Genomic DNA, 55,110 nt, shown 5'->3' with positions numbered 1-55,110 from the left:
ACGTGCGGTCCCAGGTGGCGCTGTCGCTGTTCACCGACTTCGAGAACTTCAGCGTCTTCAAGCCCAGCCAGTTCCAGCACGACGCGCTCACCACCACCCTCGACCAGGTCGTGGCCTGGAGCACGGCGCTGGCCCCGCTGCGCCACCGCTGAACACCCTCCGACCGGCGACGGCCGCGGGCCCTGCCCGCGGCCGTCGCCGCACCCGTCGTGGCCGCCGCCGGCCGGGCCGACTCCCTCAGGACTGCTGACGCGGCGGCACGAATTCGGGGGCCGGCTGCGGTGACTCGCCGCTGACCTGGGTGATGATCTCGGCGGCCAGGTCCCGCAGCTTGCGGTTGCGGTGCTGCGACGCCCGCCGGAGCAGGGCGAATGCCTCCGCCGCGGTGCACCGCTGCTGGCCCATGACCACCCCGAGGGCCTGGTCGATGACGCTGCGGGAGACCATCGCGTCGGTGAGCTGCCGATGCAGGACGGCCTGGTCGGTCTGACGGAGGATGACGCTCAGCGCCGTCGACCCCTGGTCCGTGAACGCCAGGGCCTGCCGCCGTGCCCGGTCGGTGAACGCGTGCGGCTCGGTGGCGTAGAGGTTCAACGCGCCGACGACTTCGCCGTCGACCGTCACGGGCAGTGACAGCGAGCTGGCGACGCCGAGCCGGAGCGCGTGTTGCCGGTAGTCGCACCAGCGGTCGTCCGTGCGCAGGTCGCGCACCTCAACGACCTGCCCCTGGCGGAGGGCGTCGAGACAGGGCCCCTCGTCCGCCCCGTACTGGATCTCGTCGCCCCGCGCGGCGAGGTCGCCGCTGCTGGCGACGGTGAACGCGCCGTCGTCCCGGCGCATCGTCAACCCGCAGGCCACCGCGGGGGTGACGACCTCCGTCGCGACCCGGACCAGCTGGTCCAGGAACACGTCGACGTGCGGCGAATCGGCGAGCAGCGTCAGCAGCCGGCCGTAGGCCGAGGCCAGATGCCGGTCAGCAGCATCGGACGGCACCGCTACCTCCTGAACGTCCTGTGCCGGCTCCCTGCGGAGCCGTGACCACTGCCTTCCTTTGTCGGAGAGCAAACATTTTCCCGGATCGGCAGGGTGCCAATCGGGTGGGACGGGGCTAGGGTCGAGGTGGGTTCGGACATGAGCCCAGGACCACTGCCCGGGGCGCCGACGAGCGAGCCGGGCATCAGCCCGGTCCGCCACCCTCACGCGAGGAGCAGCTCATGTCCGTCCATCACGCGCAGCACCCGGCGGCGCCGCAGGTCACCCGCCGGCCGACCCTGTCCCTGGCGCTGACCCGGGAAGGTCCGGCGGCCGTGGTGGCGATCGGCGGTCCCGTCGACATGGCAACCGTCGACCCGCTCGTCCGCCTCGTCGACCGGCTGCTGTCCGGCCACGCGCCCCCGGTGCTGGTGCTCGACCTGAGCGCGGTCACGTTCTTCTGCGCCGCCGGTGTCACCGCGCTGCTGACGATCCGCACGCGGGCCGGCTCCGCCGGGTGCACCCTGGTGCTGCGCAGGCCCTCGCGGATCACCGCGGCGGTCCTCGCCATCGTCGGCCTCACGGACGAATTCACCACCGAGTGACCCTGCCCTTCCCTCCACAGCGGTCGCGCACCGTGGCGGTCACCTCGGACCCCCACCGGCGGGCAGATCGCAGGTACCCGGGGTGGATCAACCCGAAACGGCGGTACGCCCGTGAGTCGGGCCACCGGCGGTTGGCTCCGCCGGTACGCCGGGAACCGGCGGCACGAGCGTGTCGACGGCCCGGCCCATCCGGGTGACCGCCTCGGTGAGGATCGCCGGGGAGGTGGCGAAGTTGAGGCGTACGAAGCCGGCTCCGCCGGTGCCGAACACGTGGCCCGAGCTGAGGGCGACCCGCGCCCGGTCGAGGAACATCCTCGCCGGCCCCGCGATGTCGCTGGCCACCCCGGGCTCGCCGGGCGGCTGCTCGGTGGCGAGGCCCAGCGCGGTGCAGTCCAGCCAGGCGAGGTAGGTCCCCTCGGGACGGTGGTGGGTGACCGCCGGGAGGTGCTCGGCGAGCAGGCTCTCCAGCAGGGCGCGGTTGGCGTCGAGGCCGTCGAGGAGGAGGTCGAGCCACGGCCCGCCGGCACGGAACGCCGCGGTGTGCGCGAGGACGCCCAGGTGGCTGGGACCGTGGCCGACCTCCTCCGGCATGCGGCGCAGGTCGGCGACGGCCCGCGGCCCGGCGACCGCGAGCGCCGCCTTGAGACCGGCGAGGTTCCACGCCTTGGAGGCGGAGGTCAGGGCGAAGGCGTCCTCGGCGCCGGCCACCGTGAGGTACGGGGTGAAGCGCGCCCCGGGGAGCACCAGCGGGGCGTGGATCTCGTCGGAGACCACCCGTACGCCGTGCCGGGCGGCCAGGTCGGCCACCGTGTCGAGCTCGTCCCGGCGGTGGACCACGCCGGTCGGGTTGTGCGGGTTGCACAGCAGGAACGCGGGCCGGGAGCCGAGGGCCCGGGCCCGGCGGAACGCCTCGTCCAGGGCGGCGGGATCCATCCGCAGGTCGGGTCCGAGCGGAGCCTCGACCACCCGCCGGCCGGCGTGGCTCACGAAGGCGTAGAACGGCGGGTAGACGGGGGAGCAGACCACCACGGCGTCGCCGGGGTCGGTGACCAGCCGGAGCACCTCGACGATGCCCATCATCACGTCGGGCACGACGGTGGTGTGGTCGACGCGGAAGCCCTGCCAGCCCCACCGGTCGGCGGCGAACCCCCCGATCGCCTCGGCGTACGCCGTCCCGTGCGGGTAACCGGTGTCGCCGAGGTCGATCGCCCGGCGCAGCGCGTCGGCCACCGGAGGAGCGAGGGGCACGTCCTGCTCGGCGACCCAGAGGGGAAGCACGTCCTGCGGGTGCATCCGCCACTTCACGCTGCTGCGCCGCCGCAGCTCGTCCAGGGTGAGCACGGTGAGCGGATTCCCGGCGGCGGAGGGGGTGGGACCTGCCATGCCACCACCCTAGATCGTCGGGCGCTCGCCGCCGACCCGCTGCCGCGCGGCGGCCTGGCGCCGCAGCTCGTGCCGCGCCAGGGCGTTGCGGTGCACCTCGTCGGGGCCGTCGGCGAACCGCAGGGTGCGGATGCCGGCGTACGCCCGGGCCAGCGGGAAGTCCTGGGACAGGCCGGCGGCGCCGTACACCTGGATCGCCTTGTCCAGGATCCACTGCACGGTCGCCGGGGTGGCGATCTTGATGGCCTGGATCTCGGTGTGCGCGCCCTTGTTGCCGACCGTGTCCATCAGCCAGGCCGTCTTGAGCACCAGCAGGCGCAGCTGCTCGATGCGCACCCGCGACTCGGCGATCCACTCCCGGACCACGCCCTGCTCGGCCAGCGGCCGGCCGAACGCGACCCGCTGCTCGGCCCGGGCGCACATCAGCTCGACGGCCCGCTCGGCCAGGCCGATGGAGCGCATGCAGTGGTGGATGCGGCCGGGGCCGAGCCGGGCCTGGGCGATCGCGAAGCCGTCGCCCTCGCCGCCGATCAGGTTCTCCACCGGCACGCGGACGTCGTGGAACGCCAGCTCGGCGTGCCCGCCGTGGTCGTGGTCGTCGTACCCGAACACCTCCATGCCGCGGACGATCTCCAGGCCGGGGGTGTCCCGCGGGACGAGCACCATGGACTGCTGGCGGTGCCGCTCGGCGGACGGATCGGTCTTGCCCATGACGATGAAGATCCGGGCGTTCGGGTTCATGGCGCCGGTGATCCACCACTTCCGGCCGTTGATCACGTAGTGGTCGCCGTCCCGCTCGATCCGGGTGGCGATGTTCGTGGCGTCCGACGAGGCCACGTCGGGCTCGGTCATGGCGAACGACGACCGGATCGCACCGTCGAGCAGCGGCTCCAGCCACCGCCTGCGCTGCTCGCCGGTGCCGAACATCGCCAGCACCTCCATGTTGCCGGTGTCCGGGGCGGCGCAGTTCAGCACGGCGGGCGCCAGGTGGCTGCGCCCGGTGATCTCCGCGAGCGGGGCGTACTGGAGGTTGGTCAGGCCGGCGCCGTGCTCGCCCGGCAGGAACAGGTTCCACAGGCCGCGCTTGCGGGCGTCGGTGCGCAGCTGCGCGAGCACGGGCACCGAGTCCCAGGCCCAGCGGTCGCCGAGCTGACCGAGCTGCTCGTGGAAGACGGCCTCGGCCGGGTGGACCTGGCGGTCCATGAAGTCCAGGAGGTTGTCGCGCAGCCCCTCGGTCCGCGGGTCCAGCGAGAAGTCCATCAGTGCTCCTTCAGATAGGTCAGGCCGGCGTCGAGGAGGAGCTCGGTGACCTCGCCGAGCTGCGCGAAGCCGGCGCCGACGGTCTGGCCACGCAGGTGGCGGAAGTGGATGCCCTCGAGGATCGCGGCCAGCTTGAAGGCCGCCAGGCCGAGGTGGAAACCGAGGGACGGGAGGGCCCGGCCGCTCGCCGTCGCGTACCGGCCGAGGATCTCGTCCTCGGTCAGGAAGCCGGGCGCGGAGGACGCCTCGGCCACCGCCGTCCCGACGAGCCGGCCGAGACGCTGGTAGAGGACCAGCAGCGCCAGGTCGGTGAGCGGGTCGCCGAGGGTGGCCATCTCCCAGTCGATCACCGCGGCGAGGCGGTCGCGGTCGTCGACGAGCACGTTGTCGAGGCGGTAGTCGCCGTGCACGATCCCCGGCGCCGAATCGGCCGGCACCCCGGACGCCAGGCGGGCGTACAGCTCGTCGGCGGCCGGCAGGTCCCGGCAGTGCGACGCGTCGAGCTGCTTCCGCCACCGCCGCACCTGCCGGCCCAGGAATCCCTCGGGCCGGCCGAAGTCGGCCAACCCCACGGCCGCCGGGTCGACCGCGTGCAGGGTGGCCAGCGTGTCGACCAGGCGGGTGGAGATGTCCCGGGTGCGTTCCGGGCCGAGCGGCTCCAGCTCGGCCGCGTGCCGGTACGCCGTGCCGGCGACCCGCTCCATGACGTAGAACGGCGCGCCCAGCACGCCGGCGTCCGGGCAGAGCGCGTACGTCGCCGGCACCGGCACGTCGGTGGCGCGCAGCGCCGACATGACCCGGTACTCCCGGGCCATGTCGTGCGCGGTCGACAGGACGTGCCCCAGCGGGGGCCGCCGCACGATCCACGCCGACCGCCCGTCACCGACCTCGTAGGTGAGGTTGGACTTCCCGCCGGTGACCAGCCGGGCGGTCGACAGCCGCCCCGCCCCCGGCACCTCGGCCGCGAACCAGTCGCCGAGCCGGGCCAGGTCGAGGCCGGGCGGGTCCTGTGGGGCCGGACCGGTCACGGGACGAGGATGCTGACGGTCTCGACGACGCAGGCCGGCTTCGCGGCGCCGGCCACCTCGACGGTCACCTTCGCGGTCAGCTGGTGGCCACCGCCGCCGGGCGCCAGCGACAGCAGCTCCACGCCGGCCCGCACCTCGGAGTCGACGGGGACCGGGGCGGGGAAGCGGAGCTTGTTGGCGCCGTAGTTCACGCCCATGCTCAACCCCTCCACCCGGTAGACCTGCCAGACCAGCATGGGCACCAGCGACAGCGTGAGGTAGCCGTGGGCGATGGTGCCGCCGAACGGGCTGCGCGCCGCCCGCTCCGGGTCGACGTGGATCCACTGGTGGTCGCCGGTGGCCTCGGCGAAGGCGTCGATCTGCTGCTGCGTGATCCGGTGCCAGCCGGAGTGCCCGAGGTGGGTGCCGACCGCCCGCTCCAGCTCCTCGATGCCCTGGAAGACCTTCATCGTCGCCGCCTCCTCTCAGGCCTTCGGCCCGCCGGCCACGTACAGCACCTGGCCCGACACGAAGCCGGCCGCCTCGCTCACGAAGAACGACACGGCGTGCGCGACGTCCTCGGGCGTGCCGGTGCGGGCGACCGGGATCTGCGCCGCGGCGGCCTGCTTGAACTCCTCGAAGGGCACGCCGAGCCGGGACGCGGTGGCGGCGGTCATCTCGGTCTCGATGAACCCCGGGGCGATGGCGTTGGCCGTCACCCCGAACTTCCCGAGTTCGAGGGCGAGGGTCTTCGTGAAGCCCTGCAGCCCCGCCTTCGCGGCCGCGTAGTTGGCCTGACCCCGGTTGCCCAGGGCGGAGGTGCTGGACAGGTTGACGATCCGCCCCCAACCGGCCCTGGTCATGTGGCCCTGCACCGCGCGGGTCATGAGGAACGAGCCTCGCAGGTGCACGTTCACCACCGCGTCCCAGTCGTCGGTGGTCATCTTGAACAGCAGGTTGTCCCGGGTGATGCCGGCGTTGTTGACCAGGATCGCGGGCTCGCCCAGCTCCCCGGCGATCCGGTCCACGGCCGCCCGCACCGCCTCCTCGTCGGCGACGTCGGCGCCGACGGCCAGGGCGCGGCCGCCCGCGGTCCGGATCTCGTCGGCGACCGGCTCGGCGGCCGCCTCGTCCAGGTCGACGACGGCGACGGCGACGCCGTCGCGGGCCAGTCGCCTCGCGACGCCGGCCCCGATGCCGCGGGCCGCTCCGGTGACGACGGCGGTGCGGGTGATGGTCATGGCGGTCAGCTCCTCGCTGGGTACGGACGGGACAGGTCGGCGCCGGGAACGGTCATGGGACGTACACCACCCGGCCGACGGTGGAGCCGTCGGCGAGCCGCTGCACCCCGTCGGCCACCTCGGCGAGCGGGAGGCGCTCGCTGACCAGGGGCCGGACGGCGCCCTGGGCGGCCAGCGCGGTGAGGGCACGGTGGCACTCGACGACGGCGGCCGGGTCGTGGCGCTGGTAGAGGCCCCAGTGCAGGCCGACGATCGAGTAGTTCTTCACGAGGGCGTGGTTGAGCGTGGCGGACTGGATCCGGCCACCGGCGAAGCCGAGCACGAGGATCCGGCCCTCGAAGGCGACACACTTCGTCGAACGCTGGTAGGTGTCCCCGCCGACCGGGTCGTAGACGACGTCGGCGCCCCGGCCGCCGGTCTCGGCCTTGACCACCTCGACGAAGTCCTCGGCGCGCCGGTCCACCACCACGTCGGCGCCGAGGGCGCGGGCCACCTCCGCCTTCTCCGGGCCGCCCACCACCCCGATGACGCGGGCGCCGGCCGCCCGGCCGAGCTGGACCGCCGCGCTGCCGACGCCGCCGGCCGCGGCGTGCACCAGCAGCGTCTCGCCGGCGCGTAGCCCGGCCCGCCGGTGCAGGCCGAACCAGCCGGTCTGGTAGCCGATGTAGAGGGCCGCCGCCTCGGCGTCGTCGAGCGCCGCCGGCGCGGGGAACGTGCTCGCGGCGTCCAGCAGCGCGTACTCGGCGAACCCGCCGTGCGGCAGCGTCGCGCCGCCGAGCACCCGGTCGCCGACGGCGAACCCGGTCACCCCGGCGCCGAGGGCGACGACCTCGCCGCACAGCTCGACCCCCGGGGTGAACGGCAGTTCCGGCTTGACCTGGTATTCACCGCGGCACATCAGGACGTCGGGGAAGTTCGCCGGGCTGGCCAGCACCCGGACCACGAGCTGCCCCGGGCCCGGGGCCGGGTCCGCCACGTCGACGAGCCGCAGCACGTCGACCGGCTCGCCGAGCGCGGTCACCCGCCATGCCTTCATCGGAAGCCCCCCTCGTCCTCGATCTGCCGCTGGAGCTTGTTCATGCCGTCGAGCCAGCGGTCAGTGTCGGTGGCACGGTGCCGGTAGTAGTCGGCGACCCGGGGGTGCGGCAGGACCAGGAACCGGTCGTCGTGCATTGCCTGCCACGTCGCCTCGGCCACGTCCTCGGGGGTGAGCGCGCCGTCGCGGCTGATCAGGTCCCGCAGCGGTCCGCTGTTGTCGAGCATCCGGGTCCGTACGCCCTGGGGACAGACGGCCTGCACCACGATCCCGCGATGCCGGTAGGTCGCCGACAGCCACTCGGCGAAGGCGACGCAGGCGTGCTTGCTGACCGCGTACGCCGGGTTCCCGAGCGTCGTGAGCAGCCCGGCCGCGGACGCGGTCACCACGAAGCGGCCCGCGCCGCGCTCGACCCAGCCGGGGATCAGCAGTCGCGCGGCGCGTACGTGCGCCATGACGTTCACCTCGTGGCTGGCCGCCCACTCCGCCTCGGCGGCGTCCAGCCCGCGCCCGCGGTCGATCCCAGCGTTGCCGAACCAGGCGTCGATGTGGCCCAGGTGGCCCCGGGCGGTCTCGACCAGCGCGGCGACGCCCCGCTCCCCGGCGGCGTCGCCGGGAGCCGCGACGCCGCCGATCGCCTCGGCCACCCGCTGGGCCGCCTCGGCGTCGAGGTCGTTGACCACGACCCGGGCGCCCCCGGCGGCGAGCCGGGCGGCCAGCGCGCGGCCGATGCCGTGCCCGGCGCCGGTGACGACGACGCCCCGGTCCCGCACCGGCATCAGACACCTCCGGTGAGGGTGAGGCCGCCGTCCACGACGAGCAGCTGGCCGGTGATCCAGGCGGCGTCCTCGGAGAGCAGGAACGCGACGGCGCCGCCGACGTCGGTGGGGACGCCGAGCCGCCGGAGCGGGTACGCGGCCGCCACCTCCTCCTCGCGGCCCTCGTAGAGGGCGGTGGCGAACCGCGTCTTCACCACGGCCGGGGCGACCGCGTTCACCCGGATGTCCGGGCCCAGCTCGACGGCGAGCTGCTGGGTGAGGTGGGTGAGCATCGCCTTGCTGGCGCCGTAGAAGCCGATGCCGGCCGCCGGCCGGACGCCGGCCACCGAGGAGACGTTGACGACCGCGCCGCCGTGCGCGCCCATCCACGCCCGGTGGACCTGCTGCACCCAGGACAGCGCGGCGAGGCAGTTCACCTCGAAGACCTTGCGGGCGGCGGCCAGGTCCAGGCCGACAAGCGGCCCGTACGCCGGGTTGATGCCGGTGTTGTTGACCAGGAGGTCCGCGCCGCCGAAGGCGTCGACCGCCCGGGCCACCACCTCCGCCTGGTGGTCGGGATCGTCGGCGTGGCCGGCGACGCCGACCGCCTGCCCGGCGCCCAACCGGGCGACGGCCTCGTCCAACGCCGCCTGTCTGCGGCCCGTGATCACCACCCGGGCGCCCTCGGCGACCAGCCGCTCGGCGACGGCCAGGCCGATGCCGCGGCTGGCACCGGTGACGATCGCCGTGCGGCCGGCGAATCTGTTCGACGGGGCCTCCGACACGGCCACCTCCTCCGACTTACTAAGCGCTTGCTTAGAATGTGTCTGAGGGAGTGTGCGACAGCCCCACGCGCCTCGTCAACAGGTCCACCCCGGCCGATCTGTGGTATCAATGCCGGCCGAGGCTCAGGAGGGAGGGACGGACGTGGTGACCGACAGTGCCGAGCAGTCCCGCGCCGACGCGACGCGCGCCCGGCTGCTGGACGCGGCCGTCAGCGCGTTCGCCGAGCGGGGCTTCCACGGCACGACCACCCGTGACATCGCCGCGGCGGCCGGGCTCAGCCCCGCCGCGCTCTACGTGCACCACCGGTCCAAGGAGGAGTTGCTCTACCTGATCTCGCGGTCGGGGCACGAGCACGTGCTGCGGCTCGTGCGGGAGGCGGTCGCCTCGTCCGCCGACCCGGCCACGGCGCTGCGGCGGGTGGTCCACGACTTTGTCGTGACGCACGCCCGCGACCACACGACCACCCGGGTGGTGAACTACGAGCTGGCGGCGCTGAGCCCCGCGCACCTGGCCGAGATCCGCGAGATCCGCCACCACATCGAGCAGGCGATCCGGCAGCTCGTGGAGGCGGGCGTCACGGCCGGGGTGTTCGAGACCCCGGACCCGCGGATGGCGGCCGCCGCGCTGCTGTCCCTCGGCGTCGACGTGGGCCGGTGGTACCGGGACGGCGGCGACCTGGTCCCCGAGTACATCGCCGCCCGGTACGCCGAGATGGCGCTGCGGATCGTCGGCGCGCGCTGACCGACCTCACCAGACGCAGGATCGGGGCAGGAACGCCCAGGCGATCCCGGCGGCGAACCGGTTCCCGCTCCACTTCGCCATGATCCACTGACGGTCCTTGGTGACGTAGCGGATGTCGATCTGCGCGCCCGCCGGAGCCGTCCCGAGCGGGTGGACGGCGACGGCGGGCCCCGACCCGTACGCCGCGGCGGCGCCGATGTTGCCGTACGCGGTGCAGGCCGTGCGGGCGGTGGTGGCCTTGAGCCCGCCGCCCTTGTTCTCGCTCCACACGCCGTAGGGGCTGCACAGCGGGTCGACGCCGTTGGCCGTGCAGAACACCTGCTCGGAATGCCACCAGCGCAGCTGGTCGGGGGTGCCGTCGGCGTTGCTGGAGCCGCTCACGGTGGGGCCGTTGGCGCAGCTCGAGGACGAGAATCCGCTGCGCTCGACGGCGAACTTGCGCGTGCCGTAGGCGTACGCGCACCCGTCGAAGCTGCCGCCGGCGTAGCCCCAGGGCCATCGGGTGATGCCCTCGGTGTTGCCGGCGCTGGCGTCGCCGGTGTCGCGGATGTCCATGTGGTCGAAGCTGGACTTGACGGTGCCGTCGGCGAAGACGAAGTCGCGGGCGAACAGGTAGCCGACCATCGGGCCGTTGGCCTTGTAGCTCAGCAGCACCCAGCCCGGTCCCATGCCGGTCTGCGCCCAGGAGTCCTCGGCCGCCGTCTGCACCCGGTTGACGCCGTATCCCCAGGCGGCCGCGGGGGACGGGGCGACCAGGGCGGTCACCCCCAGGGCGGCGACCAGCGCCGTCACGATCCGGGTCACGCCACGCCACCTGACCATCGCCACTCCTCGATCCGATTGGCGAAAACCTACAGCGTTGTAGCGGGCCGTGGCAATCTGCTACGGTGCCCGCACCTCCAACGAGGGAGCTGAATATGCGAATGTCTGCCAAGGCTGCCGCGGCCGTGACGGCACTGGGCATCGTGCTGGCGGCGCCTCCCGCCGCCCAGGCCTACGTGGTGCCGCGCCACGCCGTCAACATCTGCCAGAGCGCCAGCTTTTACGACAACTACGACTCGGCCTCGGGCCCGTACGGCCTCAAGCGGGTGCTCGAGTACGGCAACAAGATCGGTCACACGCCCGGTGCCCACCCGGTCTACAACGGCTGGGCGGCGACGTTCGACTTCGGCCCGAACGACTGGGGCTACCTGCGCATCGAGTGCATCGGAGGGTACGACTCATGGTGATCTCGTCCTCCCGGTCCACGCGACTGGCCCGCCTGGGGGTCGCCGCCGCGACGGCCGTCGCGCTGCTGGCGGTGTCGTCGCCGGCGCTGGCCGCCAACGGCACCATCGGCGTGCGGGAGACCGTGTGCGCCGAGTCGTTGTTCGTCCGCACCGAACCGCTGGGCGCCTGGATGGGCACCCTGTACGCCGGGCAGACCTTCCAGGTGAAGGGGCCCAGGAGCGGCGGCTACATCTACGGCTTCGCCTACGGCCACGTCAACCGCAACGGCTGGGTGCAGGACGGCTGGTTCTGCTGACCCGGGTGCCGGTCAGCCCACCTTGGGCGCGGCCCGGGCGATGATCGCGGCGAAGTCGACACCGCTGGGCAGGGTGCCGAACGCCTGGCCGTGGTCGCCGCCGAGGCGGGAGGCGCAGAAGGCGTCGGCGACGGCGGGGTGGCCGTGCCGCACCAGCAGCGCGCCCTGCAGGACCAGGGCGAGCCGCTCGACGACCCGGCGGGCCCGCAGCTCGAGGTCGCCGTGGTCGGACAGGTCGGCCTGCACCTGGCGCAGCGCGGCGTCCAGCCGCGGGTCCGCGCCGGCGGCGGCGGTCACCTCGGCCCGGAACGCCTCCACGACCTCCGGCTCCTTCGCGACCGCGCGCAGCACGTCCAGCGCGGCCACGTTGCCGGAGCCCTCCCAGATCGAGTTCAGCGGCGACTCGCGGAACAGCCGCGGCATGCCCGACTCCTCGACGTAGCCGTTGCCGCCCAGGCATTCCAGGGCCTCGGCGGCGTGTGCCGGCCAGCGCTTGCACACCCAGTACTTGCCCACGGCCAGGGCGAGCCGCTTGAAGGCCGTCTCCCCGGCGTCGCCGCGCGCCGACCGGTCGGTGGCTCCGGCGAGCCGCATCATGAGGACGGTGGCGGCCTCCGACTCGACCGCCAGGTCGGCGAGCACGTTGCGCATGAGCGGCTGGTCGACCAGGTAGCGCCCGAAGGTGCGCCGGTGGGTGGCGTGGTGGACGGCGGTGATCAGCCCCTGGCGCATCCCGGCCGCCGCGCCGATCACGCAGTCGAGGCGGGTCAGGTTGACCATGTCGATGATCGTGCGCACCCCCCGGCCCTCGTCGCCGACACGCCAGGCGACGGCATGCTCGTACTCGACCTCCGCCGAGGCGTTGGACCGGTTGCCGAGCTTGTCCTTGAGGCGCATGAGCCGCATCGGGTTGCGCGTGCCGTCCGGCAGGACGCGCGGGACCAGGAAGCAGGTGAGCCCGCCCGGCGCCTGGGCGAGGGTGAGGAAGACGTCGCACATCGGCGCCGACGTGAACCACTTGTGCCCGACGAGCCGGTAGGCGCCGTCCGGGTCCGGGTGGGCGACGGTGGTGTTGGCGCGCACGTCCGACCCGCCCTGCTTCTCCGTCATCGACATGCCGGCCAGCAGGCCCCGCTTGGCCAGCGGCGGGCGCAGCCCGAAGTCGTACGCGGTCGCGGTGAGCAGCGGCTCGTACCGCGCGGCCAGGTCCGGGCTGTGCCGCAGGGCGGGCACGGCCGCGTAGGTCATCGAGATCGGGCAGCCGTGGCCGGCGTCGGGTCGCCACACGTAGAACTTGGCCGCGCGGGCCACGTGGGCGCCCGGCCGCGCGTCGGCCCACGGCGCGGCGTGCAGGCCGTGGCCGACGGCCGTGCGCATCAGCTCGTGCCAGGCCGGGTGGAACTCCACCTCGTCGATCCGGTGGCCGTAGCGGTCGTGGGTGCGCAGGACCGGAGGGTGCTCGTTCGCCAGCCGCCCGTGCTCGATCGCCGGCGCCGAGCCGCCGAGCCGGCCGAGCTCGTGCACCTCGGCGGCGGCCCAGCCGGCGCCCTCCCGGTCCAGCCCGTCGAGCAGCGCCGGGTCGTCCGCCGCGTCGTGGCCGGCCAGCGGGGGAACCTGGTTGAACACCTCGTGTGTCGTCACGGCGATACTCCCAGCGCGCGGTGGATGAAGCGGATCAGGTCGGGGATGGTGCCCGGGCCGGCGACCCCGGCGGCCAGCGGGCCGACCATGGCCTCGGCCAGGGCGCCGACCAGGGCGGTCGCGGTCAGCTCGGGGTCCTGGGCGGGCAGTTCGCCGCTCGCCACGCCCGCCGCCACGTGCGCGGCGATCAAATCGGCGTAGGCGCGGCGGAAGGTGAGCCGCTCGGCGTCGACCGCCGGGTCGACCGGCTCGGCGAGCAGCGCGTACGCCAGCCGGGGGGACTGCAGGGCGCGGCCGGCGAACGTCTCGACGACGGCCGACATCCGCGCGGCGACGGTGGCCCGCTGCGCCGCGGCGCGCGCCACCGCGTCGACCTCCCGCTGGGAGGCGGTGCGGAACACCTCGGCGAAGAGGTCGGCCTTGGTGGGGAAGTGGCGGTAGACGGTGCCGGTCGCGACGCCGGCCCGCTCGGCGACGGCCGCGACCGAGCAGCCCGCGTAGCCGTGGCCGGCCATGATCTCCAGTGCGGCCGCGATGATCCGCTGCCGGGAGGCGCTCAGCCGGGCCTTCACCCGCTCGGTGCTCCGGTACGCCACGCCAAGAAGTGAACCATCATTCAATCCTTGTGCGCAAGGTCCGTCCTGTTGCGTCCCGCGTGCCGGGATCACGTGGCGGAATCGGTCACAGCTTGGGTGCGGTCGCCCGTCATGATCTTGGTGTGACTCCACCGATCGGGTACCGTCCCCTGTCACACCGTCGTGCACCAGCCCTGGCTGGCTGTCACACCAGGGTCGAACGGAGGGACACTGCCGTGACGTTCCAGAGCGCAGTCCGCAGGGCTGGCATCGTCGTGGCGATCGCCGCCCTCGCGGCGAGCGCGGGATGCGCCAAGAAGGAGGACGGCGAGACCCAGGCGAGCGGGGTCAAGCTCGTCGAGAAGGGCAAGCTCACCGTCTGCACCCACCTGCCCTACGCGCCGTTCCAGTCCAAGGACGCGAGCGGCAAGGTGGTCGGGTTCGACGTCGACCTCATGGACCTGGTCGCCAAGGACCTGGGCGTCGAGCAGAAGATCGTCGACACGCCGTTCGAGGGGATCAAGTCCGGCCAGGACCTGAACACCGGCAAGTGCGACGCCGCCGCCGCCGGCATGACGATCACCGAGGAACGGCAGAAGGTCATGAACTTCTCCGACCCGTACTTCGACGCGACCCAGGCCATGCTGGTCAAGACCGGCAAGGCCTACAAGACGCTCGACGACCTGCGGGGCAAGAAGCTCGGCGTCCAGGCCGCGACGACCGGCCGCGACTACGCCAAGAAGGTCGCCGACGAGAAGGGCCTGCAGCTCGTCGAGTTCGAGGACCTCGCCGCCGAGCAGCAGGCCCTCGCGAACGGCCAGATCGAGGCCGCCATCAACGACCTGCCGGTCTGGACTGAGTACATCAAGGAGCACCAGGGCGGCTTCGAGGTCGCGGCCGAGTTCGACACCGGTGAGCAGTACGGCTTCTCGGTGAAGAAGGACGGCAACCCGGAGCTGCTCAAGAAGATCAACGACGTGCTCGCCAAGGCGAAGCAGGACGGCACCTACACCACGATCTACGAGAAGTGGATCGGCAAGAAGCCGACCGCCTGAGCCACCCACCCGGCCGGAGGGCGCGCCCCGCGCGCCCTCCGCCCCGGCACCCCTCCGCACCTCCCAAGGAGCGCCGAACGTGAAGCTGCGACGCCGCCAGCGAGAGCGGCTGTCCCTCTGGCTCCAGTACCTGGCCTTCGTGGCCGTCATCGCCGTGGTGGTCCTCGCGGCGGACTGGGGCCGGCTGCGGGAGGCGTTCTTCCGCGTCGACATCATCGAGTCGATGTTCCCGACGGTCATCACCGTCGCGCTGCGCAACACCATCCTCTACACGCTGGGCGCGTTCGCCTTCGGCCTGGTCTTCGGCACCATCCTGGCGCTGATGCGGCTGTCCCGGGTCGCGCCGTACCGGTGGGTCGCGACGGCGTACATCGAGCTGTTCCGGGGCCTGCCCGCGCTGCTCGTGCTCTTCCTGGTCGGCTACGGCATCCCGATCGCCTTCCCCGAGCGGGAGATCCCCGGCGGCGTGTTCGGGTCCATCGCGATCGGCCTCGGGCTCACCGCGGCCGCGTACATGGCCGAGACCATCCGGGCCGGCATCCAGGCCGTGCCGAAGGGGCAGATGGAGGCGGCGCGCACCCTCGGCATGTCGCACTTCACGGCCATGCGCACGATCGTCATCCCGCAGGCGTTCCGGATCGTGATCCCGCCGCTGACCAACGAGCTGATCCTGCTCACCAAGGACTCGTCGCTGGCCTACGTGCTGGGCGTGACGGCGCAGACCATCGAGGTCACGAAGTTCGGCCGGGACACGCTCAACGACCGGGTGAACGCCACCCCGCTGCTGGTGGCCGGGCTGACCTACCTGATCATCACCCTGCCGCTCTCCCAGGTGGTGCGCCGCCTCGAACTCCGCTACGCCAAGGCTCGGTGACCCCATGACCTCCAGCCCGTCCCAGCCCGCCGTCGAGATCCGCGACCTGCACAAGTCCTTCGGGCCGCTCGAGGTGCTCAAGGGCATCGACTTCGAGGTCGGCCACGGCGAGGTCGTCTGCGTCATCGGCCCGTCCGGGTCCGGCAAGTCCACCCTCCTGCGGTGCGTCAACCTGCTGGAGGAGCCCACCGCCGGCCGGATCTGGGTGAACGGCACCGAGATGACCGACCCGGACGTCGAGATCGACGCGGTACGCCGCGGCATCGGCATGGTCTTCCAGTCGTTCAACCTCTTCCCGCACCTCACCGTGCTGGACAACCTCACCATCGCCCAGCGCCGCGTGCTGCGGCGCGGCCGCGCCGAGTCCGAGCGGGTCGCGCGGGCCAACCTGGACCGGGTCGGCCTGAGCGACAAGGCCGGCGCGTTCCCGGCCCAGCTCTCCGGCGGGCAGCAGCAGCGCGTGGCCATCGCCCGGTCGCTGTCGATGGACCCCGAGCTGATGCTCTTCGACGAGCCGACCTCCGCGCTCGACCCCGAACTCGTCGGCGACGTCCTCACCGTCATGCGGAAGCTGGCCGAGGACGGCATGACCATGATGGTGGTGACCCACGAGATGGCGTTCGCCCGGGACGTCGCCGACCGGGTCGTGTTCATGGACGGTGGCGTGGTGGTGGAGCAGGGCCCGCCGGAGGAGGTGCTGGGCGCGCCGCGGCACGAGCGGACCCGCTCGTTCCTCTCCCGGGTCCTCGACCCGACCCACGTCGCGCAGCTCGGCCGGCCCGGCGAGTCCGCCGAACCGCCCGAGGCGCCCGGCCTGCCCGCCGACGACCGCCACCAGCTGTGACCGCCGCGGCGGTGTCGTACCCCTGGCTAGGCTCGACCCCATGGGAGATCCGTTCCGGGTCCGCGTCACCGTCCGCGGCTACGAACTCGACACGCAGGGCCACCTGAACCAGGCCGTCTACCTCCAGTACGGCGAGCACGCCCGGTGGGAGTGCCTGCGGGCGGCCGGCATCCCGCAGGACCGGCTCCTCGCCGGCGGCGTGGGGCCGGTGGCGCTGGAGGTCACCCTGCGCTACCTGCGGGAGCTGCGCGGCGGCGACGAGGTGGACGTGTCCTGCGAGTTCCGCTGGGGCGAGGGGAAGACGTTCCAGATCGTGCAGGACCTGACCCGCCCGGACGGCACCCCGGTCGCCACCATCACCGGGGTGGGCGGCCTGCTGGACCTGGCCTCCCGGCGGCTGGTGCCCGACCCCCGCGTGCGGTTCCGGCAGCTCGCCAGCGACCCGGCGCCGATGAACCTCTGAGCCGCCTAGCGGGCGGCCCGCAGGTAGGCGAGCACGGCCAGCACCCGCCGGTTGGTGTCGTCGGCGGGCGGCAGGTCGAGCTTGGTGAGGATGTTCCCGACGTGCTTGCCGACCGCCGCCTCGGTGACGTGCAGCCGCGCCGCGATCGCCCCGTTGGAGTGGCCCTCGGCGACCAGCGCCAGCACCTCCCGCTCCCGGGGCGACAGGGCCGCCAGGGGATCGCGGGGACGGCGCAGCAGGTGCCGCACCACGTCCGGGTCGACCGCCGTGCCGCCGGCCGCCACCCGGCGCAGCGTGTCGGCGAACTCGGCGACGTCGGCGACCCGGTCCTTGAGCAGGTAGCCGACCCGCCGGCCGTCGCCGCTGTCGAGCAGCGCGGCCGCGTACCCGCTCTGCACGTGCTGGCTGAGCACCACCACGGCCAGGTCCTGTCGTTCCGCGCGCAGCGTGACGGCTGCGCGCAGCCCGTCGTCGCGGTGCCCGGGCGGCATGCGGATGTCGGTCACCAGCAGCTCCGGCCGGTGGGCGCGGGCCGCGTCGAGCAGCTCGGGCGCCGTGCCCACGGCGGCGACCACGGCGAAGCCGAACCGGGTCAGCAGCCCGACCAGGCCCTCCCGCAGGAGGACCTCGTCCTCGGCGAGCACGACGCGGGTCACGGGCGGCACGGCAGCTCCACCCGGACGAGGGTAGGGCCACCGGGCGGGCTGGCGAGCAGCAACCGCCCGTCCACCGCGGCGACCCGGTCGGCCAGCCCGGTCAACCCGGTGCCCCGGGCCGGGTCGGCCCCGCCCCGGCCGTCGTCCTCCACCTCCACGACCAGGCGGCGCTCGGGGCGGGTGAGCCGCACCTCCGCGCGGGTCGCCCCGGCGTGCCGGGCGACGTTGCCCAGCGCCTCGGAGACCACGTACCAGGCGGTGGTCTCCACCAGCTCCGGGACCGGCCGGGTGAGGTCGGCGCGCACCGTGACCGGCACGGTGGCCCGGGCGGCCAGCTCGCCGACGGCACCCGCCAGACCCAGCTCGACGAGCTGCTGCGGGCGGATGCCCTGCACGATCCGCCGCAGCGTGACCATCAGTTCCTTGGCCTGCTCGTGGGCGATCGCCAGCGGCCTCGCGGCGGGGGAGTCCTCGGGCACGTCGAGCCGGGCCAGGCCGAGCTGGAGGGTGAGGCTGGTCAGCCGCGGCTGCGCCCCGTCGTGCACGTCCCGCTCGATCCGGCGGCGTTCCGCCTCGTACGCGCCGACCAGCCGGGCACGGGAGCGGGTGACCTCGCGCAGCGCCGGCCCCTCGGACGGGGCGCCGAGCAGCCAGCGGGCCACCCCGGCCTGGGCCGCGACGAGCAGGCCGGCCAGATAGCCCAGCCCCGGCACGGCGAGCAGTGCCGCGACGGCGTACGGGACCGCCGCGCGCGGGGTGTCCACGGTGGTCCACCCGAGCACGATCCGGTCGGCGCCGCCGGCCACCCACGGACCCGCGAGCAGGAGGACGTCGACCAGGACGAGCAGGGCGAACATCCCGTACGCCAGCGGCACGGCGCCGCCCAGCCAGGCCGCGTACGCGACCTCGCGCCACGCCGCGCCGGTGGTGTACCGCGCGGCCAGCCCGCGCACCCCGGGCCCCGGCAGCGGGCGCCCGTCGACCAGGCCCAGCCGCCAGCGTTCGACCACGGCCAGCGGGGCGCTCGCCAGCGGCGCGACGGCCACCGCGGCCAGGGCGACGACGGTGAGCACCACGACGACGGGGAGGGCCACCGGGCGGCCCCGCTGCGCCGCGGTCACCACCGGGAGCAGTGGCGCCCCGACCACGAACAACCCGACCGCCAGGACGCCGGCGAGCGGCACGGTGGTGACGGCGTACGCCAGCGCCCGCCACGGCCAGGCGGAGATCAGGTAGCGGCGCCGGCGCAGGGCCTCGGCCAGGTGCCGGGGTTCGTCCAAGGTCATGTCGTCACGCTAGCCAGGCGGCGTCCGCGCGGCCCAGCCGTCTGGACCCCCGCCCCGGGGTATGCCTGGCCCTACCTCGCCCGGCCCGTCACGCCCCGTGCGCCGGTCGCCCCGCGCACGCGCTCGCCCTGGCACGGCGTGATGAACGGCGCGACGGCCACCGCCACCGCCGCCCTGCTCGCGCTCGGGGTGCTGCTCTCCTGGCCGGCGCTCGGCCGCGGGGCCGCCGCCACGGCGTCGCGGCTGCTCGCCGTCGCGGTGCGGATGGCGCGGGCCGGGCGGGATCGACGCCTATCCTGAGCGGGTGGAGCTGGAGTTCAGCGGCGAGGTGTGGTTCTGGCGGGGGCCCGCGCCCTGGCACTTCGTCACGGTGCCCGACGAGCTGTGCGGGGAGCTGGAGGCGGCCTCGGCGTCGGTCACCTACGGCTGGGGGATGATCCCGGTGACCGCGCGGATCGGCGCGACCGGATGGGCGACGTCGCTCTGGCCCAAGGACGGGCGCTACGTCGTGCCGGTGAAGACCGCGGTCCGCCAGGCCGAAGGGATCGCGCTGGGCGACCGGGTGGACGTCCACCTGACCGTCACGCGCTGACGGACGGCGACGGACGTGGCGCGGGACGGGGGACGGCGTCCGGTCTGGCCGCGCCCGCCCGCTCCGGCGCCGGCCGGGCGCCGGGTGACCCCGTTCGAGATCTTCTTCGACCTCGTCTTCGTCTTCGCCCTCACCCGCATCATGTCGCTGATCGGGCAGCGGCCCACCCCGACCACCATGGTGCAGGGGCTGATCCTGCTCGTGCTGCTCTGGATCGCCTGGTCCTCGTACACCTGGTTGGGTAACCACACGCGGGCCGAGGTCGGGGTGGTCCGCGGCGGGTTCCTGGTCGCGATGGCGGCGCTGTTCGTGGCGGCGCTGGCCATGCCGGAGGCCTGGACACCGGGCCCGGGCCTGGACGGGCCGCTGCTCGTCGCGCTCGCCTACGTGGTGCTCCGCGTCGTCCACCTGGGGCTCTACCACTGGGCGGCGGCCGGTGTGCCGGGGCTGCGCGCGCGGATCCGGTTCTTCGCGGCGGTCAGCGCCGTCGGTTGGGTGCCGCTGCTGCTCGGCGCGCTGCTGGGCGAAACGGCGCACGCGGTGCTGTGGGTGGTCGCGTTCGTCATCGAGATCGGCGGCCAGCGTCTGTCGTACGCGCGCCGCGGCACCTGGCCGCTGCGCAGCGCCAGCCACTTCACCGAACGGCACGGCCTGGTGCTGATCATCGCGCTCGGTGAGTCGCTGGTCGCCGCCGGGGTGGGCGCCGCGTCGGCGGTGACCGCGCCGCCGGTCCTCGGCGTGGCGCTCGTCGGCTTCGCGGTGACCGCCTGCCTGTGGTGGCTGTACTTCGACCGGGCCGGGCCGGCCGCCGCCCGGGTCCTCGCCGGGGCCACGGGGGACCGGCGGGACCGGATCGCCTCGGACGCCTACAGCCAGACCCACCTGCTGCTGATCACCGGGGTCATCTACCTGGCCCTCGGCGTCGAGCAGGTGCTCGGGCTGGTCGCCGGGGTGCACGGCGGCGACGAGCACGGCGGCGCCACCAGGCTGACCTGGTCCGCCTCGGTCGCCCTGCACGGGGGCGCGGTGCTCTTCCTGGGCGGCCGGCTGCTGTTCCTCCGGCTCACCGGACAGCCGGTCCCGCCGGCGCAGCCGGCCGTCGTCGCGCTGGTCGCGCTCCTGCTGCCGGTCGGCGTGCTGCTGCCGCCCGCCGCGGCGCTCGGCGTGCTCGGTCTGCTCCTTCTCACCGCGGTCGCCGTCGAGCGGCTGTCCGGGCGGCGCGCCGCGCCCGACCCGCCCGCCGACTCCTGACGCACCGCCGCTCCCGCCGTGCGGAGCCGCCGGCGAGAACCGATGATCAACGACTTCTCCGCCCCGGGTTTGAAATTCCCGTGAACCGGAGAAGTGCAGGTCGCGCGGGCAGGGTGGCCCGCGTGACGACGGGAGGTGGCCATGTCACGGAGACTGCGGGCGACCGCGTTGGCCGGGGTGCTGACCCTGGCGATCAGCGGCTGCGGCGGCGTGGGCGGCGGGGGTGACTCCGGCGGCGGCGCCACCAAGGGCGGCGGCGGCGCCCTGAGCACCATGGGATTCGGTTTCTCCGACGAGATCGCCAAGACGCGGGTGGACGCCTTCACGAAGGACCACCCGGACGTCCAACTGAAGGTCACCGAGGGCGCCTTCGACGAGCAGCAGTTCCTCTCCGCGGTGGCCTCCGGCAACCCGCCGGACCTGGTGTACATGGACCGCAAGCTGATCGGCACGTACGCCAAGCGCGGCTCGATCCAGCCGCTGACCGACTGCGTCGAGAAGCAGCAGATCGACATGGGGCAGTACCGGCAGGCCGCCAAGGACCAGGTCACCCTCGACGGCACCGTCTACGGCATCCCCGAGTTCTCCCAGGTGCGGGTGCTCTACCTCAACGAGACGGTGCTGAAGCAGGCCGGCCTCACCGCCGACGGCGTGAACCTCGCCGACTGGGCGAGCCTGCCGGCGGTCAACACGAAGCTGGCGAAGGTCTCCGGCGGCCGGCTCAGCCGGATCGGCATCGACCCGAAGATCCCCGAGTTCCTGCCGATGTGGGCGAAGGCCAACGGCGCCGAGATGATCTCGGCGGACGGCGCCAAGGCCAACCTGACCGACCCGAAGGTGGTCGAGGCGCTGACCACCGGCCTGAAGCTCATCCAGGACCAGGGCGGCTGGGGCAGGTTCAAGTCCTTCCGGGACACCTTCGACTTCTTCGGCGCCGAGAACCCCCTGGCCAAGAACCAGATCGCCGCGTGGCCCATGGAGGACTGGTTCCTCAACCAGGCCGCCAAGAACAGCCCCAAGGCGGAGCTGGTCGTGAAGCCCTTCGTGGACCGGCAGGGCAAGCCGCTGACCATGTCCTCCGGCCAGGCGTGGGTGGTCACCAAGGGCGCCAAGAACCCGGAGGCGGCCTGCGCGTTCGTCAAGCAGATGACCGCCACCGACACGTGGTTCGCCGCCGCGAAGGCGCGGGCCGAGGCCCGCAAGGCCGCCAACCTGCCGTTCACCGGTGTCTGGACCGGCAACACCGCCGCCGACAAGAAGATCTTCGACGAGCTGTACCAGCCGACCGGCAACAAGCGCTTCGACGACGCGGTCGCCACCATTCGTGCCGCGCAGGACTCCGCGTTCGCCATGCCGGCCTCGCCGGCCGGCGCCGAGTTCGACAAGGCCTGGACCGACGCGGTGAACCGGGTGCTCTCCGGTCAGGCGCAGCCGGCCGAGGCGCTGGCCCGGGCCCAGCAGGAGGCGACCGCCGCGCTGGACAAGGCCGCGGGCTGAGCCCCGCCATGGCCACCACCGTCACCCCTCCCGTCCCGGGCCGGCGGCGCCGTACGCCGCTGGCCCGGCGGGAGGCCCGCTGGGCGTACGTCTTCCTGGCGCCCTGGATCGTCGGGTTCCTCGTGTTCACCGCCGGCCCGATGGTCGCGAGCCTCTGGCTCAGCTTCACCGAGTACGACGTGATCAACGCGCCGCGCTGGAGCGGGCTGGACAACTACCGGCAGCTCATGTCCGACCCCCAGGTCGCGCGCAGCCTCGGCAACACCGTCTACTACACGGCTCTGCACGTGCCGCTGGTGATGCTGATCTCGCTCGGGCTGGCCCTGCTGCTCAAGCGGGTCGGCCGCTGGCAGGGCTTCTTCCGCACCGTGTTCTACCTGCCGGTGATGACCCCGGCGGTGGCCGTCGGCATCCTCTTCCTGCTGCTGCTCAACACCCAGGACGGGCTGATCAACCGCGGCCTCGCCCTCGTCGGGATCGACGGTCCGAGCTGGACCACCGACCCGGGCTGGGTGATGCCCGGGATCGTGCTCATGAGCCTGTGGAGCCTCGGCTCCACGGTGATCATCTACCTGGCCGCGTTGCAGAACGTGCCCCGCGACCTGTACGAGGCCGCCGACCTCGACGGGGCGGGCGCCTGGGCCCGGTTCCGCCACGTGACCCTGCCGATGATCTCGGGCTCGCTCTTCTTCACGTTGATCGTCAACACCATCGCGTCGCTGCAGATGTTCACCGAGGTCTACACCATGTACTTCGGCAACCGGCAGACCCAGAACTCCTTCAACAGCGACGCGGCGTCGTTCTACGTGATCCACCTGTTCCAGGAGGCGTTCCAGTTCCTGCACATGGGCTTCGCCTCGGCGATGGCCTGGCTGCTCTTCCTGATCATCCTGATCATCACGGCGGTACAGGTGAAGCTGAGCAACCGGTTCGTCTACTACGAGGGGGAGGACCGGTGACCACGACGAGTCAGCCGGCGGGCAGCGGAGTCGCGAGCACCGTGGTGGCGCCGGTGGCGGCGCCCCGGCCCGACGCCCGGGAGGAGGGCCGGCGACCGCGGTGGCAGCGGATCCTGTTCGTGCTCGCCCTGGTGGGCGCGGCGGTGATCTTCCTGTTGCCGTTCGTCTGGCTGATCAGCGCCTCGCTGCGCCCCCGGGAGTACGTCTTCGCCCCCGGCTTCCTGCCCACGCCGTTCGCGCCGGACAACTACGCCGAGGCCTGGCGGGCCATGCCGCTGCTCACCTGGCTGTTCAACAGCGTGGTGGTGGGTGTGGCGGCGGCCGCCGCGGCGACCCTGTCCAGCGCCTGGGTGGCGTTCGGGTTCGCGTACTTCCGCTTCCCCGGCCGGAACCTGCTCTTCGGCCTGGTGCTCGCCACCATGATGCTGCCGTTCGCGGTCACCATGATCCCGACCTACCTGATCTGGAACCGGCTCGGCCTCATCGACACCCAGGTGCCGCTCTGGGCCGGCAACCTCTTCGGGTCGGCGTTCTACATCTTCCTGCTGCGGCAGTTCTTCCTCTCCCTGCCGCGGGAGTACTTCGAGGCGGCCCGCGTCGACGGGGCGAGCTATCCGCAGCTGTTCTGGAAGATGGCGTTCCCGCTGATCCGCCCGGCCCTGCTGGTGGCGTTCGTCTTCGAGTTCAAGGCGAGCTGGACCGACCTCGTCAAGCCGCTCATCTACCTGCGCAACGAGCAGCTCTACACCCTGCCCCGCGGGCTCAAGGTGATCCTCGACCGGTTCGGGTACGGCGGCGAGCAGCAGTGGGAGATCGTCCTCGCCGGCAGCGTGATCGCCACCGTACCCATGATCATTCTGTTCTTCCTGGCCCAGCGGCACTTCGTGGAGGGCATCGCCACCACCGGCCGCAAGGGATGACCGCCCTCAGCCCGCCGGCTCGTCGAGGAACGCGAGGGTGACCGCGGCGAACAGCGGTGAGCTGAAGATGCTGTAGTGGGTCAACCCGGGCAGGATGGCCAGCGCGTGCCCGCCCTTGGGCCGGCCCTCGTTCGCCCAGCCGCCGTCGCGCAGGCCGCCGTCGAGCAGCTTGAAGACCTCCACGTAGTGGCTCGGCGGCGCCATGTCGGCGTCGGCGGCGACGATCAGCGTCGGCACCCGCAGGTTGCGGACCTCCTCGGTGAGGTCGAAGTCCTCCGCCATCAGCGCGCCGATCTTGTCGAGCAGCCGGGGGAAGTCCTCCGGGCGCGGCGCCACCCGCTGGTAGAGCTGGTACATCGGGGTGTCCTTCATGAACTCCGCGGCGGCGCCGGTCACCTGGCCCTGCTGCGCGCGCATCTCGGCGTAGATCGCGTCCGACCGGACGTGCGCGGACGCCGCGACGAGCCGGCCGAGCTTCTCCGGGTGGGCCACGGCGGCGCGCAGCGCCACCCCGCCGCCGAGCGAGTAGCCCACCAGGTCGGGCCGGTCCAGCCCGAGGTGGTCGATGAGCGCGGCGATGTCGTCGCCCATCGTCCCCAGGTCGAGCGGGCGGTCGACGTCGGCGGTGCGGCCGTGGCCCTGCAGGTCGACGGCGATCACCTGGTGCCGGGCGGCCAGCGCGGGCAGCACCGGCCCGAACATCTCGCCCGACCCGAGCCCGCCGTGCAACAGGATCAGCGGGTGCCCGGTGCCGTGCGTCTCGTAGTAGAGGTTGATGCCGTTGACCTCGGCGTATTGGCCGACGCCCGCGGCGTCGGTGGTCCAGTCGGTGGCGGTCACGGTGACGCTCCTCCCGTCGGGGCTGGTGGCGGGTGGACCCCGGCGGCACCGGCCGCGAGGTCACGACTGCCGTCTCACCCTATGCAGCCGCAGCGGCCCCTCGCTGCCCCGCCGCGCCGGGTCAGGAGAAGTGCGTGCGCGGCCGGGCGAGGCGTTCCCCGTCCACGACCAGGTCGACCTTCTCGTTGTAGAAGGCCACCAGCCCGGCGATCGGCAGCAGCGCCGCGGTGGGGAAGTCGTACGACCAGGCCAGGTCCGGGTGGAGCCGGTCGCCGGCGCGCACCGACCAGTAGCCGCTGGTGCGGCCCTTGTACGGGCACGCGGTCCGGGTCCGCGACGGCACCAGGTGCCGGAAGCGCACGTCCGTGCGGCTCAGGTAGTAGCGGGTCGGCAGGCCGGTCTCGAAGACCAGCACCGGGGAGGTCGACTCGGCCAGGACCGTCCCGTCCAGCTCCACCCGGACGTGCCGGGTGGACCGCAGCGCGTCCACCCGGGAGTACGGGCTGCGCGGGTGCACGAAGACCTCCTCGTCCTCCTCGAACCAGGCGTCCAGCGCCGACCAGTCGAAGCGGATCGTGTCCGCCAGCCCGGGCGGCGCGTCGGCGCCGTACCACCGGGCGCAGGAGGCCCGGACGAACTCGCCGACCCGCAGCCCGTGCAGCCGCGCGGCGCCACGCCCGGTCTCCTCGGTGCGTCCCTCGTCGACCAGCAGGCCCGGGCGCACGTCCGCCGCCGGCACGTAGTACTGCGGGTAGGGCGGCCACTCCCAGACGTACCGGGCGCGGGTGGTGTCCAGCACCAGCTCGCCGGCCAGGAAGGCGCGGACCCGGCGGGGCGCCGGCTCGATCCGGCCGACCTCGGCGGCCGGCCGCGGGTAGTCCGACACTGTCTCCTCCCGGTGGAATGTGCGGCGGACGGTTCAACGAGCCGATGTGACCTGGGGCACCTTCGGTGGTGGCGGGAATGAGATCGGCCGTCGGGGATTTACTGCCAGATGTGACCACTGCGCAGTCCACACCCGCCCCGACCGCCGAGACACCCGGTGACCTGATGACCCGCGGGCAGCAGCTGCGCCTCGTGCTGGTGCTCGGCTCACTCATCGCGATCGGGCCGCTGACCATCGACATGTACCTGCCGGCGCTGCCGGCCATCACCGCCGACCTGGAAACCACCTCGGCGGCCGTGCAGCTCACCCTCACCGGCACCCTCGCCGGGCTGGCCCTCGGCCAGCTGCTGATCGGCCCGCTCTCCGACGCGGTGGGCCGGCGCCTGCCGCTGCTCGCCGGGCTCGCGCTGCACATCCTGGCCTCGCTGCTCTGCGTGGTCGCGCCGACCGTCCAGGTGGTGGGCGTGCTGCGGGTGCTCCAGGGGCTGGGCGTGGCCGCCACCACCGTGGTCGCGACGGCCGTGGTCCGCGACCTGTTCAGCGGCGCCGCCTTCGCGCGGCTCTTCTCCCGGCTCATGCTGGTGATGGGCGCGGCGCCGATCCTCGCACCCACCCTCGGCTCCGGGCTGCTCCGCTGGTCGGACTGGCGGGGCGTGTTCGTGGCCCTCGCCGTCTTCGGCCTCCTGCTGGTCGTCGTCGCGGCGGCCGGGCTCCGGGAGACCCTGCCGCCGGAGCGCCGCCGGCACGGCGGCGTCGCCGCCGTCGGCCGGGACTACCGCGCGCTGCTGCGGGACCGGACGTTCGTCGGGCTCGTGCTGGTCGCCGGGCTCGCCATGGCGGCGCTCTTCGCGTACGTGGCCGGGTCGTCGTTCGTCTTCCAGCAGCGGTACGGGCTGGACGAGCAGCAGTTCGGGCTGGCGTTCGGCGCCGGCGCGGTCGGGCTCATCACCGCCACCCAGCTCAACGTGCGGCTGCTGCGCCGGTACACCCCGCAGCGGATCCTGGTCGCCGCGCTCACCGTCGGCACCGGGGCCGGGCTGGTCCTGGTGAGCTTCGCCGCCACCGGCGTCGGCGGCCTGGCGGCCGTGCTGGCCTCCCTCTGGGTGGTGCTCGCCGCGGCCGGCCTCGCCATGCCGAACGCGCCGGCCCTCGCGCTGTCCCGGCACGGGGAGGCGGCCGGCACCGCCGCCGCGCTGCTGGGTGCCGTCCAGTTCGGCGTCGGCGCGCTCGCCGCTCCGCTGGTGGGGGTGCTCGGCACCGGCAGCGTGGCGATGGCCGCGGTGGTCGCCGGTGGCATGGCGGTGGCCCTGATCGTGCTGCTCACCGTGGTCCGGCCGGCGCGCCTGGCCCAGGTCGAGCCGGCCGCGGTCGCCGTCGCCGTGCACTGAGCGACGGCCGCGCCGGCCTCAGCAGGGTGCCGGCCGGCCCATGGCCGCGCCCAGCTCGGCGCGGGTGGAGATGCCCAGCTTCCGGTAGACCCGGGCGAGATTCGCCTCCACGGTCTTCGGGCTGATGAACAGCGCGTCGGCGATGACCCGGTTCGTCTGCCCCCGGGCGGCGAGCCGGGCCACGCGCTCCTCGGTGGCGGTCAGCGCGGTCGACGCCGGGGCGCGCCGGCCGGTCCGGGCCAGTTCCGCCTGTGCCCGCTCGGCGAAGGCGACGGCCCCCAGCGCACCGAACTCGGCGGCCGCCGCCTCCAGCGCCTCCCGGGCCTCCCGCCGCCGCCGCGCCCGCCGGTGCGCCCGGCCGGCGACCAGCAGGCAGCGGGCCCGGTCCAGGGGCAGCACGTCCGCCGGCACCGCGGCGCGGGCGGCGGCCAACCCGGCCAGCGCCGGCGCCGGGTCCGCGCCGCCGGCGCTGTCCAGCAGGACCCGGCTGCGGGCCAGCCCGAGGGCGGTCCACGGGCGGGCCAGCCGCGCGTGCCGCTCGGCGAGCCGGGCGTACGCCCGTGCCGCCGTCGTCAGGTCGCCCGCGCCGACACACGCCTCGATCCAGTCCGGCTCGAAGCGCTGCGCCAGCGGTTCGGCGATGCCCGACCCGTCCAGCTCGGCGGCGAGCGCCCCGTACGCCGCCGCGGCCGCGCCCCACTCGCCGGCGCTGAGCGCGACCAGGCCGGCGAGCTGCCGGTGGATGCGCCGGCACCAGGCGTCGTCGAACTCCTCGGCCCGGCGCAGCCCCGCCGCGGCGACCGCGCCGGCCTCGGCCAGGCGCCCCCGGTGCGCGTCCAGCATCCCGGCCAGCCAGGTCTCCCCGACCAGGCCGGTGCCGAGCTGCTCGCCCAGGTCCCGCGCGGCGGCGATGTGCGTGCCGGCGTCGGCGAACCGGCCGGCCAGCAGCTCCGCCTCACCGAGGTGGGTGAGGGTCTCGTGCTGCCAGGGCTCGTCGCCGCGGGCCACGGCCCGGTCCAGCATCCGGTGCAGCCGGGCCCGGGCCCGCTCGTGGTCGTCGACGGCCTTCCACCAGATGGCCGGGATGGACCCGGCCAGGAAGGACGGCTCGCCCGCCTCCAGGGTCAGCGCCCGGTCGAGCAGGCCGGTCCGGGCCGGGCGGCCGGCGCGTACCTCGTGGAAGAAGAGCAGCAGCAGCGCGGCGGTGAGCAGCGGGCGGTGCCCGTCCCGGTCGGAGAGCCGGGCGATGGCCGCCTCGGCGTGCCGGCGCGCCGGCTCGGGCGCGTCGTGGAACAGGGTGAGGTGGGCGTGGATCCGCCCGGCCAGCCCGCCGGGCAGGTCGGTGACGGCCAGGGCCCGCTCGGCCACGGAGACCGCGCCGGGCAGGTCGTCGACGCACCAGGCGACCAGGGCGCGCAGCAGCAGGGCCTCGGCGTGGGCCGGGCCGGTCAGCTCGGCGGCGGCGGCCTCGGCGGCCCGGCCGGCCGCCGCGTAGTCGCCGCTGTCGAGGCGGCACTGCACCGCGTCCAGGCGGCGGCGGTCCCGCTCGGCCGTCGCCTCCGGCGGGGTCAGCTCGGCGGCCCGGTCGTACCACTCGGCGGCGAGCGCGGGCGCGCCGCGTTGCCGGTGCCGCGCCGCGGCGGTGGCCAGGTCGGCGGCGACCCCGGCGTCCGGCGCGACGGCGCAGCGGGCGAGCTGCCGGGCGCGCTCCTCCGGGTCGGACACCGCGTCGGCCAGCACGCCGTGCAGCCGGCGCCGCACCCCGGGCGGGATGCTCTCGCGCACCGCGGCCGCGTAGCGGGGATGGGCGAACTCGATCCGGTCCGGCCGGACGACGACCAGCCCGGCGTCCTCGGCCGCGTCGAGCGCCCCGGCCGGCACGCCGGCCGCCGACAGGTCCCTGGTGCCGGGCACGGTCAGCAGCGCGGCCAGGCGTACCGCGTCGCGGCCCGGGCCGGGCAGCGCGCGCAGGGTGTCGGCGAGCAGCTGGCGCAGCGAGGACGGCACCGGAAGGTCCTCGTCCGGCCCGGGCGGTCGGGGCAGCCGCAGCACCGCGCGGGCCAGCTCGATGGCCAGCAGCGGGTTGCCGTCGGCGTCCCGCGCCAGCCGGGCGAGCAGCGGCCGGCTGAGCGTGCCGCCCAGCCGCGCCCGGACGATACGGTGCAGCTCGACCGCGCCGAGCGGGGGCAGCTCCACGCGGGTGAGCGGGTGCTGGCCGGTCGGGTCGTCGTCGAGACCCAGCGGGGCGGGCGGCGGTCCGCTCTCCCCGGTGCGGCAGGCGACCAGCACGGCCGGACGGCGCGGGAGGCGGCGTAGCGCGAACCGGAGGGCCCGCTCGCTGGGCGGGTCGAGCCAGGGCGCGTCGTCCACGGCCAGCAGGACCGGCGCGCCGCCGCCGGTCGCCGCGTCGAGCAGGGTACGGCTGGCCGCTCCCACGGCCCGCTCGTCGACCGCCTCGTCGTGGTCGCCGGTCAGCAGCACCACGTCGGCGGCGGCCCGCTGCGGCGGCGGCAGCGCCGGCACCCGGCCGGCCAGCGGTCGCAGCACGTCGGCCAGCGCCGCGTAGGGCAGCACGGCCTCGGCCTCCGCCGGCGCGCTGGTCAGCACCGTCCAGCCGGCCCGCCGGGCACGCGCCACCAGGGCCCGCCACAGCGTGGTCTTGCCGATGCCGCTGGCGCCCTCCAGCAGGACCGGCGCCCCGCCGGCCAGGGCACGCCAGACCTGCTCGACCACCGCGTCGCGGCCGACCAGGGAGGCGTCCATGGCGGGATCCTGGCACAGCGGCGCCACCCGGCCCAGCGCCGGCGTGGTTCACCGCGGGGCGTGTCCGCAGACCGCCACGTCGGGGATCACCTCCTCGGTGCGGTAGACGTCGCTGCTCCAGCTGGGCCCGGCCGCCGCCGCGACGGGTGGGATACGCGGCGCGCGGGACGGGGTGAGCAGACTGAGGAATTTGTTGATCACCTGGACCACCGGCTCGAGGATGCGGTAGCCGACGCCGAAGGTCGCCCGCACCCCGATCCCGACCCCGCGGCACTGGGCGTACGCGGCGCCGAGGGCGGAGCCCAACGTGGCCCCGTACGAGGTGGTCAGCTCGACGTGGACGCCGGCGGTGAACAGGAAGGCGCTGATGCCGACGGTGAACCGGACGCCGTGGCGGATCAGCAGCCCCATCACGCCGACGGGCACGCCGGTGAGCGAGTTGAGCAGGCTGCTGCGCCGCTGGAACGACGTGGTGATTCGCGGACCGACCCGGCCGTCCGCCCAGCCGAAACCGAGCTTGCCGGCCAGCGCGTACTCGCCCGCGCCCCGCACGGTGCCGCTGCGGGCGCCGAACGCGGTGGTCACCTCCAGGGTCTGGCTCACCGTGAACGACAGCGGGATGCCGGCAGCGTGTCCGATGGGGAAGGAGATGTCGATCGGGACGGGGAACACCTTCCGGTGGTTGCGGCCGTCGGCGATGCCGCCCTCGAAGCTCACCTTGATCCCGAACCCGCCGCTGATCTCCAGTTCGGCCCGGGTCACCGTGCCGCCGCCGATGTCCAGGCGGAAGGAGGCGTCCGGCCGGGTGAAGGTGAGCGTGACGGTCCCGACCAGGCGCACGCCCCCGTCGTCGTACGCGAAGTGCGCGCCGACGCCGTCGGTGCAGCAGGTGGTGTAGAGCTGGTAGCCCTGCGCCCTCGCGGCGCCCCGGCCGCCGCGCTGCGGCGCCGGCTGGGTGCCCGGGGCGCTCGGCGCCAGGAGCGGGCGGCCGCGGCCGAGCGTGCGGCGCGGCGCCGGCGGCTCCTCGGCCCACGACGGCTCGCCGGCCGGATAGACGACCGGGTCGTCGAGGGTGAGGTGGCCGGACGCGAAGCTGCCGTCCCGCACCACCTCGGTGATGTCCACCGGCCCGATGGTCACCAGCAGGTCGCCGCCGGACTCGGCCAGGTCCAGCACCCGGCCCACGCCCCGACCGGTCACGAACATGACCTTCCCGGGGGCGAGCCGGTCGGCGTTGCGGGCCGCGCCGTCCAGCCGCCAGGTGAGCCCGTCGGCGCTGACCGAGCGCACCGACCGGCCGCCACCGCCGACGATCACCACGTCCGGTTGCAGGGTGACCTCGGGTCCGGGCGCGGGCGCCGCCCCGTAGCGCAGCTCCGCCTCGCCGCCCGGTCCGGTGGCGCGGCCGTCGGTCCGCAGGCTGCCGCAGCCGGTCAGTGCGAGCAGCCCGGCGACCGCGGCGGCGAGCAGCCGGCGGCCGGGCACGGGCCGGCTCACATCCGTTCGGCGACGGTGCGGGCGAGGCTCCGCAGCGGCTCGCGGTTCTCCTGCGGGTCGTTGAGCCGCATGAGCCGCACCGCCACCCAGACCTCGCCCTTACGGATGAAGAACGCCTCGGCGGTGAGCTGCGCCTCGTCGCCCACCCCGGCCAGCGGCAGCACCTCGTGCCCCAGCTCCCGCTCGATGTCGAGGTACTTCTTCGCGCCGTCGCCGACGTACACCTCGACCTGGGCGGTGGGGCCGGTCACCGGGGCGGTGTAGGTGCACGAGTCCCGGACCGGCACCGCGGCGTTCACGGGCGTGCCGGCGAGCCGCTGCGCGTCGGCACGCGACACCAGCGCGCAGGCGTCCGGCAGCGCGGTGGACGGGCCCGCCCCGGCCGCCTCGGACGTGGGCTCCGCCGGCGTGGCCGCGGCCGGCGGGCGGGCGGCGGCCGGCGGCCCGTCCGCGCCGCCGCAACCGGCGGGCAGTGTGAGGGCCGCCGCGACGGCGAGCGCCGGCAGGAGGCGGGTACGCATCGCCGACTCCCCTCAGGCCGGGATCGTGTCGAGCAGCCGGCGCAGCGTCTGCTCGTAGCGGGCCACGTCGGCGCCGACGCTGCTCAGGGTCAGCGTGTACGCGCCCCGGTCGCTGATCAGCACCGCCTCGCCGGTCACGTCGCGGGCGGCCAGGTACGCCTGGTCGCCCCGATCGAGGTCGACCACCCGCCCGTACCGTTTGCCGGCCTGCTCGCGCTGGTAGTCGAAGGTCGCCCGCCCGGCGGTCGCGGAGGCCGTGGTGACGGTCAGGCTGGCCACCCCTTTGCCGTCGCCGAACAGGCAGTTGCCCTCGTCCCGCATGGGCTGTCCGAGCACGTCGGACACCTGGGCCGCGGTGAACGGGCACGGTGGCCGGACGCTGCCCGCCGGGTCGGCGGCGTCGTCCCCACCGGTGGTGTCGGCACCGGCGTCGGCGTCCACGCCGGCCGCCGGGACGTCGGCGGCGCCGTCGCACGCGGCCGGGGCGAGCACGGCCAGCAGGAGCAGGGGCAGCAGCCCGAGCCGGGCGGCGCGGGCGGTACGGGGTCGGGCGCCGGTACGGGCCGGCGGAAGCGCGTGACGTGCCATGCGCCCGACGCTAGGGCGACGGTGACCGCCGGCAATCGGGTGTTTCCCTACGTGGTGACCCGTCGGCTACCGCCGACGTGCCGGATCGGCGGATAGGGTCGGGAACCGTGCGGACCAAGCAGGAGCTGGGGGCGGCGATCCGGGAACGGCGGCGGGCGGCGCTGGTCGTCAACGCGCACTCCCGCCGGGGCCGCCGGCTCTACGACGCCGTCCACTCCCGACTGCGGGCAGCGGGCTTCACGCTGCTCGGCGCGTACCCGGTGCACCGCCCCGCCGAGCTGGACCGGGTGCTCGCCGAGGCCGCCGACCTCGGGCCGGACCTGTTGGTCGCGGGCGGCGGCGACGGCACCATCGGCGCGGCCGCCCGGCTGCTCGCCCACCGGGACATGGCGCTGGGCCTCCTGCCGCTGGGCACCACCAACAACTTCGCCCGCACCGTCGGCGTCCCGCTCGACCTCGACGCCGCCGTCGGGTTGTTCACCGACGGCAAGGTGATCGACGTCGACCTGGGGCTCATCGGCGACACCCGGTTCACCAACCACGTCGGGATCGGGCTGTCGGCCGACATCATGCTGACCGCGCCGCCCCGGCTGAAGCGGATGGTCGGGCGGCTCGCGTACCCGCTGACCGCGCTGGGGTTGCTGGCCCGGCACCGGCCGCTGCGGGTCACCGTGCGCGCCGAGGGGCGGGAGCACGGCTTCGACACCCACCAGGTGTACGTGGCCAACGGCGGCTTCCACGCCGGCCGGCCGATCACCGCGGACGCCAACGCCGACGACCGGCTGCTGGTCGCGTACCCGGTGGGCGGGCCGACCCGGCGTGGCCTGCTGCGCGAGACGGCGCGCAACGCGGCGGCCGGGCACCGCCGCACCCTCGGCGACGAGCCGTTCCTGGCGGTCCGCCAGCTCTGGCTGGAGACGGACCGGCCCGCGCGGATCGAGGTCGACGGCGAGCCCTACGGCCAGACGCCGGTGCGCATCGGGCTCGATCCGAACGCGCTGCGCCTCATGGCCGCGGCGGACAGCCCGGACCGCTGAACCGGTCAGTCCCGGCGGTCCTCGTCGGGGGTCGGAATCTCCTGGTTCTGCTCCACCGCGTCGGCCGGCGTGACGTCGCCGCGCACCGCGTCGGGCAGGCCGGTGGCGTCGCTGGGCGGGACCAGCACGCCCTGCTCGGCCAGGTCCGCCTCGGTCGCCTCGGGCACCGCGTCCGCGACCGTGTCCGGCGGGCCGACCACCGTCTCGTCCTGCCGCTGCTCCTGCGCGTCGGCCTCCGGGGGCCGGCGCAGCGGATCCTCGTCGCCGATGCTCATCGCGGTCCCCGGCCCGTCACCGGCCACGCTGGACGTACGGCGCGGTCTGGTCAGCCACCTCGCCGTACTCGGTGGGCAGCTGGGCGACCACGTCCTCGTAGCCGGCGGGGTCGACGGCGTCACGCAGCACGTCGAACACGGTGGTCACCCCGTCCTTGGCCCGGTCCACGTCGACGTCGGCGCGCTCGCTGACCCGGTCCACGAACGCGTCGAGCCCGAACCGCTCGCCGGTCTCGCTGCCGCCGAACGCGTACGCCCGCAGCGCCTCGGGGAGCCGGTCGGCCAGGTCCCGGGCCTCACCACCGTCGATCCGTTCCGCCAGTGTGGTCAACGTGGCCCTCGTGACGGCCGTGGCCTGCTCCGACGACATGCCGCAGCGCTTCGCCACCGCGCCGATGAACTCGTCCTGGTTCACCTCGACGCCTCCCTCTCGGCTGGAAGAAGCCGTCTTCCCGCGCTCCGCCGCCGCAAACGGTCCGGCGGCCCCGGCGCGCCGGGGCCGCCGTCGACCGGCCGTCAGCGGTAGACGTGCACCGGCGTGCCGATGCGGATGGTGGCCCAGAGCCGGTCCATCGCGGGAACGGGCACCCGGACGCACCCGTGGCTGGCCGGGTAGGTGGGCACCGAGGTCGCCCCGTGCACCGCGTACCCCCGGTAGAAGTAGTTCGGCCGCCACAGCAGGCCGAGGTCGCTCTGCCGCCAGCCGTCGATGCGCCGCTGCACGGTCCAGTTGCCGGTTGGCGTGGGGGTGCTCGCCTTGCCGCTGGAGGCGTCCAGGATGCGGACCACCACCCCGTTCTTGGCCAGGTAGACCACCTGCCGGCCGAGGTTGGCCTCCACGGAGTAACCGGGGTGGGTGTACTTCGGCTTCGGGACGACCGGACGGTCGAGCGCCGCCCAGGTGCGCGGCCCCACGATGCCGTCGCGGGCCAGGCCGTTGACCTTCTGGAAGGCGACGACCGCATGGTGCGTGGACGGCCCGAAGATGCCGTCAACCCCGCCCACGTCGTAGCGCAGGGCGGTGAGCCGCGCCTGCAGTGTGGTGACCGCGGCGCCCCGCGAGCCCTGCCGCAGGGTCGGCCTGCTGGCGGCGGCCGTCGTGACGGCCGTGCCGGCGGCCGGGGCGACCGACACCGCCGTGGCCGGCCCGGCCGCCGGGGCGGACCGGGCGGTCGAGGCGGCCGGCGCGGCGGCGGCCGGGCCGGCCACGGCGGCCAGGCCGGCGGCGACCAGGAGGGCCGTCCCGAACGCGGCGGGATGGCGGTGGCGCCTGGTGTGTGACGAGACGGGGATCATCGTCCCTCCCTTCCGAACTCCTACCCGGAAGGTAGTTCGCGGAACGGGAAAAGTCTGCGCGTTCGTCCGGTTCCCGCCCCGATCAGGCGACCCGGGGCGCGGGCAGGACCGGCAGGGACACGCGCCGGGCCGTACCCGAGACGTCGCCCGTGCGGTCGACGGACGGCTCCGGGACCACGGCCTCGACGGCGAGGGTTGCCGGCCCGGCCGGGCCGCTCCCGTCGCCGGCGGCGCGGACGGCGGTGAGCAGCGCGACCAGCCGGTCCACGTCGTCGGCGGGCATCCGGAACGAGCCGCGGCACGTCGCGCCGCTCCACAGCGACAGCACCACGGCGCCACGGTCGGGGTGGTAGCTGACGCGCAACGTCCGGTCCTCGCCCCGCAGGTCGGTGAACAGGTCCCCGAAGCTGGGCATCGGTCGCACCTCTCCCATCCACCCAGGATGCCCGGGCGCGGCGCCCGATGGAAGGGCTCACCGTGCCGGCCGCCGCGGGCGGGGGTAGCGTGCACCGCGGAACCGCGCAGCACAGGGAGGTCCGGACAGTGCAGACGACGACCGTGGACGTGCCGACCGGCGACGGGGTGGCGGACGCCCTCCTCGCCCGACCCGACGGGGACGGGCCCTTCCCGGCGGTCCTGGTCTTCATGGACGCGTTCGGGCTCCGCCCCAGGATGGCCGAGATGGCGGAGACGATCGCCGCCCGTGGCTACGTGGTGCTGGTGCCGAACCTGTTCCACCGCTTCGGCCGCGCCCCGCTCGTCGACCTCTCCGGCCTGCACGACGAGAACCGGCGCGGCGAGCTGTTCGAGAAGATCTCCCCGATGATCGGCGCGCTGACTCCGGACGTCATCGCCCGGGACACCGCCGCCTACCTGGACTTCCTCGCCGCGCAGCCCGGCGTCGCGCCCGGCCCCGCGGCCCTCACCGGCTACTGCATGGGCGGCACCAACGCCCTGCGGGCCGCCGAGGCACACCCGGACCGGATCGCCGCGGCGGCCGCCTTCCACGCCGGGCGCGTGGTGACCGACGCACCGGACAGCCCGCACCTGGGCGTCGGGGCGGTCAGCGGCGAGCTGTACTTCGGCCACGCCGACCAGGACCCGTCGATGACCGCCGAGCAGATCGCCACCCTGGAGAAGGCCCTGGACGCGGCGGGGGTGACCTACCGCTCGGAGGTCTACGCCGGGGCGCGCCACGGCTACACCCAGGCCGACACGCCGATGTACGACGAGGCGGCCACCGAGCGGCACTGGGTCGCCCTGTTCGACCTGCTCGACCGCACCTTCCGCCGCTGACCCCGTCCGGCGGGGGCAGCGGGGGTGGCGGTCGGCGGCCAGAATGGGGCGGTGGAGACCGACCTGCTGCCGATGATCGCCGCCGAGCGGCGCCGGACGGCCGACCTGATCGACTCGCTCACTCCGGCGCAGCTGGACACCCCGAGCCTCTGCGGCTCGTGGACGGTGCGGGAGGTCGCCGGGCACCTGGTGTCGCCGCTTGTCCGGTCACGGTGGTCGCTCCTGCCGCTGGTGCTGCGCTCCGGTTTCCGGCTGCACGTGGCGAATGCCCGGCTGGCCCAGCAGGTGGCCCGGAGACCCGCCGCCGAGCTGGCCGCGGCCCTGCGCGAGCACGCGGAGCGCCGGTTCCGGCCGCCCGTGGTCGGCTACTTCGGCCAGCTCACCGACCTGCAGGTGCACGGGCTCGACATCCGCCGGCCGCTCGGCCTCCCCGCCGACCTGGACCCCGACCGGGCGCGCACCTCGCTGGACTTCCTGGCCGGCGGCCGGGCGGTCGGCTTCGTGGACCGGCGCCGGGTGGCCGGGCTGCGGTTCGAGGCCACCGACCTGGGCTGGGCGTCCGGGGCCGGCCCGGTGGTGCGGGGCACCGGCGAGGCGATGCTGCTGACGCTGACCGGTCGCCGGGTGGTCCTGCCGGAGCTGGAGGGCGACGGCGTCGCGGTGCTGGCCGGCCGCTGGGCCGGCTGACGCCGCGCAGAACCGGCCGGCGGAGCGGCCGCGCCGCAACCCGGACGATTCACCCGCGCCGCGCCGGGTAACCGCCGCCATGGCCGACGAGCGCCCTGACACCGTCCGCTCGCCTCTCGACCAGGCTGCCGAGCGGGCCGGCCGGGAGCTGGCCCACGTCCGCGCCGAGGGCTTCGCGGCGGGCCGGCTGCGGCTGCGCCAGCTGGAGCTCACCATCGTGATCGCCGTGCAGGCCGGGCTGGCCGCGGCGCTCGCCGCGCTGCTCGCCCAGCGCCTGCTCGGTCCCGGCGCGCACGTCTTCGCGCCGGCCGCCGCGGTGGGCACCATCGCCACCGCCATCGGCCAGCGGGCCCGGCGCACCTTCGAACTGCTGGTCGGGGTGGGGCTCGGCATCGTGGTCGGCGACGTGCTGCGCGACCTGCTCGGCTCCGGGGCCTGGCAGACCGGCCTGGTGGTGACCCTGGCCATCGCGACGGCGCTGCTGGTCGCCGGCCGCGGTGGCGCACTGGTCGGCCAGGCCGGCGGTACGGCCGTGCTGATCGCCACCCTCGCCCCGGTCGAACCCGGTCTGGAGCTGCCCCGGATCTTCGACGCGCTGGTCGGCGGCCTGGTCGGCCTCCTCGTGGTGGTGCTGCTGCTGCCGGTCAACCCGCTGCGGGTGCTGGACCGGGCGACCGGGCCGGTGGTCACGACGCTCACCACCGAACTCGACGCCGTCGCCCGGGCGCTGGCCACCCGGGACGCCGGCGGGGCCATCCGCTCGCTGGAGCGGATGCGGGCGCTCGACGCCGACGTGGGGCGGCTCAACGACGCGCTCAGCGGGGCCGAGGAGGTGGTCACCCTGGCGCCGGTCCGCTGGCACCGGCGCGCCCGGTTCCACCGGTACGCGGCCGCCGCGCAACACCTGGAGCGGGTGATCCTCTACGCCCGCTCGGTGGCCCGCCGCTCCGCCACCGCCCTGCAGTACGGCGAGCCGATCCCGCCGACCCTGGCCGAGGCCGTGACCCGCCTGGGTGAGGCCGTCCGCATGATGCGCCACGAGTGCCGGGACGCCGAGGACCTGACCGACACCCGCCGGCTGGTCCGGGAGAGCGCCGAGCTGGCCGGCCGGGCCTGGGCGCAGGGGGTCCGCTCCTACGGCGACGGTGTGGTCACCGACCTGCGCACGGCCGACAGCGAGGTGCTGCGGGCCACCGGCTGCGACCCGGACGACGCCAACCGGATGGTGCGCACGGCGGCCGGTGCGGGCGAGGCCGAACTGCGCCCGCCGCTGCGGGCCCGGATGGCCCGGCCGGTGTCGCGCGACCCGCGGGCCCGGCGGCGGACCCGGGTGGCGCGGCGCCGGCGTCGCCGCCCCGACGCGTTCCGCCCGCCGACGCGCACACCCCACCCGACCTGATCCCGACGCGTCGGCGAACCGGAGCCACGGCCCGGCAAGTGGCCGCTCCCACGCACCGCTCCCGCTGGCTAGCGTCGGCCCATGAGCATCGACCGCGCAGAGCTGTCCCGGCGCTTCGCCGCGCTGACCACCGCCCACGTGGCCGACGCCTGCCTGCGGGCCGCCGTCCCGGTGCGCTGCGCGCCGGCCGGCGTCCGCCCCGTGCTGGCCGGCGGCCGGCTGGCCGGCCGGGTGCTGCCGGCCCGGCACGTCGGCAGCGTCGACATCTTCCTCGAGGCGATCGACCGGGCCGCCCCCGGCGACGTGCTGGTGGTGGACAACGACGGGCGCACCGACGAGGCGTGCGTCGGTGACCTCGTGGTGCTGGAGGCGCGGGCCGCCGGGCTGGCCGGCCTCGTGGTCTGGGGCCTGCACCGGGACACCGCCGACATCCGGGCGGTCGGGCTGCCGGTGTTCAGCCTGGGCGCCACCCCCACCGGGCCGCAGCGGCTGGACCCGCGGCCGGTCGGGGCGCTGGCCTCGGCGCGGGTCGGGCGGTGGACGGTCGACCCCGGCGACGTGGCCCTGGCCGACGAGGACGGGGTGCTGTTCGTGCCGGCCGGCCGGGCCGGCGAGCTGTTCGACCTCGCCGAGTCCATCCGGGACACCGAGCGGCGGCAGGCCGACCGGATCCGGGCCGGTGAGCCGCTGCGGGCGCAGGTCGGGTTCGGGGCCTACCTGGCGGGCCGGGCGGGCAACCCGGCGCTGACCTTCCGGGAGCACCTGCGCGCGGTGGGCGGCGCCATCGAGGAGTGAGGCCGGCGCTCAGACGCCGCGGGCCCACAGGGCCAGGCGCACCCGGTTGGGGCTGTCCGTCTTGGTCATGAGGCTGGTGATGTGGGTCTTGACGGTGGTGACGCCGATGTGCAGCCGGTCGGCGATCTCGGTGTTGGACAGGCCCTCGGCCACCAGGTTCAGCACGTCCCGCTCGCGGGTGGTCAGGCCGTGCGCCGGGCGCGGCGCGTCGGCGCGCGCGTGCACCGCCCGCTGGACCAGCCGCCGCAGCACCTCCGGGCTGAACGGGCTGTCCCCGGAGGCCGCCCGGCGGACGCCGTCGAGCAGGTCGGCGGGCGGTGCGTCCTTGAGCAGGAAACCGCAGGCGCCGGCGGTCAGCGCGGGGTAGAGGTGGTCGTCGTCGCCGAACGTGGTGAGCACCAGCACCCGGGTGGCGGGGCGCTCGGCGAGGATCCGGCTGGTCGCCGTGATGCCGTCGACGCCGGGCATCCGCAGGTCCATCACGACCACGTCGGGCAGCAGCCGCGCGGCGAGGTTGATCGCCTCCCGGCCGTTGTCGGCCTCGCCGACCACCGTCAGGTCGGGCTGGGCGTCGCAGAGCATGCGCAGGCCGGCCCGGATGAGGTGCTGGTCGTCGACCAGCAGGACGCGGATCACGCCGGCTCCGGCGCGTGCGGGCCGGCGGGCCGCGGGCGGGGCGCCACCGGATCCGGCGGGCGGGCCGCCGGGTCCGGCGGACCGCCCGGTGCGGGGACCGCGGCCGGTAGGACGGTCCGGACCCGCCAGCCGGCGCCGGTGCGGCCGGCTTCCAGCCGCCCGCCCAGCACCTCGACCCGTTCCCGCATCCCGGTGAGGCCGTGGCCGCCGCCGGCCGGCACCGGGGCGGGTGCCGGACCGCGCCCGTCGTCGGCCACCTCCCAGTGCACGGCGCCGTCGACCACCGCCACGGTCAGCCGGGCCCGCGCCGCGGTGCCGGCGTGCTTGGCCACATTGGTCAGCGCCTCCTGGGTCAGGCGCAGGACCGCCTGGCCGCGCACCGCGTCCAGCGCCCCGACCGCCGGGTCGACGTCGGCCTCCACGGTGACGCCCGCCTGCCGGGCCCGGTCCACGGCCGCGTCCAGCGCCGCCGGGACCGCCGACGGCTCGATCGCGGTCAGCGCGGCGTCGCGTACCCCGGCGGGGTCGCGCAGCACCGCCACCAGGCGGCGCAGGTCCTCCAGCGCCGCCGACCCGGTGCCGTGCACGTCGTCGAACACCTCGCTCACCCGCGGATCCAGGTCCGGCAGCACGTGCCGGGCCACGCCGACCCGCAGCACCATCGACGCGACGTGGTGCGCGACCACGTCGTGCAGCTCCCGGGCGATGGCGCTGCGCTCGTCGGCGCGGGCGGCGCGGCTCTCCGACTCCCGCCGGCGCTGCTCCGCGGCGGCCCGTTCCTCGGCCTGCCGGGCCAGCTCCCGGGTGGTGCGGATGAGCAGGCCGAGCAGCAGCGGCACGCCGACCTCGACGGTCAGCCCGAACACCCCGGACAGCATCCGCCGGACCGGGTCGCCGATCGAGTCGGTCAGGTCGACCGCGACCAGCAGCCCGGCCGCCAGCCAGATGGTGCGGGACCGCTCGGCCCGCATGGTCAGCTCCAGCAGCGCCCAGCTGGCACCGACCTGGTTGATGGTCGTGTCGTCGACGAGCGTGAATGCGACCGCCAGCAGCGCGGCCTGCGCCACCAGGTTCACCAGGGGCCGACGGTGGAACAGCGGGGCGGCGGCGAACGCGGCCAGGGCCAGCGCCCACTGCGTGGCCGTCGGCGCCTGGTGGCCCTGGGCGCCGAACACCAGGTAGCCCAGGCCGCTGAGGTCCAGCAGCAGCATCCGCGCGAGCGTGTCCCGCGTGTCGAAGAGGCGACCGATCGAGCCCACGACGGCAGCCTAGGCGGTGCGGTCGGCGGCCGGGGGGACCGCCCGCCCGGCCCACGCGGCGCGCGGTCCGAGGAGGACGGCCGGGTCGACGCCGGTCATGCGGCCACCACCACCGGCTCCGGCCGGCGCCGCGCACCGGCGAGGACCGCACCGGCGGCGGTCGCCGTCGCCACGACCAGGGCCGCCGCGACGGCCAGGGTGAGCGCGTCCGGGCGCAGCAGCGGCTGGCCGCGCAGCGCCTGCCAGGTGAGCAGGAGGGTGGCCCCGCCGTACGCCGCGCCGGCGACGAGCACCAGGCGGGCCCGGGCCCGCTCGTCGAGCCGGGCGCCGAGGAAGCGGTTGAGCAGGATGGCCAGCAGCGGCAGCGCCTGGAGGGCGTGCAGCCCGACGAAGTGCCCGATCCGCAGGTCACCACCGGTGGTGCTCCAGCCGACCAGCGGCAGCCCCGGCCCGCCGTCCGCCACGCCGACGCTGTGTGCCCCGCTGATCCCCTCGGCCGCCGACTCGGGCGCGCGGGTCACCATCGGGACGGCCACCAGCATGCCGAGCAGGGACAGGCCGAGGCCCAGCCGGACGGCGTACCCGGCGGCCCGGTCCGCCGCGCGTCCGATGAGCGCCACGATCCCGATCACCAGCTGGGCGACGAAGAGCACCATGATCGCCGCGCCCATGGCCGAGAACAGGGCGGCGTTCAGCGGGGTGGTGCCGTTGAAGTGGCTGGTGGTGCCGCGCAGCACCTGCGTGACGATGATCGCCATCTCCACCACGGCCACCGCGACGATCAGGGTGGCCGCCCACTCGGCGACCCGGCTGCGGCGCGGCAGCAGGGTGAGCATCCAGGCGAGGGTGATGCCGTACAGCACGAACGAGACGGCGAACTTCAGCGGCTTGAGCCAGATCGGCGCGCCGGTGAGCACCCGCGGGTCGGCGAGGACACCGACCGCCGCGACGACGGTGAGCGCCGCCATCGCCACGACGAAGAGCACGAGGGGGCGGTGCCAGCGCGCCGCCCGGTTCAACACGGTAGTCATGCCTGTAGATGCTGGTGGGCCGGCCGCCCCGTCGCGCCCGACCGGAGGCCCCGATGTCGGCCGCAGGTCGGAGCCGCCGCCTCCTACCCGGGGAGGAGGCGGCGCGCGAACCTACACCGGGTCGGCGGGCAGGTGCTGGACGAGCTGGACCGGGTTGCCGTCCGGATCGGCCGTCCAGGCGATGAGCAGCCGGTCCAGCCAGACGTGCGGGGCGGCGAGCGCCGGGGCGCCGGCGGCGGTCAGCGTCGCGTACGCGGCCGCGGTGTCGTCGGTCCAGAGGATCACGGCGGCGCGCTGCCCGCTCGGCACCGGGTCGAGCCCGTGGTCGTCGCGGGTGGACGCCACCGAGGCGATGCCGATCCGGTAGCCGTCCAGTGTCAGGTCGACGTGGATCGGCGTGCCCTCGGCGGGCACCCGGAAGGTCTCGGTGAAGCCCAGCCCGGCGTAGAAGGCGGCGGCCCGGGGCACGTCCTCGCTGAACAGGATCACCTGCGGGGTGCGGAACATGGACACCGGTGGACCGTACCGTCAGTCGGGCAGCATGGGCATCTCGAGCCCGGGGTCGCGGCCGAGCAGCACCCCGCGGGTCAGCGCCCGCGACCCGAACCGGTCCCGCACCGCGTCCACGGCGGCGTCCAGCGCCGGCCCCGGGTCGCGGGCGAACGGCAGGGTGAGCTGCACGTGCCCGTCGTCCAGGTTGCCAACGGCGACCCCGATGAGGGTGACGCCCCGGGTCTCGATCTCCGGCAGCGCGGCCCGCAGCAGCGACCGGGCGGTGGCCCGCAGGGGCGCGGTCTGGGCGGTCGGCTTGTCCAGGGTGTGCGCCCGGGTGGCCCGGGTGTAGTCGGCGAACCGCAGCCGCAGGGTCACCGTGCGGCCGGTGCGCCGGGCCGCCCGCAGCCGCCCGGTCACCCGGTCGACCAGGCCGGCCAGCACGGCGTCCAGCTCGGCGGGGGAGTGCGGCTCCCGGCCCAGCGCGTGCTGCGCGCCCATCGAGGAGCGCCGCCGCCCGACGGTGACGGCGCGCGGGTCGCGGTTGTGGGCGAGGGCGTGCAGGTGGCGGCCGGCGCCCGCGCCGAGCAGCGAGACCAGGGTCGGCTCGTCGAGGCGGGCCACCTGCCCGACGGTGCGCAGGCCCCGCTCGCGCAGCTTCGCGGCGGTGACCGGGCCGACGCCCCAGAGCCGCTCCACGGGCAGCGGGTGCAGGAAGGCCAGCTCGCCCTCGGGCGCGACGACGAGCAGCCCGTCCGGCTTGGCCACCCCGCTGGCCACCTTGGCGAGGAACTTGGTCCGGGCCACCCCGACGGTGATCGGCAGCCCGACCTGCCGGCGGACCTCCCGGCGCAGCTCGGCCGCGATGCCGGCGGGCGGCCCGACCAGCCGGCGCAGCCCGCCCACGTCGAGGAACGCCTCGTCGATGCTGAGCCCCTCGACCAGGGGCGTGGTGCGCCGGAAGATCTCGAACACCGCCCGGCTGGCCGCCGTGTAGGCCGCCATCCGCGGCGGCACCACGACGGCGTCCGGGCAGAGGCGGCGGGCCTGCCGGCCGCCCATGGCGCTGCGCACCCCGCGGGCCTTGGCCTCGTAGCTGGCGGCGAGGACCACACCGCCACCGACGATCACCGGCCGGCCCCGCAGCCGGGGGTCGTCACGCTGCTCGACCGAGGCGTAGAACGCGTCCAGGTCGGCGTGCAGGATGGTGGCCTCGCTCGACACCAGGACATGTTCGCACAGATGTTCGAACGGCGGGCCGGTCAGGGCATGCTGATCGCCAGCTTGCCCAGGGCGCCGCTGAAGTCGGTCAGGGCCCGGGGCACCTCGGCCAGCTCGTAGCGGCGGTCGACCGGCACCCGGACCCGACCGGCCAGCACGTCGTCGGCGAGCCGGTCGAGCGTCCCGCGGTCCGGCTTGCCGAGGATCGAGACGGCCGCCGGGTGCTGGTCGGGGCCGAAGCCGATGGTGGAGGCCAGCCGCCCGCCGGCGGCGAGCAGCCCCGCCAGCGGCGCGCCCGGGCCGGCCAGGTGCGCCACCGCCGAGACGCCGTCCGGGGCGAGCGCGCGCACCTGCCCGACCAGGTCGCCGGTGTAGTCGACCACCTCGTCGGCGCCCAGGTCCCGGACGAAGTCGGTGGCCGGCCCGGGGCGGGCCGTGGCGACGACGCGGGCGCCGGCCAGCCGGGCGTACTGCACGGCCAGCGCGCCGACGCCCCCGGTCGCCCCGGCCACCAGCACCGTGTCGCCGGGCCGGACGGCCAGCGCGTCGACCGTGTCGAGGGCGGTGGCGCCGGCCAGCCCGAGCACGCCAGCCGTGGCGAGCTCGATGCCGTCGGGGACGCGGGCGACGCCGTCCGCGCCGCCGGCCGTCACGTACTCGGCCCAGGTGCCGTCGCCCAGGTAGGGGCGCATGAGCACACCGAACACCGGATCGCCCACCCGGAAGTCGCTGGTGCCGCCGATCGCCTCGACCTCGCCGGCGAAGTCCTTGCCGAGCACCACCGGGTACCGGTAGTCCGTGGATCCGCGCAGCGCCCCGTCCGCCGCCTTGTGGTCGAAGCCGTTGACCGAGGACGCCCGTACCCGGACCAGCACCTCGTCCGGGCCGGGGCTCGGTCGGGCCAGGTCGTCCCGGACGGTCGGTGCCGCCCCGTCCCGGTCGAGAGTGATCGCCCGCATCCGCTCGTCCCTCCTCCGGCGCCCGGCGGCGCCCGTCGGCCGCCCGGCCGGGGACGGGTTCCCCGGCCCGGCGGCTGTCCCCGGCCCGCGCGGCGGGTCAGGCGCCGCGGGCGCGGGGCCGGTGGGACAGCGAACTCGGCGCGTTCACGCCGGCGTCGTCACTCACGCTCATCCCCAGCCGCTCGACCAGCTCGCCACCGAGCCAGCCGGTGAACCCGGCCAGCACGATGCCGGCGAAGCTGCAGATCAGCGCGCCGGCGTTCGGCTCCCAGTTGTCCGCCCCCCGGCGCAGCAGCCAGCTGATCGCGAACAGCACCAGCACCACCACGTTGCCGAGGCCGTGCGTCGCGCCGACCCGCTTGGCGCGGGTGCCGGCCGGGATGGCCGACCAGTCGATCAGGCCGAACACCGCCGCGACCAGGCCGCCGATCACGCCGGCGGCGATGGTGTACGCGGCGGACACCTGGAAGCCCGTCCGGTCGGTGATCAGGTACAGGATGTCGAAGATCACCGAGGTGGCGAGCAGTCCGAGCGGGAACACGATCAGGATGGGGTGGATTGCGTGCCCCATCGACTTCGCGCGACTCTCCATGCCGGTCCTTCCTTCTCGGCCCCAGGCGCGGCCGGTTTCCCCGTCCGGCGCCGCCTACACCTGCCGGCGGGTCAGGGCGATCGCCTGCCGGGACGGGCGGCGCAGCACCGCGAGCCGGTCGCCGCGCACCCGCACCGAGGTACGCCCGCCGCGCCGCCGCCGCACCGTCAGGTCCACCGTCGCCCCGCCCACCCGTACGCCCTCCAGCCGCAGGTCGGGCAGCCACTCGGGCAGGTGCGGGTCGACGAGGACCGCGCGCAGCGGCGCGGCCGGGCGCAGCGCCAGCAGGGCCTGGACCAGGGCGACCACGGCGCTGGCCGACCAGGCCTGCGGGGAGCACGAGTTCGGGTAGACGCCCGGATGCGGGTGGGCGGCGTCCCGGGGCAGGCCGCTGAGCACCTCCGGCAGCCGGTGCTCGCCGAACAGCGCCGCGGCGGCGAACATGCCCTCGGCCAGCCGGTGCAGGTGCGGCCAGCAGCCGTACCGGGCCAGCCCCAGGCCGATGGTCCCCGCCTCCACCGGCCAGACGCTGCCCCGGTGGTAGCTGAACGGGTTGTAGGCCGGGTGCGCCGCGGACAGCGTCCGCACCCCCCAGCCGCTGAACATGTCCGGAGCCAGCAGCCGGTCGGCCACCCGCTCGGCGACCCGGGCCGGGACGATGCCCGTGGCGAGCAGGTGACCGTCGTTGGAGTTGGTCGACCGGACCGGGCGCTTGTCCGGCCCCAGCGCCATGGCGTAGCAGCCCCGGTCGGGCAGCCAGTACGCCCGGTGGAACCGCCGGCGCAGCGCCCGGGCCCGGGCCAGCAGGGCGGCGCCCCGCGCCGGGTGCCCGGTCACGGTGAACACGACGGCGGCGTGCCGGAGGGCGGCGTACCAGTAGCCCTGCAGCTCGCTGCTGGCGATCGGGTTCGGCACCACCGCGCCCCGCTCGTCGACGATCGCCGTGTCCGAGTCCTTCCAGCCCTGGTTCTTCAGCCCGCCGGGGGAGCGGCAGTGGTAGTCGAGGAAGCCGTCGCCGTCCGGGTCGCCGTACCGGTCGATCCACTCCAGCGCCCGGACCGCCGTGGGCAGCAGGTCCCGCACGGTGGCCAGGTCGCCGGTCCAGGCCAGGTACTGGCCGAGGAACACCAGGAAGTCCGGCGCCGTGGACCAGTCGCCGTAGTAGGCGGTGAAGGGGTCCAGCCCGAGCAGCGAGACCGGCCCCTGGCGGGCCTCGTGCAGCGGCTTGCCGGGCTCCTCATCGCGCCAGTCGTCCAACCGCCGGCCCAGGTGCTCGGCGTTGAGCCGGAGGCTGTCGGCCAGCATGGTGGAGCCGGCCAGCAGGGCCTGCCAGGAGGCGGTCATCGTGTCCCGGCCGAAGATCTCCTGGTAGATGGGGAGGCCGGCGATCGGCGCCGTCGGGCCGGCCGGCTCGCCGAGCGGCAGCACGGCCAGGTCGTGCACGGCGCACCGCCAGGCCGCGGTGACGTCGAAGTTGCTGCTGGACAGCCGGGCCAGCTCGGCGTCCAGCCGGGCCCGGGCCCGGGCGGCCGGATCGTCGGGCTCGGCGAACGTGGCCGGCGGGGCGGGCAGCCGGGTCCCGTCGAAGACCGGCTCGACGAGCAGTTCGACGCCGACGCTGCCGCCGGGCGGCACCGCCAGCTCGACGGTGAACCCGCCGCCGTCGTACGTCACCGGGGCGGCGGCGCACAGCCGGACCGCCACGGCCCGGTCCAGGCCCTCGTGCCGGTAGGTGAGCAGCAGCTCCGCCGCGCCCGGGTCCCACCCGGCCGCCACCTCGCCGTGCTGGAGCCGGCGGCCCGCCTCGGCCTCGCCGGTGTCGGCGAAGTCCGCCGCCACGGCCAGCCCCAGCCGGAACCGCAGCGGCCGGGCGGCGTAGCTGAGCACGGTGAACCGGCTGCGCAGCCCGGGGCCGACGAACCGCTCGACGGTCAGGTACGCGGCCCGCGACGGCAGCGTCTCCCCGTCGCCCAGCTCGGCGTAGGAGAGCTGGGCGTGCCCGCGCACGTTGGCGGTGGCGAACGGCACGGGCTCCCGGCCGTCCACGGTGATCCGCTCCCGGCTGAGCACCCGGGTGTTGCGGGCGAAGAAGCCCTGCGGGTCGACCCCGGCGATCCGGCCCCGGACGTCGGTGACCAGGGTGCTCCACCCGCTCGCCACGTAGAGCAGGTCGGGCCGGACGCGCAGGTTGCGGACCCAGGTCATCCGCCCGCGGTTACCCGCTGGCGCCCCCGCTACGCCCCGGGTCGGGGCGCGGTGCGGGCGCGGTCCCGGACCAGCAGCTCGACGGCCACCGCGATGGCCACCGCCTCCACGGCCAGCAGGGTGAGCAGGATCAGCAGCTGGGTGGCCCCGGCGCGGACCGGCCCGGCGCCGCCGAGCAGCACCCCGACGAACGCGCCGGGCAGGGTGACCAGCCCGACCGTGCGGGTCTGGTCGAGCGCCGGGACGAGGGCCTGCCCGGCGGCCGGGCGGCAGATCTCCAGCGCGGCGTCGCGGGGGAGCAGCCCCAGGGCCAGCCCGGCCTCGTACTCGCCGTGCCGGGTGCGCAGCTCGTCGAGGGTGCGCCGGCCGGCCAGGCTGGTCGCGGTCATCGCCCCGCCGATCAGGATGCCGGCGGTGGGCAGCACCACCAGCGGGGTCGCCGGCAGGGCCCGGCTCGCCAGGAGCACGGCCAGGCTGGGCGCCACGCCGGCCGCGATGGCCAGCGGCGCGACCCGGGCCGGCCCCTCCCCGCCGATCCGCCGGCGGGCGGTGAGCGCGGCGACGGCGTACATGAGCAGCACGAACGCGGCGGTGCTCCACCAGGCGCGGAGCACCGCGACGATGACCACGGAGACGGCGCCGAGCTGGACGGTGGCCCGGGCGGCCGCGGTGAGCACGGTCCGGGCCCGGCCGAGCCCGGTGAGCCGCAGCACGGCGGCGCCGGCCAGGGTGAGCGCGGTGAGCGCGACGACCAGGGCCGGGCCGATCGGTACGGTGCCGCCGCTCACCCGGTGATCGTATGCCGGTGGCCGGCCGGCGGGTGCGGTCCCGCCGGCCGGCCCGCCGGTGTCACCGGCCGTAGACCTCGAACTCGTAGAGCGAGAAGCCGTACGAGGTGGCCCGCTTGACCCCGTACACCCGCACGTAGCGGGCGGTGACCGGGGCGACTGTCACGTTGTCCGTCCCGCCGTTGCCGGCGGTGGTGCTGAACACCGGCTGCCAGGAGCCGCCGTCCGCGGAGACCTCGATCCGGTACGCGCTGGCGTACGCGGCCTCCCAGCGCAGCACCACCCGGCTCACGGCGCGGGCCGAGCCGAGGTCGACCCGGATCCACTGGTTGTCGTTGTAGCTGCTGGCCCAGCGGCTGCCCAGGCTGCCGTCGACCGCCTTGTCCGGGGTGTGACTGGTGAGGAACTGCGTGCTCGACGCGGTCGCCGCCCGCCCCTGGGCCAGGTTGGTGACGTCGTCGCCGCGGCGCGCCGGGAACGAGACGACCTGCTGGTAGGTGGGGCGGTTCTGCCAGGCGATCACGGGGTGGGTGATGCCGCCGAGCCCGGACTGGGCGATGGCGTCGGCGCACCACTGGTCGCCCGCCCCGCACGACTTGTCGCCGGGGTAGACGGTGGCGACGGGCACCGCGGCCGCCTGCGCGAGGGCGTCGAGCAGGCTCTGCCGGCAGGCGCCCAGGTTGCCGTTGCCGCAGTACGCCCGCCCCAGCCCGCCGGCCACCGGGTCGCCGAGCACGGTGCGGATGTCCTTGTCGACGTAGCCCCACCAGCCGTACTGGAAGGAGGAGCCCTTGTGCGGCTGGCCCTGCAACGCCCACACGGCGCTGCCGTCGCGACCGCCGTTCTGGCCACCCGACGGCGCCTCGTTGACCTCGATGGCGTCCACCAGCGCGGCGTAGAGGTCGGGGCCGAGACCGGGCCGGAACTCCGCGGCGGCCAGCAGCGGCCACCAGGCGTCGAAGATCCGGATGGCGTCGGCGTGCTGGTAGACCTTGGAACCCGGTGCGGTCTCGACCCGGCGGGCGCCGGCCTGCTGCCAGGCCCGCAGCTTGGTCACGGCGTCGGCCAGCGCCGGGTCGGTGACCGGCGCGCTGCCGAGCACCCGGAGCAGGTCGCCGAGGACCTGCTGGCCGCGCAGGTCGGTGACCGCGGCGTCGGCCATGATCCGCACGACGTCGGCCCGGCCCAGCTTGCGCTGCGCGATCGCGGCGCGCACCGGCCCGTCGAGGAGCTGGGCCCGGTGCACCGCGCCGAAGCTGAAGTTGCCGTCGGCCGCGCCGAAGTCCCGGGCCTGCTTGTTGTTCCAGCTGACGTAGTAGTCCTGGTTCACCGACTGGGGATGGGCCGCGGCCGGGGTGTAGGTGGCGGTGTTGGTGTCCGCGTTCCAGCCGACCCACTCGTTGGCCGCCTCGGCGCGGGTGGGCAGGTTCGGGTCGGCCGTGGACGGTCGGACCGGGTTCGACCCGGAGTTGAAGTAGGCGGCCTCGGTCGAGTTGACGTAGAACCAGTTGAACGCGTAGCCGACGTTCGCGGCGGACTGCTGGAACGCGGCCGCCGAACCCATCGCGGCCGGGTCGTTGTACGCCTGGAAGCCGATCGCCGAGTCGGCCTCGTGCCGGTAGGTCGAGCGCAGCTTGGTGAACGCGGTCGGCTGCCCGTTCACCAGCCCCCGGTAGGCGACCAGCCCGTAGCGGGTGCGCAGGGCGCGCAGCGTGTACGAGCCGGCCGGGGTGGAGTCGGCCAGCGTCGGCGACCAGGAGTTGCGGTGTTCGATGACCTCCATGGCCACGCACTGCCCGTGCCACAGGTAGCGGGTGGACGCGAGTGTCGGGGCGCTGCCGTCGGTGGTGCACAGCGGCACCGCGTACGTGTCGGTGAGGTCCTGGCTGGCGGAGGTGGCGCTCCACGCGTAGTCCTGGCCGCGGCCGAGCAGCACGTACAGGTTCAGCCCGGCGAAGGCGGCGCCGCGGGCGCTCACCCCGGGGCCCTGGAGTTCCTGGAGCATGAGCAGCTGCGGGGCGAAGTAGCCGGTCTGCGGGCCGAACACGGCGACGGGGTTGCCGGTGGTGGTGTGCCGGCCGGAGACCACCACGGCGTTGGACATGCCGTGCGACCGCAGCCCGGCGAGGCCGCTGAGCAGCCCCTGGGTGGTGGCGCCACCGGCGCCGGCCCGGGCGGCGGCCCCGCCGGTCGGGTCGTAGGCGAGCGGCTCGGCGACGACGCTGCCGGCGTCGGGGAGCACGGCGCCGGTCGCGCCGGCCGGGGTGGCGCCGTACGGGAAGCTCTGTCCGTCGTGGAGGGTGAGCACCGTCTCCGGGTCGTTCTGGGACCGGAACGCCTGCCAGACCCGGTCGCCCTCGGCGGCGCCGAACTTCGCCCGGGCGGCCACCCGCACCAGGGCGGACTGGATCTCGGAGCCGCCGCCCCCGCCGAACAGGCCGCCGATGACGCCGGCCGTGGCGATCAGGTCGGTCATGGTGAAGTGCTTCGGCTTGCCGGCCCCGGCCAGCACGTACTCGCCGGGGTAGTTGTCGGCGCTGATGGACTGGTCGATGTAGGCGTTGACGCCGGCGATGTAGTCGGTGACGTCGTCGTAGAGCTGCTGGCCGCGGGCGCCCTTCTGGCGCAGCGCGTCGACCTGGGCCTGCAGGTCCGCCTCCGTGTAGGGCGAATTGGCCCAGATGCTCTGCTCCAGCTCCCGGTTGCCGGGGGCGCCGCCGGCGAAGGAGGTGAGCGTGCCGCGGCCGGCGTGCCGCAGCAGGTCCATCACCCACAGCCGGTCCTGGGCACCGGCGTAGCCGGCGCCGAACATGGTGCCCGAGCGGGTGGTGCCGGTGACGTGCGGCACGCCGGTCGCCCGGTCGCGCACGATGGTGACGTCCGCGCGGGGCCGCACGGTGCTCTCCACCTGCCCGTCGGGCACGCCGAACGAGGCGTCGTTGTAGAACTGCGCGATCTGCTCGTCGGTGAGCCCGGCGTAGCCGTAGACCAGGTTCGCGTACTCGTCGAGCTGGTCGCTGGAGTGCGCGGGCCGGGTGCCGAGCGCCTGGTGGGCGAGGATCGCGGCGAGGGTGGCGTTGCCGTTCTCGCCGGGCGGCAAGATGTCGGCGCACTGGCCGAGGCAGTAGTCGCCGGGGGCGAACGTGGTGGCGGCGAGCGCCGGTGACGGTGGGACGACCGTCAGGGCGCTCGCCGCCGCGGTGAGGGTCGCGGCGAGGGCCGCGAGGCGGGCACGGGTGGTGGGACGGGGCATGGCGGATCCTCCGGATGCGCGGAGTCGGGCCGGGACTGCGCCCGGCTACCGCTTGCCGACGTCTCGCCCTCCGTGCCCGGGCGTCACACCCGGAGGTGAGAGTGACTCATGTCTACCTCCGGGTAATGATTGATGGCTTTCCATGCCTCGGGATAGGTGCCGTTCACCACGCGCGAATGCCGACGTTTCGCCCGTCGGCCCGGTCGGCGGTCAGGCCTGGGCGCCCGCGATGTTGACCATCCAGTTGATGCCGAACCGGTCCGCGCACATGCCGAACTCGTCGCCCCACATCTGCTTCTCCAGCGGGACCGTGACGACGCCGCCCTCGCTGAGCTGCTGCCAGTAGCCGCGCAGCTCGTCGGCGTCGTCGCCGCTGAGGCTGATCGAGATGTTGGTGCCGGGCCGGTATTCCATCTCCGGCGGCGTGTCGGAGGCCATCAGCGTGAAGCCGCGGTCGGTCTCCAGTTGCGCGTGCATGACGTTGTCGGCCACCCCCGGATCCGGGTTGCCGAACTCGCCGAACGTGCTCAGCGTCAGGTTGCCGCCGAACACCTTCTGGTAGAACTCCATGGCCTGCCGCGCGTTGTCGCGGAAGCTGAGGTACGGATTGAGCCGAGACGCCATTGTGCGACCCTCCTTCGTCCTTGGACGAGGGCCATCGTCGCAGCCAGGTAGGACAGTCACAACGACGCGTGACCGGTGAGTCGCAGCGGGTGCGACGGCAGCGGTGGAGGTGGCGCCGTTGCCACCTCCACCGCCTTTCCCCGCCGGTGCGCCGTCAGTTCTTCTGGAACGACTGACGCACCACACCCCCCACCAGGGCGCACCAGGTGGTGGTGCTGACCTTGCCGTTCGGCGCCAGTCCGTGCAGGCGCTGCAGGTCCTGGAGGGCCTTCTTGGTCGGGTGGTCGTACACGCCGGTGATCGTCACGTCGGCGTAGCCCTTGAGGTTGAGCATGAACTGCACGGCCTGCACCGGGATGCCGGTGGCGTCCTTGTCCAGCTCGGGCGCGAGGGTCTCCCAGGTCGGGGCCGTGAGGGTGGCGTCGATGTCGACCGGGATGCCGTTGCGCGCCTGCCAGTCCGCGACCGCCGCCACGGTGGCGGCGTCGAACACGCCGGTGACCGGGACGGTGTAGCCGCGGAACGTCAGCAGGTACTGCGCCACCTGCACCACCGGGCCGCCGACGAAGCGCCAGATGTCCGGCCAGCGGCGGGCCGGCACGTCGGCCAGGTCGGTGCCGAGCTTGGCGAAGACCCGGCGGCGCAGCCTCGGGAACTCCCGGTAGAACATCGCGCCCGGGCACTGCGTCGCCCGGAAGTCCCAGTGGCCGAAGATGTCGTGCGCGTGCAGCCCGTACTGCCGGCAGATGGTGGTGCAGAGCTTCACCAGCGAGTCGAACAGCTCCTCGGGCGGCGTCTCGGTGACGTAGGTGCCCTCGTTCTCGATGCCGATGGCCCGGCCGTTCTCGCCGGGGCAGTGCGCCGAGATCATCTGCCGGTCGCCGGCCTGCAGCCGCTCCAGGCTGCCGTGCCGGCCCTCCAGGACGTGGCCGCCCCGGCTGACCGTGAAGTGCTGCCCGGTGTCCGACCACCGGTTGGTGTCCATGTGCAGGTCCTGGCAGTCGCGGGCGAGCTGCTTGGCGTGTTCCTCCGAGTAGTCGGTGCTGTTCGGGAACGCCATGTGGTGCACGATGATCTTGTTGGTCGCGATCGCGCTGATCGACAGCGGGTCCGCCGGCGGGCGGGCGCCCCACTCGTCGCAGCTGATGATCCAGTCGAGGTCCGCGTCCGGCGCGGCCTGCGCGGCGGCCGGGAAGGCGATCTCGCTCCCGACGACCGCTACCGCGGCGGCGCCGAGGCCGGCCCGCAGCAGGGTACGACGGTCCAGCTCGGGGTGGTCGAAGTGCATGGCATCTCCTCGGTGACCCGACGGGTGGACGGGCATGTAAAGGAACTCCAACTGCTGCGCGCGATGTGGAGAATATTGCCAGGGACGGCGGGAGCGCCAGAGGACAAATGCGACGGCGGCCGATTGCCGGATCCGCGCCGATCGGCCCCCGGCCCGTCCGGCGGAGCCCGTCCGGCCCAGCTCAGCCCCGGTTGGAAACGTTTTCGTAACGAGCCCTTGACCTGACCGTCGAGTCAGGCGCAGACTCCCCGGAAACGTTTACAGCAAGCAGCTGGAGGTGTCGGGCGTGGGTCGTAAACGTTTACAGGAGTCGGCCGACGGCCGGCCCACCGTCCACACCGTCGCCGCCCGCGCCGGTGTCTCCATCGCGTCCGCCTCGCGCGTGCTCAACGGCGTCGGCGGCAGCCCGGAGACCGTGCGCAAGGTGCGCGAGGCGGCGGCCGAGGTCGGGTACGTGCCCAACGCCATCGCCCGCTCGCTCCAGTCGCAGCGCACCGGCCTCGTCGCGCTCGCCGTCGAGGACATCGGCAACCCGGTGTACGTCGAGATGATGCGCGCCATCGAGTCCGTGGTCGCCGCGTCGGGGCGGCAGCTCCTGGTGCACGCCACCGGCGGGCGGATCGACAACGAGACCGCGCTGCTGCGCCGGCTGGCCCACCGCTACGTCGACGGGATGATCGTCTCGCCGATCCGGGTCACCGGCGACCACCTCGCCGCGCTGGTCGACAGCCCGGTGCCGGTGGTCGTGGTCGGGCAGCTCGCCGCCGACGCGCCGGTGGACAACGTCCGCACCGACTCGCGTACCGGCGTGGGGTTGGCCGTCGACCATCTGGTCGCGGCCGGGCGGCGGCGGATCGGCTTCGTCAACGGCCCGCTGGACACCGTGCCCGGCGCGGCCCGCGACGCCGGCTTCCGGGCCGCCCTCGCCCGGCACGGCATCGCGCTCGACGAGCGTCTCGTCGAGGTCGGCGACTTCCGGTACGCGGCCGGCCGGGCCGCCACCGAGCGCCTCCTGGCCCGGGCCCAGCCCGACGCGCTGGTCTGCGCCAACGACCTGATCGCCGTCGGCGCGCTGCACGCGCTGCTCGCCGCCGGCCGGCGCGTCCCCGACGACGTGGCGCTGGTCGGCATGGACGACACCGAGCTGGCCCGGATGATGTTCCCGCAGCTCTCCAGCGTCTCCCTCGGCTCGGCCGAGCGCGGTCGCCGCGCCGCCGAACTGCTGCTGTCGCGCATCGCCGACCCGAGCCTGCCGCCGCGTCGCGAGCAGGTCGCCCCCAGCCTCGCCGCGCGCGCCTCCAGCGCCGCGACGCCGCTGTCCGTTCCCGCGTCGGCCGGGCCGGCGCCCGCGCCGCGTACCCCGGAGGTGACGGCATGACCACGGTGGCCGAACGGCCCGACGTCGCCCGCGCCGACGGGCCCCGCAGGGCCCGGTCCCGCTCCGACCGGATGGGGATCTACCTGCTGCTGCTCCCGTCGCTGCTGCCCATCGTGGTGCTGTCGGTCTTCCCGCTGCTGCGGGGCATCTGGCTCGGCTTCACCGACGCCCGGGCCGGCCGCAACGTCG

General features: G+C 74.8%; 59 protein-coding genes (2 of these 59 cut by a window edge). 23 read left to right on the top strand and 36 right to left on the bottom strand.

Annotated features, from left to right (window positions below):
• On the top strand, positions 1-152 hold the final stretch of the coding sequence (locus ACZ6PY_RS15660) for an NADPH-dependent FMN reductase (RefSeq protein WP_466072698.1). The gene continues 409 nt to the left of window position 1, outside the view; only the last 152 of its 561 coding nucleotides appear in the window; the start codon falls outside the window, past its left edge; its stop codon occupies positions 150-152.
• Between the two features lie 85 nt (positions 153-237).
• Here ACZ6PY_RS15660 and ACZ6PY_RS15655 read toward each other — a convergent pair whose 3' ends face one another.
• Positions 238-993: a GAF and ANTAR domain-containing protein gene (locus ACZ6PY_RS15655; RefSeq protein ID WP_466072696.1), complete on the bottom strand. Its 756-nt coding sequence runs from the start codon at positions 991-993 to the stop codon at positions 238-240.
• Positions 994-1,214: 221 nt separating this feature from the next.
• On the opposite strand from ACZ6PY_RS15655, the gene ACZ6PY_RS15650 reads away from it, so the two are divergent.
• The gene (locus tag ACZ6PY_RS15650) at positions 1,215-1,577 is read left to right on the top strand and encodes an STAS domain-containing protein (RefSeq protein WP_466072694.1); all 363 of its coding nucleotides are present in this window, start codon (positions 1,215-1,217) and stop codon (positions 1,575-1,577) included.
• Positions 1,578-1,664: 87 nt separating this feature from the next.
• Here the strand turns inward: ACZ6PY_RS15650 and ACZ6PY_RS15645 are convergent, their stop codons facing one another.
• The 8 genes from ACZ6PY_RS15645 to ACZ6PY_RS15610 are packed head-to-tail and all read right to left on the bottom strand — an operon-like array spanning position 1,665 to position 9,047.
• Entirely contained in the window at positions 1,665-2,960 is a 1,296-nt protein-coding gene (locus ACZ6PY_RS15645; RefSeq protein WP_466072692.1) for a MalY/PatB family protein, read from the bottom strand.
• 9 nt (positions 2,961-2,969) lie between these two features.
• Entirely contained in the window at positions 2,970-4,220 is a 1,251-nt protein-coding gene (locus ACZ6PY_RS15640; RefSeq protein WP_466072690.1) for an acyl-CoA dehydrogenase family protein, read from the bottom strand.
• Positions 4,220-5,248: a phosphotransferase family protein gene (locus tag ACZ6PY_RS15635; RefSeq protein ID WP_466072688.1), complete on the bottom strand. Its 1,029-nt coding sequence runs from the start codon at positions 5,246-5,248 to the stop codon at positions 4,220-4,222. Before ACZ6PY_RS15635 ends, ACZ6PY_RS15640 begins: the two co-directional genes overlap by 1 nt.
• Positions 5,245-5,697, bottom strand: coding sequence for a MaoC family dehydratase (locus ACZ6PY_RS15630; RefSeq protein ID WP_466072686.1), 453 nt, complete (start codon positions 5,695-5,697; stop codon positions 5,245-5,247). The genes ACZ6PY_RS15635 and ACZ6PY_RS15630 overlap by 4 nt, the downstream gene beginning before the upstream one ends.
• Before the next feature lie 15 nt (positions 5,698-5,712).
• The gene (gene fabG, locus ACZ6PY_RS15625; protein WP_466072684.1) at positions 5,713-6,468 is read right to left on the bottom strand and encodes a 3-oxoacyl-ACP reductase FabG; all 756 of its coding nucleotides are present in this window, start codon (positions 6,466-6,468) and stop codon (positions 5,713-5,715) included.
• Between the two features lie 52 nt (positions 6,469-6,520).
• Positions 6,521-7,504, bottom strand: a complete 984-nt coding sequence (locus ACZ6PY_RS15620) for an NADPH:quinone oxidoreductase family protein (RefSeq protein WP_466072682.1) — start codon at positions 7,502-7,504, stop codon at positions 6,521-6,523.
• Positions 7,501-8,283, bottom strand: coding sequence for an SDR family oxidoreductase (locus tag ACZ6PY_RS15615; RefSeq protein ID WP_466072680.1), 783 nt, complete (start codon positions 8,281-8,283; stop codon positions 7,501-7,503). The genes ACZ6PY_RS15620 and ACZ6PY_RS15615 overlap by 4 nt, the downstream gene beginning before the upstream one ends.
• The gene (locus tag ACZ6PY_RS15610; protein WP_466072678.1) at positions 8,283-9,047 is read right to left on the bottom strand and encodes an SDR family oxidoreductase; all 765 of its coding nucleotides are present in this window, start codon (positions 9,045-9,047) and stop codon (positions 8,283-8,285) included. Before ACZ6PY_RS15610 ends, ACZ6PY_RS15615 begins: the two co-directional genes overlap by 1 nt.
• 142 nt (positions 9,048-9,189) lie before the next feature.
• Here ACZ6PY_RS15610 and ACZ6PY_RS15605 point away from each other — a divergent pair, with 142 nt between their 5' ends.
• Positions 9,190-9,789, top strand: a complete 600-nt coding sequence (locus ACZ6PY_RS15605) for a TetR family transcriptional regulator (protein WP_466072676.1) — start codon at positions 9,190-9,192, stop codon at positions 9,787-9,789.
• A gap of 6 nt (positions 9,790-9,795) precedes the next feature.
• Here ACZ6PY_RS15605 and ACZ6PY_RS15600 read toward each other — a convergent pair whose 3' ends face one another.
• Positions 9,796-10,611 (bottom strand): hypothetical protein, encoded by an 816-nt coding sequence (locus ACZ6PY_RS15600; RefSeq protein WP_466072674.1) that lies wholly within the window; start codon positions 10,609-10,611, stop codon positions 9,796-9,798.
• Between the two features lie 95 nt (positions 10,612-10,706).
• On the opposite strand from ACZ6PY_RS15600, the gene ACZ6PY_RS15595 reads away from it, so the two are divergent.
• Positions 10,707-11,018 carry a hypothetical protein gene (locus ACZ6PY_RS15595; protein WP_466072672.1) on the top strand — a complete coding sequence of 104 codons (312 nt, stop codon included), beginning with the start codon at positions 10,707-10,709 and terminating at the stop codon, positions 11,016-11,018.
• Entirely contained in the window at positions 11,012-11,314 is a 303-nt protein-coding gene (locus tag ACZ6PY_RS15590) for a hypothetical protein (protein ID WP_466072670.1), read from the top strand. Before ACZ6PY_RS15595 ends, ACZ6PY_RS15590 begins: the two co-directional genes overlap by 7 nt.
• A gap of 12 nt (positions 11,315-11,326) precedes the next feature.
• Here the strand turns inward: ACZ6PY_RS15590 and ACZ6PY_RS15585 are convergent, their stop codons facing one another.
• A complete protein-coding gene (locus ACZ6PY_RS15585; RefSeq protein WP_466072668.1) occupies positions 11,327-12,955 on the bottom strand; it encodes an isovaleryl-CoA dehydrogenase in 1,629 nt (542 codons plus the stop codon).
• Positions 12,952-13,551, bottom strand: a complete 600-nt coding sequence (locus tag ACZ6PY_RS15580) for a TetR/AcrR family transcriptional regulator (RefSeq protein WP_466072666.1) — start codon at positions 13,549-13,551, stop codon at positions 12,952-12,954. The genes ACZ6PY_RS15585 and ACZ6PY_RS15580 overlap by 4 nt, the downstream gene beginning before the upstream one ends.
• Before the next feature lie 215 nt (positions 13,552-13,766).
• Here ACZ6PY_RS15580 and ACZ6PY_RS15575 point away from each other — a divergent pair, with 215 nt between their 5' ends.
• The 4 genes from ACZ6PY_RS15575 (at position 13,767) to ACZ6PY_RS15560 (ending at position 16,766) form a co-directional block, all read left to right on the top strand.
• On the top strand, positions 13,767-14,585 hold the full coding sequence (locus ACZ6PY_RS15575) for a basic amino acid ABC transporter substrate-binding protein (RefSeq protein WP_466072664.1): 819 nt from the start codon (positions 13,767-13,769) through the stop codon (positions 14,583-14,585).
• A 79-nt stretch (positions 14,586-14,664) separates the two neighbouring features.
• Entirely contained in the window at positions 14,665-15,459 is a 795-nt protein-coding gene (locus ACZ6PY_RS15570; RefSeq protein ID WP_466072662.1) for an amino acid ABC transporter permease, read from the top strand.
• A gap of 4 nt (positions 15,460-15,463) precedes the next feature.
• Positions 15,464-16,303, top strand: coding sequence for an amino acid ABC transporter ATP-binding protein (locus ACZ6PY_RS15565; protein ID WP_466072660.1), 840 nt, complete (start codon positions 15,464-15,466; stop codon positions 16,301-16,303).
• 40 nt (positions 16,304-16,343) lie between these two features.
• Positions 16,344-16,766 carry an acyl-CoA thioesterase gene (locus ACZ6PY_RS15560; protein ID WP_262281890.1) on the top strand — a complete coding sequence of 141 codons (423 nt, stop codon included), beginning with the start codon at positions 16,344-16,346 and terminating at the stop codon, positions 16,764-16,766.
• 5 nt (positions 16,767-16,771) lie between these two features.
• Here the strand turns inward: ACZ6PY_RS15560 and ACZ6PY_RS15555 are convergent, their stop codons facing one another.
• Positions 16,772-17,431, bottom strand: coding sequence for a response regulator transcription factor (locus tag ACZ6PY_RS15555; protein WP_466072658.1), 660 nt, complete (start codon positions 17,429-17,431; stop codon positions 16,772-16,774).
• Positions 17,419-18,708, bottom strand: coding sequence for a sensor histidine kinase (locus tag ACZ6PY_RS15550; RefSeq protein ID WP_466072656.1), 1,290 nt, complete (start codon positions 18,706-18,708; stop codon positions 17,419-17,421). Before ACZ6PY_RS15550 ends, ACZ6PY_RS15555 begins: the two co-directional genes overlap by 13 nt.
• A gap of 141 nt (positions 18,709-18,849) precedes the next feature.
• On the opposite strand from ACZ6PY_RS15550, the gene ACZ6PY_RS15545 reads away from it, so the two are divergent.
• From ACZ6PY_RS15545 to ACZ6PY_RS15520, 6 genes are all read left to right on the top strand, one after another.
• Positions 18,850-19,008 carry a hypothetical protein gene (locus ACZ6PY_RS15545; protein ID WP_466072654.1) on the top strand — a complete coding sequence of 53 codons (159 nt, stop codon included), beginning with the start codon at positions 18,850-18,852 and terminating at the stop codon, positions 19,006-19,008.
• Positions 19,009-19,012: 4 nt separating this feature from the next.
• Positions 19,013-19,300 (top strand): DUF1905 domain-containing protein, encoded by a 288-nt coding sequence (locus ACZ6PY_RS15540; protein ID WP_466072652.1) that lies wholly within the window; start codon positions 19,013-19,015, stop codon positions 19,298-19,300.
• An 84-nt stretch (positions 19,301-19,384) separates the two neighbouring features.
• Positions 19,385-20,551, top strand: a complete 1,167-nt coding sequence (locus tag ACZ6PY_RS15535) for a low temperature requirement protein A (RefSeq protein ID WP_466072650.1) — start codon at positions 19,385-19,387, stop codon at positions 20,549-20,551.
• A 141-nt stretch (positions 20,552-20,692) separates the two neighbouring features.
• A complete protein-coding gene (locus tag ACZ6PY_RS15530; RefSeq protein WP_466072648.1) occupies positions 20,693-22,048 on the top strand; it encodes an extracellular solute-binding protein in 1,356 nt (451 codons plus the stop codon).
• Positions 22,049-22,056: 8 nt separating this feature from the next.
• On the top strand, positions 22,057-23,007 hold the full coding sequence (locus ACZ6PY_RS15525) for a carbohydrate ABC transporter permease (protein WP_466072646.1): 951 nt from the start codon (positions 22,057-22,059) through the stop codon (positions 23,005-23,007).
• Entirely contained in the window at positions 23,004-23,927 is a 924-nt protein-coding gene (locus tag ACZ6PY_RS15520) for a carbohydrate ABC transporter permease (RefSeq protein ID WP_466072644.1), read from the top strand. Before ACZ6PY_RS15525 ends, ACZ6PY_RS15520 begins: the two co-directional genes overlap by 4 nt.
• Positions 23,928-23,933: 6 nt before the next feature.
• Here the strand turns inward: ACZ6PY_RS15520 and ACZ6PY_RS15515 are convergent, their stop codons facing one another.
• Both ACZ6PY_RS15515 and ACZ6PY_RS15510 read right to left on the bottom strand, forming a co-directional pair.
• A complete protein-coding gene (locus ACZ6PY_RS15515) occupies positions 23,934-24,704 on the bottom strand; it encodes an alpha/beta fold hydrolase (RefSeq protein WP_262282002.1) in 771 nt (256 codons plus the stop codon).
• Positions 24,705-24,888: 184 nt separating this feature from the next.
• Positions 24,889-25,653 carry a DUF427 domain-containing protein gene (locus ACZ6PY_RS15510; protein ID WP_466072642.1) on the bottom strand — a complete coding sequence of 255 codons (765 nt, stop codon included), beginning with the start codon at positions 25,651-25,653 and terminating at the stop codon, positions 24,889-24,891.
• Positions 25,654-25,817: 164 nt separating this feature from the next.
• Here ACZ6PY_RS15510 and ACZ6PY_RS15505 point away from each other — a divergent pair, with 164 nt between their 5' ends.
• Positions 25,818-27,041 carry a multidrug effflux MFS transporter gene (locus ACZ6PY_RS15505; RefSeq protein WP_466073555.1) on the top strand — a complete coding sequence of 408 codons (1,224 nt, stop codon included), beginning with the start codon at positions 25,818-25,820 and terminating at the stop codon, positions 27,039-27,041.
• A gap of 18 nt (positions 27,042-27,059) precedes the next feature.
• Here the strand turns inward: ACZ6PY_RS15505 and ACZ6PY_RS15500 are convergent, their stop codons facing one another.
• From ACZ6PY_RS15500 to ACZ6PY_RS15485, 4 genes are read right to left on the bottom strand one after another with little or no spacing between them, the layout of a single operon-like run.
• The gene (locus tag ACZ6PY_RS15500; RefSeq protein ID WP_466072640.1) at positions 27,060-29,804 is read right to left on the bottom strand and encodes an AAA family ATPase; all 2,745 of its coding nucleotides are present in this window, start codon (positions 29,802-29,804) and stop codon (positions 27,060-27,062) included.
• 48 nt (positions 29,805-29,852) lie between these two features.
• Positions 29,853-31,301: a hypothetical protein gene (locus ACZ6PY_RS15495; protein WP_466072638.1), complete on the bottom strand. Its 1,449-nt coding sequence runs from the start codon at positions 31,299-31,301 to the stop codon at positions 29,853-29,855.
• A complete protein-coding gene (locus ACZ6PY_RS15490; protein ID WP_466072636.1) occupies positions 31,298-31,822 on the bottom strand; it encodes a hypothetical protein in 525 nt (174 codons plus the stop codon). Before ACZ6PY_RS15490 ends, ACZ6PY_RS15495 begins: the two co-directional genes overlap by 4 nt.
• A gap of 12 nt (positions 31,823-31,834) precedes the next feature.
• Positions 31,835-32,410, bottom strand: coding sequence for a hypothetical protein (locus ACZ6PY_RS15485; RefSeq protein WP_466072634.1), 576 nt, complete (start codon positions 32,408-32,410; stop codon positions 31,835-31,837).
• A gap of 107 nt (positions 32,411-32,517) precedes the next feature.
• On the opposite strand from ACZ6PY_RS15485, the gene ACZ6PY_RS15480 reads away from it, so the two are divergent.
• Positions 32,518-33,447 (top strand): diacylglycerol/lipid kinase family protein, encoded by a 930-nt coding sequence (locus ACZ6PY_RS15480; protein ID WP_466072632.1) that lies wholly within the window; start codon positions 32,518-32,520, stop codon positions 33,445-33,447.
• A 5-nt stretch (positions 33,448-33,452) separates the two neighbouring features.
• On the opposite strand, the gene ACZ6PY_RS15475 is transcribed toward ACZ6PY_RS15480, so the two are convergent.
• The 4 genes from ACZ6PY_RS15475 to ACZ6PY_RS15460 all read right to left on the bottom strand — a co-directional run bounded on the left by ACZ6PY_RS15475 (position 33,453) and on the right by ACZ6PY_RS15460 (position 35,433).
• Complete coding sequence (locus ACZ6PY_RS15475; protein ID WP_466072630.1) at positions 33,453-33,722, bottom strand: hypothetical protein; 270 nt, start codon at positions 33,720-33,722, stop codon at positions 33,453-33,455.
• Between the two features lie 16 nt (positions 33,723-33,738).
• Positions 33,739-34,137, bottom strand: coding sequence for a DUF2267 domain-containing protein (locus tag ACZ6PY_RS15470; protein ID WP_466072628.1), 399 nt, complete (start codon positions 34,135-34,137; stop codon positions 33,739-33,741).
• A 101-nt stretch (positions 34,138-34,238) separates the two neighbouring features.
• Positions 34,239-35,018 carry a L,D-transpeptidase family protein gene (locus ACZ6PY_RS15465; RefSeq protein ID WP_466072626.1) on the bottom strand — a complete coding sequence of 260 codons (780 nt, stop codon included), beginning with the start codon at positions 35,016-35,018 and terminating at the stop codon, positions 34,239-34,241.
• An 82-nt stretch (positions 35,019-35,100) separates the two neighbouring features.
• Positions 35,101-35,433: a hypothetical protein gene (locus ACZ6PY_RS15460; protein ID WP_466072624.1), complete on the bottom strand. Its 333-nt coding sequence runs from the start codon at positions 35,431-35,433 to the stop codon at positions 35,101-35,103.
• A 128-nt stretch (positions 35,434-35,561) separates the two neighbouring features.
• Between ACZ6PY_RS15460 and ACZ6PY_RS15455 the strand changes: the two genes are divergently transcribed.
• The 4 genes from ACZ6PY_RS15455 to ACZ6PY_RS15440 all read left to right on the top strand — a co-directional run bounded on the left by ACZ6PY_RS15455 (position 35,562) and on the right by ACZ6PY_RS15440 (position 39,195).
• Positions 35,562-36,314, top strand: a complete 753-nt coding sequence (locus tag ACZ6PY_RS15455) for a dienelactone hydrolase family protein (protein WP_466072622.1) — start codon at positions 35,562-35,564, stop codon at positions 36,312-36,314.
• A gap of 51 nt (positions 36,315-36,365) precedes the next feature.
• On the top strand, positions 36,366-37,001 hold the full coding sequence (locus ACZ6PY_RS15450) for a maleylpyruvate isomerase family mycothiol-dependent enzyme (RefSeq protein ID WP_466072620.1): 636 nt from the start codon (positions 36,366-36,368) through the stop codon (positions 36,999-37,001).
• A gap of 79 nt (positions 37,002-37,080) precedes the next feature.
• A complete protein-coding gene (locus ACZ6PY_RS15445) occupies positions 37,081-38,400 on the top strand; it encodes an FUSC family protein (protein WP_466072618.1) in 1,320 nt (439 codons plus the stop codon).
• Between the two features lie 81 nt (positions 38,401-38,481).
• Positions 38,482-39,195 (top strand): RraA family protein, encoded by a 714-nt coding sequence (locus tag ACZ6PY_RS15440; RefSeq protein ID WP_466072616.1) that lies wholly within the window; start codon positions 38,482-38,484, stop codon positions 39,193-39,195.
• Positions 39,196-39,204: 9 nt separating this feature from the next.
• Here the strand turns inward: ACZ6PY_RS15440 and ACZ6PY_RS15435 are convergent, their stop codons facing one another.
• The 12 genes from ACZ6PY_RS15435 to ACZ6PY_RS15380 all read right to left on the bottom strand — a co-directional run bounded on the left by ACZ6PY_RS15435 (position 39,205) and on the right by ACZ6PY_RS15380 (position 53,543).
• On the bottom strand, positions 39,205-39,831 hold the full coding sequence (locus ACZ6PY_RS15435) for a response regulator (protein WP_466072614.1): 627 nt from the start codon (positions 39,829-39,831) through the stop codon (positions 39,205-39,207).
• The gene (locus ACZ6PY_RS15430; protein ID WP_466072612.1) at positions 39,828-41,090 is read right to left on the bottom strand and encodes a sensor histidine kinase; all 1,263 of its coding nucleotides are present in this window, start codon (positions 41,088-41,090) and stop codon (positions 39,828-39,830) included. The genes ACZ6PY_RS15435 and ACZ6PY_RS15430 overlap by 4 nt, the downstream gene beginning before the upstream one ends.
• A 95-nt stretch (positions 41,091-41,185) precedes the next feature.
• Entirely contained in the window at positions 41,186-42,121 is a 936-nt protein-coding gene (locus tag ACZ6PY_RS15425; protein ID WP_466072610.1) for a hypothetical protein, read from the bottom strand.
• 111 nt (positions 42,122-42,232) lie between these two features.
• A complete protein-coding gene (locus ACZ6PY_RS15420) occupies positions 42,233-42,628 on the bottom strand; it encodes a VOC family protein (protein ID WP_466073554.1) in 396 nt (131 codons plus the stop codon).
• Positions 42,629-42,649: 21 nt separating this feature from the next.
• Positions 42,650-43,837 carry a DNA polymerase IV gene (gene dinB / locus ACZ6PY_RS15415; protein WP_466072608.1) on the bottom strand — a complete coding sequence of 396 codons (1,188 nt, stop codon included), beginning with the start codon at positions 43,835-43,837 and terminating at the stop codon, positions 42,650-42,652.
• A 38-nt stretch (positions 43,838-43,875) separates the two neighbouring features.
• Entirely contained in the window at positions 43,876-44,793 is a 918-nt protein-coding gene (locus tag ACZ6PY_RS15410) for an NADP-dependent oxidoreductase (RefSeq protein WP_466072606.1), read from the bottom strand.
• Between the two features lie 97 nt (positions 44,794-44,890).
• Positions 44,891-45,385 (bottom strand): DUF2231 domain-containing protein, encoded by a 495-nt coding sequence (locus tag ACZ6PY_RS15405; protein ID WP_466072604.1) that lies wholly within the window; start codon positions 45,383-45,385, stop codon positions 44,891-44,893.
• A gap of 54 nt (positions 45,386-45,439) precedes the next feature.
• Positions 45,440-47,590 (bottom strand): amylo-alpha-1,6-glucosidase, encoded by a 2,151-nt coding sequence (locus ACZ6PY_RS15400; RefSeq protein ID WP_466072602.1) that lies wholly within the window; start codon positions 47,588-47,590, stop codon positions 45,440-45,442.
• A 29-nt stretch (positions 47,591-47,619) separates the two neighbouring features.
• Positions 47,620-48,378 (bottom strand): ABC transporter permease, encoded by a 759-nt coding sequence (locus ACZ6PY_RS15395; RefSeq protein ID WP_466072600.1) that lies wholly within the window; start codon positions 48,376-48,378, stop codon positions 47,620-47,622.
• Between the two features lie 61 nt (positions 48,379-48,439).
• Positions 48,440-51,631, bottom strand: a complete 3,192-nt coding sequence (locus ACZ6PY_RS15390; RefSeq protein ID WP_466072598.1) for a penicillin acylase family protein — start codon at positions 51,629-51,631, stop codon at positions 48,440-48,442.
• 210 nt (positions 51,632-51,841) lie between these two features.
• Entirely contained in the window at positions 51,842-52,255 is a 414-nt protein-coding gene (locus ACZ6PY_RS15385) for a VOC family protein (protein WP_466072596.1), read from the bottom strand.
• A 154-nt stretch (positions 52,256-52,409) separates the two neighbouring features.
• The gene (locus ACZ6PY_RS15380; RefSeq protein WP_466072594.1) at positions 52,410-53,543 is read right to left on the bottom strand and encodes a peptidoglycan recognition protein family protein; all 1,134 of its coding nucleotides are present in this window, start codon (positions 53,541-53,543) and stop codon (positions 52,410-52,412) included.
• A gap of 286 nt (positions 53,544-53,829) precedes the next feature.
• Between ACZ6PY_RS15380 and ACZ6PY_RS15375 the strand changes: the two genes are divergently transcribed.
• Positions 53,830-54,921: a LacI family DNA-binding transcriptional regulator gene (locus tag ACZ6PY_RS15375; RefSeq protein WP_466072592.1), complete on the top strand. Its 1,092-nt coding sequence runs from the start codon at positions 53,830-53,832 to the stop codon at positions 54,919-54,921.
• Positions 54,918-55,110 carry the 5' end (the start) of a carbohydrate ABC transporter permease gene (locus tag ACZ6PY_RS15370; protein ID WP_466072590.1) on the top strand. Its footprint extends 740 nt past the window's final position, so only the first 193 of its 933 coding nucleotides appear in the window; it begins with the start codon at positions 54,918-54,920; its stop codon lies off the right edge, out of view. Before ACZ6PY_RS15375 ends, ACZ6PY_RS15370 begins: the two co-directional genes overlap by 4 nt.

The sequence above is a fragment of the Micromonospora sp. NPDC048907 genome (assembly GCF_055586885.1).
This window is presented reverse-complemented; position numbering and strand designations above follow the sequence as displayed.

Coding starts and splice junctions, on each gene's coding strand:
- ACZ6PY_RS15650 (WP_466072694.1), top strand. CDS start 1,215: ATGTCCGTCCATCACGCGCAGCACCCGGCGGCGCCGCAGGTCACCCGC.
- ACZ6PY_RS15645 (WP_466072692.1), bottom strand. CDS start 2,960: ATGGCAGGTCCCACCCCCTCCGCCGCCGGGAATCCGCTCACCGTGCTC.
- ACZ6PY_RS15640 (WP_466072690.1), bottom strand. CDS start 4,220: ATGGACTTCTCGCTGGACCCGCGGACCGAGGGGCTGCGCGACAACCTC.
- ACZ6PY_RS15630 (WP_466072686.1), bottom strand. CDS start 5,697: ATGAAGGTCTTCCAGGGCATCGAGGAGCTGGAGCGGGCGGTCGGCACC.
- fabG (WP_466072684.1), bottom strand. CDS start 6,468: ATGACCATCACCCGCACCGCCGTCGTCACCGGAGCGGCCCGCGGCATC.
- ACZ6PY_RS15620 (WP_466072682.1), bottom strand. CDS start 7,504: ATGAAGGCATGGCGGGTGACCGCGCTCGGCGAGCCGGTCGACGTGCTG.
- ACZ6PY_RS15615 (WP_466072680.1), bottom strand. CDS start 8,283: ATGCCGGTGCGGGACCGGGGCGTCGTCGTCACCGGCGCCGGGCACGGC.
- ACZ6PY_RS15600 (WP_466072674.1), bottom strand. CDS start 10,611: ATGGTCAGGTGGCGTGGCGTGACCCGGATCGTGACGGCGCTGGTCGCC.
- ACZ6PY_RS15595 (WP_466072672.1), top strand. CDS start 10,707: ATGCGAATGTCTGCCAAGGCTGCCGCGGCCGTGACGGCACTGGGCATC.
- ACZ6PY_RS15590 (WP_466072670.1), top strand. CDS start 11,012: ATGGTGATCTCGTCCTCCCGGTCCACGCGACTGGCCCGCCTGGGGGTC.
- ACZ6PY_RS15565 (WP_466072660.1), top strand. CDS start 15,464: ATGACCTCCAGCCCGTCCCAGCCCGCCGTCGAGATCCGCGACCTGCAC.
- ACZ6PY_RS15560 (WP_262281890.1), top strand. CDS start 16,344: ATGGGAGATCCGTTCCGGGTCCGCGTCACCGTCCGCGGCTACGAACTC.
- ACZ6PY_RS15550 (WP_466072656.1), bottom strand. CDS start 18,708: ATGACCTTGGACGAACCCCGGCACCTGGCCGAGGCCCTGCGCCGGCGC.
- ACZ6PY_RS15545 (WP_466072654.1), top strand. CDS start 18,850: ATGAACGGCGCGACGGCCACCGCCACCGCCGCCCTGCTCGCGCTCGGG.
- ACZ6PY_RS15530 (WP_466072648.1), top strand. CDS start 20,693: ATGTCACGGAGACTGCGGGCGACCGCGTTGGCCGGGGTGCTGACCCTG.
- ACZ6PY_RS15525 (WP_466072646.1), top strand. CDS start 22,057: ATGGCCACCACCGTCACCCCTCCCGTCCCGGGCCGGCGGCGCCGTACG.
- ACZ6PY_RS15505 (WP_466073555.1), top strand. CDS start 25,818: ATGACCCGCGGGCAGCAGCTGCGCCTCGTGCTGGTGCTCGGCTCACTC.
- ACZ6PY_RS15500 (WP_466072640.1), bottom strand. CDS start 29,804: ATGGACGCCTCCCTGGTCGGCCGCGACGCGGTGGTCGAGCAGGTCTGG.
- ACZ6PY_RS15490 (WP_466072636.1), bottom strand. CDS start 31,822: ATGCGTACCCGCCTCCTGCCGGCGCTCGCCGTCGCGGCGGCCCTCACA.
- ACZ6PY_RS15485 (WP_466072634.1), bottom strand. CDS start 32,410: ATGGCACGTCACGCGCTTCCGCCGGCCCGTACCGGCGCCCGACCCCGT.
- ACZ6PY_RS15475 (WP_466072630.1), bottom strand. CDS start 33,722: ATGAGCATCGGCGACGAGGATCCGCTGCGCCGGCCCCCGGAGGCCGAC.
- ACZ6PY_RS15465 (WP_466072626.1), bottom strand. CDS start 35,018: ATGATCCCCGTCTCGTCACACACCAGGCGCCACCGCCATCCCGCCGCG.
- ACZ6PY_RS15460 (WP_466072624.1), bottom strand. CDS start 35,433: ATGCCCAGCTTCGGGGACCTGTTCACCGACCTGCGGGGCGAGGACCGG.
- ACZ6PY_RS15445 (WP_466072618.1), top strand. CDS start 37,081: ATGGCCGACGAGCGCCCTGACACCGTCCGCTCGCCTCTCGACCAGGCT.
- ACZ6PY_RS15440 (WP_466072616.1), top strand. CDS start 38,482: ATGAGCATCGACCGCGCAGAGCTGTCCCGGCGCTTCGCCGCGCTGACC.
- ACZ6PY_RS15425 (WP_466072610.1), bottom strand. CDS start 42,121: ATGACTACCGTGTTGAACCGGGCGGCGCGCTGGCACCGCCCCCTCGTG.
- ACZ6PY_RS15420 (WP_466073554.1), bottom strand. CDS start 42,628: ATGTTCCGCACCCCGCAGGTGATCCTGTTCAGCGAGGACGTGCCCCGG.
- ACZ6PY_RS15410 (WP_466072606.1), bottom strand. CDS start 44,793: ATGCGGGCGATCACTCTCGACCGGGACGGGGCGGCACCGACCGTCCGG.
- ACZ6PY_RS15405 (WP_466072604.1), bottom strand. CDS start 45,385: ATGGAGAGTCGCGCGAAGTCGATGGGGCACGCAATCCACCCCATCCTG.
- ACZ6PY_RS15400 (WP_466072602.1), bottom strand. CDS start 47,590: ATGACCTGGGTCCGCAACCTGCGCGTCCGGCCCGACCTGCTCTACGTG.
- ACZ6PY_RS15390 (WP_466072598.1), bottom strand. CDS start 51,631: ATGCCCCGTCCCACCACCCGTGCCCGCCTCGCGGCCCTCGCCGCGACC.
- ACZ6PY_RS15385 (WP_466072596.1), bottom strand. CDS start 52,255: ATGGCGTCTCGGCTCAATCCGTACCTCAGCTTCCGCGACAACGCGCGG.
- ACZ6PY_RS15380 (WP_466072594.1), bottom strand. CDS start 53,543: ATGCACTTCGACCACCCCGAGCTGGACCGTCGTACCCTGCTGCGGGCC.